53 protein-coding genes (2 of these 53 only partly in view) are annotated in these 56,889 nt (G+C 59.4%); 30 read left to right on the top strand and 23 right to left on the bottom strand.

The features are described from left to right. The 7 genes from AC3ITA_RS23250 to AC3ITA_RS23280 all read left to right on the top strand — a co-directional run. On the top strand, nt 1-1,669 hold the 3' portion of the coding sequence (locus AC3ITA_RS23250; protein WP_095943855.1) for a putative bifunctional diguanylate cyclase/phosphodiesterase. Its footprint begins 383 nt before the window's first position; the window shows 1,669 of its 2,052 coding nt (coding positions 384-2,052); its start codon lies beyond the left edge, outside the window; it ends in the stop codon at nt 1,667-1,669. A 223-nt stretch (nt 1,670-1,892) separates the two neighbouring features. Continuing rightward, the gene (locus AC3ITA_RS23255) at nt 1,893-3,242 is read left to right on the top strand and encodes an imelysin family protein (protein ID WP_095943854.1); all 1,350 of its coding nucleotides are present in this window, start codon (nt 1,893-1,895) and stop codon (nt 3,240-3,242) included. 281 nt (nt 3,243-3,523) lie between these two features. Next, on the top strand, nt 3,524-4,951 hold the full coding sequence (locus tag AC3ITA_RS23260; protein WP_095943853.1) for a di-heme oxidoreductase family protein: 1,428 nt from the start codon (nt 3,524-3,526) through the stop codon (nt 4,949-4,951). Nucleotides 4,952-4,978: 27 nt separating this feature from the next. Beyond that, nucleotides 4,979-6,043: an imelysin family protein gene (locus AC3ITA_RS23265; RefSeq protein WP_095943852.1), complete on the top strand. Its 1,065-nt coding sequence runs from the start codon at nt 4,979-4,981 to the stop codon at nt 6,041-6,043. Nucleotides 6,044-6,057: 14 nt separating this feature from the next. After that, on the top strand, nt 6,058-7,158 hold the full coding sequence (locus tag AC3ITA_RS23270) for a DUF1513 domain-containing protein (RefSeq protein ID WP_095943851.1): 1,101 nt from the start codon (nt 6,058-6,060) through the stop codon (nt 7,156-7,158). 199 nt (nt 7,159-7,357) lie between these two features. Next, on the top strand, nt 7,358-8,506 hold the full coding sequence (locus tag AC3ITA_RS23275; RefSeq protein WP_095943850.1) for an efflux RND transporter periplasmic adaptor subunit: 1,149 nt from the start codon (nt 7,358-7,360) through the stop codon (nt 8,504-8,506). A gap of 13 nt (nt 8,507-8,519) precedes the next feature. Next, nucleotides 8,520-11,546 carry a multidrug efflux RND transporter permease subunit gene (locus AC3ITA_RS23280; protein ID WP_095943849.1) on the top strand — a complete coding sequence of 1,009 codons (3,027 nt, stop codon included), beginning with the start codon at nt 8,520-8,522 and terminating at the stop codon, nt 11,544-11,546. 200 nt (nt 11,547-11,746) lie between these two features. Here the strand turns inward: AC3ITA_RS23280 and AC3ITA_RS23285 are convergent, their stop codons facing one another. From AC3ITA_RS23285 to colR, 5 genes are all read right to left on the bottom strand, one after another. Further along, the gene (locus tag AC3ITA_RS23285) at nt 11,747-11,974 is read right to left on the bottom strand and encodes a hypothetical protein (protein WP_080925402.1); all 228 of its coding nucleotides are present in this window, start codon (nt 11,972-11,974) and stop codon (nt 11,747-11,749) included. A gap of 2 nt (nt 11,975-11,976) precedes the next feature. Beyond that, complete coding sequence (locus AC3ITA_RS23290; RefSeq protein WP_095943848.1) at nt 11,977-12,690, bottom strand: lipopolysaccharide kinase InaA family protein; 714 nt, start codon at nt 12,688-12,690, stop codon at nt 11,977-11,979. Between the two features lie 4 nt (nt 12,691-12,694). Next, nucleotides 12,695-13,363, bottom strand: a complete 669-nt coding sequence (locus tag AC3ITA_RS23295; RefSeq protein WP_489280823.1) for a class I SAM-dependent methyltransferase — start codon at nt 13,361-13,363, stop codon at nt 12,695-12,697. Between the two features lie 153 nt (nt 13,364-13,516). Next, the gene (locus AC3ITA_RS23300) at nt 13,517-14,791 is read right to left on the bottom strand and encodes a sensor histidine kinase (protein ID WP_095943847.1); all 1,275 of its coding nucleotides are present in this window, start codon (nt 14,789-14,791) and stop codon (nt 13,517-13,519) included. Next, nucleotides 14,781-15,464 carry a two-component system response regulator ColR gene (gene colR / locus AC3ITA_RS23305; RefSeq protein ID WP_007985839.1) on the bottom strand — a complete coding sequence of 228 codons (684 nt, stop codon included), beginning with the start codon at nt 15,462-15,464 and terminating at the stop codon, nt 14,781-14,783. The genes AC3ITA_RS23300 and colR overlap by 11 nt, the downstream gene beginning before the upstream one ends. A gap of 218 nt (nt 15,465-15,682) precedes the next feature. Here colR and AC3ITA_RS23310 point away from each other — a divergent pair, with 218 nt between their 5' ends. Beyond that, on the top strand, nt 15,683-16,426 hold the full coding sequence (locus tag AC3ITA_RS23310; protein WP_095943846.1) for a phosphatase PAP2 family protein: 744 nt from the start codon (nt 15,683-15,685) through the stop codon (nt 16,424-16,426). Between the two features lie 192 nt (nt 16,427-16,618). Here AC3ITA_RS23310 and groL read toward each other — a convergent pair whose 3' ends face one another. The 4 genes from groL to AC3ITA_RS23330 form a co-directional block, all read right to left on the bottom strand. Further along, nucleotides 16,619-18,265, bottom strand: a complete 1,647-nt coding sequence (gene groL / locus AC3ITA_RS23315; protein WP_095943845.1) for a chaperonin GroEL — start codon at nt 18,263-18,265, stop codon at nt 16,619-16,621. A gap of 49 nt (nt 18,266-18,314) precedes the next feature. After that, entirely contained in the window at nt 18,315-18,608 is a 294-nt protein-coding gene (locus AC3ITA_RS23320; protein ID WP_095057064.1) for a co-chaperone GroES, read from the bottom strand. A 247-nt stretch (nt 18,609-18,855) separates the two neighbouring features. Continuing rightward, the gene (locus AC3ITA_RS23325; protein ID WP_414929413.1) at nt 18,856-19,332 is read right to left on the bottom strand and encodes an FxsA family protein; all 477 of its coding nucleotides are present in this window, start codon (nt 19,330-19,332) and stop codon (nt 18,856-18,858) included. A 66-nt stretch (nt 19,333-19,398) separates the two neighbouring features. Further along, nucleotides 19,399-20,130 (bottom strand): HugZ family pyridoxamine 5'-phosphate oxidase, encoded by a 732-nt coding sequence (locus AC3ITA_RS23330; RefSeq protein WP_489278444.1) that lies wholly within the window; start codon nt 20,128-20,130, stop codon nt 19,399-19,401. Between the two features lie 163 nt (nt 20,131-20,293). Between AC3ITA_RS23330 and AC3ITA_RS23335 the strand changes: the two genes are divergently transcribed. Continuing rightward, nucleotides 20,294-21,052 (top strand): SDR family oxidoreductase, encoded by a 759-nt coding sequence (locus tag AC3ITA_RS23335; RefSeq protein WP_095943842.1) that lies wholly within the window; start codon nt 20,294-20,296, stop codon nt 21,050-21,052. A 121-nt stretch (nt 21,053-21,173) separates the two neighbouring features. Here the strand turns inward: AC3ITA_RS23335 and apbC are convergent, their stop codons facing one another. Next, on the bottom strand, nt 21,174-22,268 hold the full coding sequence (gene apbC / locus AC3ITA_RS23340; RefSeq protein WP_095943841.1) for an iron-sulfur cluster carrier protein ApbC: 1,095 nt from the start codon (nt 22,266-22,268) through the stop codon (nt 21,174-21,176). Between the two features lie 186 nt (nt 22,269-22,454). On the opposite strand from apbC, the gene metG reads away from it, so the two are divergent. The 8 genes from metG (at nt 22,455) to AC3ITA_RS23380 (ending at nt 29,415) form a co-directional block, all read left to right on the top strand. Beyond that, complete coding sequence (gene metG, locus AC3ITA_RS23345) at nt 22,455-24,506, top strand: methionine--tRNA ligase (RefSeq protein WP_095943840.1); 2,052 nt, start codon at nt 22,455-22,457, stop codon at nt 24,504-24,506. Nucleotides 24,507-24,727: 221 nt separating this feature from the next. Next, nucleotides 24,728-25,297 (top strand): electron transport complex protein RnfA, encoded by a 570-nt coding sequence (locus tag AC3ITA_RS23350; protein ID WP_095943839.1) that lies wholly within the window; start codon nt 24,728-24,730, stop codon nt 25,295-25,297. Then, nucleotides 25,294-26,307 carry an electron transport complex subunit RsxB gene (gene rsxB / locus AC3ITA_RS23355; protein WP_150672381.1) on the top strand — a complete coding sequence of 338 codons (1,014 nt, stop codon included), beginning with the start codon at nt 25,294-25,296 and terminating at the stop codon, nt 26,305-26,307. The genes AC3ITA_RS23350 and rsxB overlap by 4 nt, the downstream gene beginning before the upstream one ends. Then, entirely contained in the window at nt 26,294-27,280 is a 987-nt protein-coding gene (locus AC3ITA_RS23360; protein ID WP_489278448.1) for an RnfABCDGE type electron transport complex subunit D, read from the top strand. Before rsxB ends, AC3ITA_RS23360 begins: the two co-directional genes overlap by 14 nt. Further along, nucleotides 27,277-27,888 (top strand): RnfABCDGE type electron transport complex subunit G, encoded by a 612-nt coding sequence (locus tag AC3ITA_RS23365; protein WP_489278450.1) that lies wholly within the window; start codon nt 27,277-27,279, stop codon nt 27,886-27,888. The genes AC3ITA_RS23360 and AC3ITA_RS23365 overlap by 4 nt, the downstream gene beginning before the upstream one ends. Continuing rightward, nucleotides 27,881-28,465 (top strand): Rnf-Nqr domain containing protein, encoded by a 585-nt coding sequence (locus AC3ITA_RS23370; protein WP_489278451.1) that lies wholly within the window; start codon nt 27,881-27,883, stop codon nt 28,463-28,465. Before AC3ITA_RS23365 ends, AC3ITA_RS23370 begins: the two co-directional genes overlap by 8 nt. Before the next feature lie 25 nt (nt 28,466-28,490). Further along, on the top strand, nt 28,491-29,129 hold the full coding sequence (gene nth, locus AC3ITA_RS23375) for an endonuclease III (protein WP_489278453.1): 639 nt from the start codon (nt 28,491-28,493) through the stop codon (nt 29,127-29,129). Between the two features lie 106 nt (nt 29,130-29,235). Next, entirely contained in the window at nt 29,236-29,415 is a 180-nt protein-coding gene (locus AC3ITA_RS23380; protein ID WP_007972325.1) for a PA3496 family putative envelope integrity protein, read from the top strand. Nucleotides 29,416-29,495: 80 nt separating this feature from the next. Here the strand turns inward: AC3ITA_RS23380 and AC3ITA_RS23385 are convergent, their stop codons facing one another. Next, nucleotides 29,496-30,122, bottom strand: a complete 627-nt coding sequence (locus tag AC3ITA_RS23385; RefSeq protein ID WP_008053528.1) for a response regulator transcription factor — start codon at nt 30,120-30,122, stop codon at nt 29,496-29,498. A gap of 543 nt (nt 30,123-30,665) precedes the next feature. On the opposite strand from AC3ITA_RS23385, the gene AC3ITA_RS23390 reads away from it, so the two are divergent. Continuing rightward, on the top strand, nt 30,666-31,364 hold the full coding sequence (locus tag AC3ITA_RS23390; RefSeq protein ID WP_095943833.1) for a hypothetical protein: 699 nt from the start codon (nt 30,666-30,668) through the stop codon (nt 31,362-31,364). A gap of 144 nt (nt 31,365-31,508) precedes the next feature. Here the strand turns inward: AC3ITA_RS23390 and AC3ITA_RS23395 are convergent, their stop codons facing one another. Both AC3ITA_RS23395 and AC3ITA_RS23400 read right to left on the bottom strand, forming a co-directional pair. Further along, nucleotides 31,509-32,726, bottom strand: coding sequence for an argininosuccinate synthase (locus tag AC3ITA_RS23395; protein WP_007985864.1), 1,218 nt, complete (start codon nt 32,724-32,726; stop codon nt 31,509-31,511). A 129-nt stretch (nt 32,727-32,855) separates the two neighbouring features. Next, nucleotides 32,856-33,761, bottom strand: coding sequence for a flagellar protein MotY (locus AC3ITA_RS23400; protein WP_095943832.1), 906 nt, complete (start codon nt 33,759-33,761; stop codon nt 32,856-32,858). Between the two features lie 159 nt (nt 33,762-33,920). On the opposite strand from AC3ITA_RS23400, the gene pyrC reads away from it, so the two are divergent. Both pyrC and rnt read left to right on the top strand, forming a co-directional pair. Continuing rightward, nucleotides 33,921-34,967 (top strand): dihydroorotase, encoded by a 1,047-nt coding sequence (pyrC, locus tag AC3ITA_RS23405; protein ID WP_008053524.1) that lies wholly within the window; start codon nt 33,921-33,923, stop codon nt 34,965-34,967. Further along, on the top strand, nt 34,964-35,641 hold the full coding sequence (gene rnt / locus AC3ITA_RS23410) for a ribonuclease T (protein ID WP_007997489.1): 678 nt from the start codon (nt 34,964-34,966) through the stop codon (nt 35,639-35,641). The genes pyrC and rnt overlap by 4 nt, the downstream gene beginning before the upstream one ends. A gap of 195 nt (nt 35,642-35,836) precedes the next feature. Here the strand turns inward: rnt and AC3ITA_RS23415 are convergent, their stop codons facing one another. Continuing rightward, nucleotides 35,837-36,439, bottom strand: a complete 603-nt coding sequence (locus tag AC3ITA_RS23415) for a peroxiredoxin (RefSeq protein WP_095943831.1) — start codon at nt 36,437-36,439, stop codon at nt 35,837-35,839. A 312-nt stretch (nt 36,440-36,751) separates the two neighbouring features. On the opposite strand from AC3ITA_RS23415, the gene AC3ITA_RS23420 reads away from it, so the two are divergent. Both AC3ITA_RS23420 and bfr read left to right on the top strand, forming a co-directional pair. Beyond that, the gene (locus tag AC3ITA_RS23420) at nt 36,752-36,970 is read left to right on the top strand and encodes a bacterioferritin-associated ferredoxin (protein ID WP_095943830.1); all 219 of its coding nucleotides are present in this window, start codon (nt 36,752-36,754) and stop codon (nt 36,968-36,970) included. Between the two features lie 198 nt (nt 36,971-37,168). After that, the gene (gene bfr / locus AC3ITA_RS23425; RefSeq protein ID WP_008053519.1) at nt 37,169-37,645 is read left to right on the top strand and encodes a bacterioferritin; all 477 of its coding nucleotides are present in this window, start codon (nt 37,169-37,171) and stop codon (nt 37,643-37,645) included. A gap of 197 nt (nt 37,646-37,842) precedes the next feature. Here the strand turns inward: bfr and grxD are convergent, their stop codons facing one another. Next, entirely contained in the window at nt 37,843-38,184 is a 342-nt protein-coding gene (grxD, locus tag AC3ITA_RS23430) for a Grx4 family monothiol glutaredoxin (RefSeq protein WP_064679482.1), read from the bottom strand. Between the two features lie 97 nt (nt 38,185-38,281). Beyond that, complete coding sequence (locus AC3ITA_RS23435) at nt 38,282-40,390, bottom strand: molybdopterin oxidoreductase family protein (RefSeq protein WP_489278459.1); 2,109 nt, start codon at nt 40,388-40,390, stop codon at nt 38,282-38,284. Between the two features lie 474 nt (nt 40,391-40,864). Between AC3ITA_RS23435 and argF the strand changes: the two genes are divergently transcribed. Beyond that, nucleotides 40,865-41,785, top strand: coding sequence for an ornithine carbamoyltransferase (gene argF, locus AC3ITA_RS23440; RefSeq protein ID WP_095943828.1), 921 nt, complete (start codon nt 40,865-40,867; stop codon nt 41,783-41,785). Continuing rightward, entirely contained in the window at nt 41,782-42,891 is a 1,110-nt protein-coding gene (locus AC3ITA_RS23445) for an ABC transporter ATP-binding protein (RefSeq protein ID WP_489278462.1), read from the top strand. The genes argF and AC3ITA_RS23445 overlap by 4 nt, the downstream gene beginning before the upstream one ends. A gap of 125 nt (nt 42,892-43,016) precedes the next feature. On the opposite strand, the gene AC3ITA_RS23450 is transcribed toward AC3ITA_RS23445, so the two are convergent. Both AC3ITA_RS23450 and ybaK read right to left on the bottom strand, forming a co-directional pair. Further along, the gene (locus AC3ITA_RS23450; RefSeq protein WP_489278464.1) at nt 43,017-43,799 is read right to left on the bottom strand and encodes a PhzF family phenazine biosynthesis protein; all 783 of its coding nucleotides are present in this window, start codon (nt 43,797-43,799) and stop codon (nt 43,017-43,019) included. Nucleotides 43,800-43,905: 106 nt separating this feature from the next. Then, nucleotides 43,906-44,376 (bottom strand): Cys-tRNA(Pro) deacylase, encoded by a 471-nt coding sequence (gene ybaK, locus AC3ITA_RS23455; RefSeq protein WP_007971306.1) that lies wholly within the window; start codon nt 44,374-44,376, stop codon nt 43,906-43,908. Between the two features lie 348 nt (nt 44,377-44,724). Here ybaK and AC3ITA_RS23460 point away from each other — a divergent pair, with 348 nt between their 5' ends. The 4 genes from AC3ITA_RS23460 (at nt 44,725) to glpD (ending at nt 49,845) form a co-directional block, all read left to right on the top strand. Continuing rightward, nucleotides 44,725-45,576, top strand: coding sequence for an MIP/aquaporin family protein (locus AC3ITA_RS23460; RefSeq protein WP_414929407.1), 852 nt, complete (start codon nt 44,725-44,727; stop codon nt 45,574-45,576). A gap of 74 nt (nt 45,577-45,650) precedes the next feature. Then, nucleotides 45,651-47,156 (top strand): glycerol kinase GlpK, encoded by a 1,506-nt coding sequence (gene glpK, locus AC3ITA_RS23465; protein ID WP_095943824.1) that lies wholly within the window; start codon nt 45,651-45,653, stop codon nt 47,154-47,156. Between the two features lie 95 nt (nt 47,157-47,251). Further along, on the top strand, nt 47,252-48,007 hold the full coding sequence (locus AC3ITA_RS23470; protein WP_489278466.1) for a DeoR/GlpR family transcriptional regulator: 756 nt from the start codon (nt 47,252-47,254) through the stop codon (nt 48,005-48,007). 299 nt (nt 48,008-48,306) lie between these two features. Then, the gene (glpD, locus tag AC3ITA_RS23475; RefSeq protein ID WP_095943866.1) at nt 48,307-49,845 is read left to right on the top strand and encodes a glycerol-3-phosphate dehydrogenase; all 1,539 of its coding nucleotides are present in this window, start codon (nt 48,307-48,309) and stop codon (nt 49,843-49,845) included. A gap of 67 nt (nt 49,846-49,912) precedes the next feature. Here the strand turns inward: glpD and AC3ITA_RS23480 are convergent, their stop codons facing one another. From AC3ITA_RS23480 to AC3ITA_RS23490, 3 genes are all read right to left on the bottom strand, one after another. After that, complete coding sequence (locus AC3ITA_RS23480) at nt 49,913-51,019, bottom strand: NADH:flavin oxidoreductase/NADH oxidase (protein ID WP_150672385.1); 1,107 nt, start codon at nt 51,017-51,019, stop codon at nt 49,913-49,915. Nucleotides 51,020-51,291: 272 nt separating this feature from the next. Next, entirely contained in the window at nt 51,292-53,001 is a 1,710-nt protein-coding gene (gene recJ / locus AC3ITA_RS23485; RefSeq protein ID WP_150672386.1) for a single-stranded-DNA-specific exonuclease RecJ, read from the bottom strand. Between the two features lie 66 nt (nt 53,002-53,067). Further along, complete coding sequence (locus AC3ITA_RS23490; protein WP_095943821.1) at nt 53,068-53,610, bottom strand: YaeQ family protein; 543 nt, start codon at nt 53,608-53,610, stop codon at nt 53,068-53,070. 146 nt (nt 53,611-53,756) lie between these two features. On the opposite strand from AC3ITA_RS23490, the gene AC3ITA_RS23495 reads away from it, so the two are divergent. Beyond that, nucleotides 53,757-54,956: a CaiB/BaiF CoA transferase family protein gene (locus AC3ITA_RS23495; protein WP_095943820.1), complete on the top strand. Its 1,200-nt coding sequence runs from the start codon at nt 53,757-53,759 to the stop codon at nt 54,954-54,956. Continuing rightward, the gene (locus AC3ITA_RS23500) at nt 54,910-55,878 is read left to right on the top strand and encodes a TIGR02285 family protein (protein WP_489278469.1); all 969 of its coding nucleotides are present in this window, start codon (nt 54,910-54,912) and stop codon (nt 55,876-55,878) included. The genes AC3ITA_RS23495 and AC3ITA_RS23500 overlap by 47 nt, the downstream gene beginning before the upstream one ends. A 169-nt stretch (nt 55,879-56,047) precedes the next feature. On the opposite strand, the gene AC3ITA_RS23505 is transcribed toward AC3ITA_RS23500, so the two are convergent. After that, nucleotides 56,048-56,335 carry a DUF3509 domain-containing protein gene (locus tag AC3ITA_RS23505; protein WP_095943818.1) on the bottom strand — a complete coding sequence of 96 codons (288 nt, stop codon included), beginning with the start codon at nt 56,333-56,335 and terminating at the stop codon, nt 56,048-56,050. Nucleotides 56,336-56,496: 161 nt separating this feature from the next. Beyond that, nucleotides 56,497-56,889 carry the end of a transporter substrate-binding domain-containing protein gene (locus AC3ITA_RS23510; protein ID WP_414929404.1) on the bottom strand. The gene runs 963 nt beyond the window's last position, so the window shows 393 of its 1,356 coding nt (coding positions 964-1,356); its start codon lies beyond the right edge, outside the window — the gene reads right to left on this strand; it ends in the stop codon at nt 56,497-56,499.

The raw sequence follows: 56,889 nt of genomic DNA on the forward strand, positions 1-56,889 counted from the left end.
CGGTCGCGGGCCTTATAGCGAGTATTACGGCGACCTGAGCATCACCCTCGATACCGCCACCTACGGCCAAGGATTCATTGTCAGTTCGGTGATCATCTTCATCTCGGGCGTCCTGCGCGCACTCGCCATGGGGCTGGTGTTGTACCTGGTCTACCACTGGCTGCTGACCAAGCCGCTGTCGCGGATCATCGAGCACCTCACGGAAATCAATCCGGATCGTCCCAGCGAACACAAGATTCCGCTGCTCAAGGGGCACGAGAAAAACGAACTGGGCATATGGATCAACACCGCCAACCAGTTGCTCGAATCCATCGAACGCAATACCCATCTGCGTCACGAAGCGGAAAACAGCCTGTTGCGCATGTCCCAGTACGACTTCCTGACGGGACTGCCGAACCGGCAGCAATTGCAGCAGCAACTGGACAGGATCCTCATCGACGCCGGCAAATTGCAGCGCCGGGTCGCGGTGCTGTGTGTCGGCCTCGATGACTTCAAGGGCATCAACGAGCAGTTCAGCTACCAGACCGGCGACCAGTTGTTGCTGGCCCTGGCCGATCGCCTGCGCGGTCACAGCGGTCGCCTGGGCGCCCTCGCCCGCCTCGGTGGCGACCAGTTCGCCCTGGTCCAGGCCGATATCGAGCAGCCCTACGAAGCCGCCGAGCTCGCGCAAAGCATTCTCGATGACCTGGAAGCGGCGTTTGCCCTCGACCATCAGGAGATCCGCCTGCGCGCCACTATCGGCATCACCCTGTTCCCCGAGGACGGCGACAGCACCGAGAAGTTGCTGCAAAAGGCCGAGCAGACCATGACGCTGGCCAAGACCCGCTCGCGCAACCGCTATCAGTTCTACATCGCCAGCGTCGACACCGAAATGCGCCGCCGCCGCGAACTGGAAAAAGACCTGCGCGATGCGTTGATACGCAATCAGTTCTACCTCGTCTACCAGCCGCAGATCAGCTACCGCGACAACCGCGTGGTGGGCGTCGAAGCCCTGATTCGCTGGCAACACCCCGAGCACGGCATGGTGCCGCCGGACCTGTTCATCCCGCTGGCCGAGCAGAACGGCACCATTATTGCCATCGGCGAATGGGTGCTGGACCAGGCCTGCAAACAACTCCGCGAGTGGCATGACCAGGGCTTCTCCGACCTGCGCATGGCGGTGAACCTGTCTACGGTTCAATTGCACCACGCCGAACTGCCACGGGTGGTCAACAACCTGCTGCAGATGTACCGCCTGCCACCGCGCAGCCTGGAACTGGAAGTCACCGAAACCGGCCTGATGGAAGACATCAGCACCGCGGCCCAGCACTTGCTCAGCCTGCGCCGCTCCGGCGCGCTGATCGCCATCGACGATTTCGGAACCGGCTATTCGTCCTTGAGCTATCTCAAGAGCCTGCCCCTGGACAAGATCAAGATCGACAAGAGCTTCGTCCAGGACCTGCTCGATGACGACGACGATGCGACCATCGTTCGCGCCATCATCCAGCTGGGCAAGAGCCTGGGCATGCAGGTGATTGCCGAAGGCGTGGAAACCGCCGAGCAAGAGGCCTACATCATCTCCGAAGGCTGCCACGAAGGTCAGGGCTATCACTACAGCAAGCCGTTGCCGGCACGGGAACTGGCCGTTTACCTCAAGCAGGCCCAACGCAGCAACGCCGCTATTTTGTAATCCCCTGTAGGAGCGAGCCTGCTCGCGATGAACCTGAGAGCAATACGCTCATTCAGAATGAACGCGTCATCGTTCACGTCCATCGCGAGCAGGCTCGCTCCCACAGTGAATAAGAAATATTTACAGGTACAACCCTTTACACATAATGCGAAAGATTTGCATTATGTCGCAGTTTTGCGTGTGCATAGCACGACTCCACCCCTATCGAAGCAGGATGTTCGCCATGATTCGTATGCCTCTGGCTACCGCCAGTCTGTTGGCCATCGCTATTTCCCTCGCCGGTTGCGGCGAAGGCAAAGACCAAGAAAAAGCTGCCGCGCCAGCTGCCAGCACTGCGGCTGCCCCGGCTGCTCCAGCCGCTGCGCCTGCTGCCGTCGGTAAAGTCGACGAAGCCGCCGCCAAAGCCGTTGTCGCCCATTACGCCGACATCGTGTTCGCCGTTTATAGCGATGCCGAATCCACCGCGAAGACCCTGCAAACCGCCGTAGACGCCTTCCTCGCCAAGCCGAACGCCGACACCCTGAAAGCCGCCAAGGCTGCCTGGGTTGCTGCTCGCGTACCTTACCTGCAGAGCGAAGTGTTCCGCTTCGGCAACACCATCGTTGACGACTGGGAAGGTCAGTTGAACTCCTGGCCGCTGGACGAAGGCCTGATCGACTACGTCGACAAGTCCTACGAACACGCCCTGGGCAACCCGGGTGCCACTGCCAACATCATCGCCAACACTCAAGTGCAGATCGGCGAAGACAAGGTCGATGTCAAAGACATCACCCCGGCAAAACTCGCCAGCCTGAACGAGCTGGGCGGTTCCGAGGCCAACGTCGCCACCGGCTACCACGCCATCGAATTCCTGCTCTGGGGCCAGGACCTGAACGGCACCGGCCCTGGCGCCGGCAACCGTCCGGCTTCGGACTACCTGGAAGGCAAAGGCGCTACCGGCGGTCACAACGATCGTCGTCGTGCCTACCTGAAGTCCGTGACTCAGCTGCTGGTCAGCGACCTGGAAGAAATGGTCGGTAACTGGAAGCCGAACGTGGCCGACAACTACCGCGCCACCCTGGAAGCAGAACCGGCCGAAACCGGCCTGCGCAAAATGCTGTTCGGCATGGGCAGCCTGTCCCTGGGTGAACTGGCGGGCGAGCGCATGAAGGTTTCCCTGGAAGCCAACTCCCCGGAAGACGAACAGGATTGCTTCAGCGACAACACCCACAACTCGCACTTCTACGATGCCAAAGGCATTCGTAACGTGTACCTGGGCGAATACACTCGCGTCGACGGCACCAAAATGACCGGCGCCAGCCTGTCGTCCCTGGTGGCCAAAGCCGATCCGGCTGCCGACACCGCGCTGAAAGACGACCTGGCCGCCACCGAAGCCAAGCTTCAGATCATGGTCGACCACGCCAACAAGGGTGAGCACTACGACCAGTTGATCGCAGCCGGCAACACCGCTGGCAACCAGATCGTCCGTGACGCCATCGCTTCCCTGGTCAAGCAGACCGGTTCGATCGAAGCCGCCGCTGGCAAACTGGGCATCAACGACCTGAACCCGGACAACGCTGATCACGAATTCTGATCAACGCTGGCTGAGTGAGTAATAAGGCGACCTTCGGGTCGCCTTTTTTGTCGGCCATAACACAAACAACTGTAGGAGCGAGCCTGCTCGCGATAGGGCCATGTCAGTCGACATCAGTTTTGGATGACACATTGCAATCGCGAGCAGGCTCGCTCCTACAGGGGGTTATGGGCAAGCCAAATTACCTGTCCCACATCAAGCAAACGATAATTCCTCTTATTCAAATTCCCATCCCCTGTTAGACTTTGCGCCCTTGTTTTGCTCGTCTTGCAGGATGTCTGATGCCCTCGCTGCCTCTTCGCTTGTCCGCACTGTTTCTGGCTCTGGGCCTGAGTGCCTGCGATGACGCCCCGAAATTCACCCGGGCCGAACCCGGTGAAGCCCGCTCCGGCGGCAGTGCGACGGTGCGCAAGACCGATCAGAACGCGTTTTCCATGCCCTCGGCGAACCTGCCGCCGTCACGGCGCGTGGATTTCAGCGTCGGCAACAGCTTCTTCCGCAGCCCCTGGGTGATCGCTCCATCGACGACGACCGCTCGCGATGGCCTCGGCCCACTGTTCAACACCAATGCCTGCCAGGGCTGCCACATCAAGGACGGCCGCGGCCATCCGCCGACTCCCGACGATGTGAACGCCGTGTCGATGCTGGTACGCCTGTCGATTCCCGACGCCCCGGCATATGCCAAGGTCATCGAACAGTTGGGAGTGGTGCCGGAGCCCGTCTACGGCGGCCAGTTCCAGGACATGGCTGTCCCCGGTGTGGCCCCCGAAGGCAAAGTACGGGTCGATTACACCGCCGTGCCGGTTCGCTTCAAGGACGGCACCGAAGTCGAGTTGCGCAAACCGAACCTGAACATCACCCAGTTGGGCTACGGCCCGATGCACCCCGACACCCGCTTCTCGGCCCGCGTGGCGCCGCCGATGATTGGCCTGGGCCTGCTCGAAGCGATCCCCGAGGAAGCAATCCTGGCCAACGCCGAGGCACAGGCCAAGGCGAACAAGGGCGTCAGCGGACAACCGAACCGGGTCTGGGATGACGCCCAGCAAAAGACCGTTCTGGGGCGATTTGGCTGGAAAGCCGGACAACCGAACCTCAACCAGCAGAATGTCCACGCGTTTTCGGGTGATATGGGGCTCACGACCAGCCTCAGACCCATTGATGACTGCACGGACGCGCAAACGGCCTGCAAACAGGCACCCAGTGGCAACGGCCCCAATGGCGAGCCGGAAGTCAGCGACAACATCCTGCGCCTGGTGCTGTTCTACAGCCGTAACCTCGCCGTGCCGGCCCGCCGTAATGTCAACGCGCCAGAAGTGCTGGCCGGCAAGACCCTGTTTTATCAGGCTGGTTGCCAAACCTGTCACACACCGAAATACACCACCGCCGCCAATGCCGCCGAACCTGAACTGGCCAATCAAGAGATTCGTCCGTACAGCGATCTGCTGCTGCATGACATGGGCGATGGCCTGGCCGACAACCGTAGCGAATTCCAGGCCAGCGGTCGCCAATGGCGTACCCCGCCGTTGTGGGGCATCGGCCTGACACAGGCGGTCAGCGGCCACACCCAGTTCCTGCACGACGGCCGTGCCCGCAACCTGCTCGAAGCCGTGCTCTGGCATGGTGGCGAGGCACAAGCGGCGCAGCAACAGGTTTTGTCTTTCAATGCCGAGCAACGCGCTGCGTTGCTGGCGTTCCTGAATTCCCTTTAACACGCATTCCACTCGCGGGAGCCCGACATGTTCCGTCCCAAACTGTTGTTCACCAGCCTTGCCGCCCTCGCTCTGGGCGCCTGCTCGCCCCAGGACCCGCAAGCGGTCACGTCGGCGGCCATCGCCAAGTCGGTGATCCTGCCGACCTACACCCGTTGGGTTGAAGCCGACCGTCAATTGGCGGTCAGCGCCCTCGCCTACTGCGAAGGCAAGGAAACCCTGGAAACCGCCCGTGCCGACTTCCTGCATGCGCAAAAAGCCTGGGCCGAATTGCAACCGCTGCTGATCGGGCCATTGGCCGAAGGCAACCGTTCGTGGCAAGTGCAGTTCTGGCCGGACAAGAAAAACCTGGTCGGCCGTCAGGTCGAGCAACTGGTCACCGCCCAGCCGCAAATCGATGCCGCCGCCCTGGCCAAGTCCAGCGTTGTGGTACAGGGGCTCTCGGCCTACGAATACATTCTGTTCGACAGCAAGCCTGACGTGGCCAACGCTGAGCAGAAGAGCAAATATTGCCCGCTGCTGATCGCCATCGGCGAACGCCAGAAGCAATTGGCTGAAGATATTCTGCAAACCTGGAACAACACCGACGGCATGCTCGCGCAAATGAGCAAATTCCCGAACCAGCGTTATGCGGACTCCCACGAAGCGATCGCCGATCTGCTGCGCGTACAAGTCACGGCCATCGACACCCTGAAGAAAAAACTCGGCACGCCGATGGGCCGCCAGAGCAAGGGCGTGCCGCAACCATTCCAGGCCGATGCATGGCGCAGCCAGGCATCCCTGACCAGCCTCGAAGCCAGCCTCGCGGCCGCCAAAACGGTCTGGGAAGGCGTGGACAACAAAGGCCTGCGCGGCCTGTTGCCGAGCGAGCAGAAGCCGTTGGCCGACAAGATCGATGCGGCCTATGCCGCCTCGTTGAAACTGTTTGCCGGCAACCAGCGTTCGCTGACCGACATGCTCAATGACGAAGCCGGCCGCCAGCAACTCAACGAGCTGTATGACAGCCTCAACGTTGTCCATCGCCTGCACGAGGCCGATCTGGCCAAGGCACTGGGCATCCAACTGGGCTTCAACGCCAACGACGGTGACTGATGAGGGCCGGTTCCATGCTGCGACGCCAGGTTCTGACATTAGGTAGTTTGCTGCTGGGTGCAGTGACGCTGGGCGGCTGGAAGCTGTTCAGGCAAAAAGACAAGAGTCCGTTGTTGCTTTCGGCACGGGACGACACCGACGGCCAGCATTACGCCGTCGGTTATCGTCTGGATGGTACCCAGGTGTTCGCCACCCGGGTCGGCCAGCGTTGTCACGACATCGTCAACCACCCGACACTGCCGATTGCGCTGTTCGTCGCTCGCCGTCCGGGCACCGAGAGCTACCTGATCGATCTGCGCGACGGCACGCTCCTGCAAACCGTGGCGTCGCAGCCGAACCGGCACTTCTACGGGCACGCGGTCATTCACCACAGCGGCGACTGGCTGTACGCCACCGAAAACGACACCACCGATCCGGGTCGCGGCCTGCTCGGCGTGTACAGATTCGAAGGCGAACGGCTGGTGCACAGCGGCGAGATTTCCACCCACGGCCTCGGTCCGCACCAGGTGTCGTGGATGCCCGATGGCGAAACCCTGGTGGTGGCCAACGGCGGAATTCGCACCGAGGCCGAAAGCCGGGTGGAGATGAACCTCAACGCCATGGAACCGAGCCTGGTCCTGATGCACCGCGACGGCACCCTGCTGAGCAAGGAAACCCTCGCCCAGCAGATGAACAGCGTGCGCCATCTGGCCATCGCCAGCGACGGTACCATCGTCGCCAGCCAGCAGTTCATGGGCGCGGCCCACGAGTCGTCGGAGCTGTTGGCGATCAAGCGGCCCGGCCAGCCCTTCGTCGCGTTCCCGGTACCCGAGCATCAGTTGCAGGCCATGGGACACTACACCGCCAGCGTCGCGGTACACAGCGACTTGCGCCTGGTGGCATTGACTGCGCCGCGGGGCAACCGCTTTTTCATCTGGGACCTGGACAGCGGCGAGGTACGCCTGGACGCGCCACTGCCCGATTGCGCCGGGGTCGGCGCCGTGGCCGATGGTTTTGTCGTGACCTCGGGCCAGGGGCGCTGCCGCTACTACGACTGCCGCCAGACAAACCTGGTCGCAAAACCACTGGAGCTACCCGCAGGGCTCTGGGACAACCATCTGCATCTGATGGCCTGAATCATTAAAAGATCGCCGCCCTCGGCCGCGCCAGTATCGGGATGACATACACCCCGCAGACGCGACCCGAGGCGGCGAATCTTTTCAGGCTTTCACCCCTCTAATACCTCACAACCTGTAAAAACGGCAGTTGGATTACCCTCTACACTCCCGGTAGTGTGCCCCACTGTCTCACCTGATTTTCTCCAAGGAACTGGATATGCTGCGTCGCCGCATGCTGATCATGTTGGGTGTTGTTCTACTGATTGTGCTGGTCCTGGCTGCGTACAAAGCCTTCTCGATCTACACGATGGTTCAAGGCTTCTCTGCGCCCAGGCCGGCCATCAGCGTTGCCGTGGCCACCGCCACCGAACGCCCATGGCAAGTCCGCCTGCCTACTGTTGGTACGCTCAAGGCATTGCAGGGCGTGGACCTGAGCCTGGAGACCGATGGCACCGTCATCGATGTCCAGTTCGAGTCAGGGCAGAAGGTCAAGGCCGGTCAGCCCATCGTCCGGCTCGACAGCGCCGTGGAAAGCGCCTTGCTCGAAACCGCCCTGGCCGACCTCGGGCTGGCCCAGCTGGACTACAACCGTGGCAGCCAGCTGGTGGGCAGCCAGGCGATTTCCAAAGGCGAATTCGACCGACTCTCGGCGGTCCTGAAAAAGAGCAGGGCCACGGTCAATCAGCTCAAGGCCGCGCTCGAGAAAAAACGCATCATCGCGCCGTTCAGCGGCACCATCGGCATTCGTCAGGTGGACGTCGGCGACTATGTGGCCAGCGGCACCATGATCGCCACCCTGCAAGACCTCAGTAGCCTGTATGTCGACTTTTTCGTGCCTGAGCAGTCGGTGCCGAAGATTGCGCTCGGCCAGCCAGTGCAGGTCATTGTCGCGGCGTATCCGACCCAGGAGTACCCCGGCACCATCAGTGCAATCAACCCCAAGGTCGAGAACAGCACCCGTAACGTGCAGGTCCGCGCCACCCTGGCCAACCCCGATGGCAAGTTGATGCCAGGCATGTTCGCCAGCCTCCAGGTGCTCCTGCCCGACCCGCAGCCGCGCATCGTGGTGCCGGAAAGCGCGATTACCTACACGCTCTACGGCAACTCGGTGTATGTGGCCGTACCCAGGAAGGCCGAGGATGGCAGCCTGGTAAAGGACGACAAGGGCCAACCGGTGCTGATCGCCGAACGGCGTTTTGTCGAGACCGGCGAACGCCGCGACGGGCAAGTGATGATCACCAAAGGCGTGCAGAGCGGCGAAAAAGTGGTGACCGCCGGCCAGCTCAAACTGGATAACGGCTCACGCGTTGCCATCAGCGACGACAAGACCCTGGCCGGGCAGAACAGCCCGCCACGCGCGAACTGATCAAGGAATCCCCATGGCTTTTACCGATCCGTTCATCCGTCGCCCGGTTCTTGCAACAGTGGTCAGCCTGCTGATTGTGCTGTTGGGTTTCCAGGCCTGGGGCAAGTTGCCGCTGCGCCAGTACCCGCAAATGGAAAACGCCCTGATCACGGTGACCACCGCCTACCCCGGGGCCAACGCCGAAACCATCCAGGGCTATATCACCCAACCGATGCAGCAAAGCCTGGCCAGCGCCGAGGGCATCGACTACATGACCTCGGTCAGTCGCCAGAACTTCTCGGTGATCTCGATCTACGCGCGCATCGGCGCCAACAGCGACCGTCTGTTTACCGAACTGCTGGCCAAGGCCAACGAGGTCAAGAGCCAGCTGCCCCAGGACGCTGAAGACCCGGTGCTGAGCAAAGAATCTGCCGATGCGTCAGTGCTGATGTACATGAGCTTCTTCAGCAAGGAATTGAGCAACCCGCAGATTACCGATTACCTGTCGCGAGTGATCCAGCCGAAACTGGCGACCTTGCCCGGCATGGCCGAAGCCGAGATCCTCGGCAACCAGGTCTTTGCCATGCGCCTGTGGCTGGACCCGATGAAGCTGGCGGGTTTCGGCCTCAGTGCCAGTGATGTGACCAACGCGGTGCGCCAGTACAACTTCCTCTCGGCTGCCGGCGAGGTGAAAGGCGAATACGTGGTCACCAGCATCAACGCCAATACCGAACTCAAGTCCGCCGAAGCCTTCGGGGCAATTCCGCTCAAGGTCGATGGCGACAGCCGGGTGCTGCTGCGGGATGTGGCGCGCGTGGAAATGGGTGCGGAAAACTACGACACCATCAGCTCGTTCGGTGGCACCCCTTCGGTGTACATCGGCATCAAGGGGACTCCCGGTGCCAACCCGCTGGAAGTGATCAAGGAAGTGCGCAAGATCATGCCGGACCTTGAGGCCCAGCTACCGCCGAACCTGAAAGGTGAAATCGCCTACGACGCCACCCTGTTCATCCAGGCCTCGATCGACGAAGTGGTGAAAACCCTGTTCGAAGCGGTGCTGATCGTGATCGTGGTGGTGTTCCTGTTCCTTGGTGCCCTGCGCTCGGTGGTGATCCCGGTGGTGACCATCCCGCTGTCGATGATCGGCGTGATGTTCTTCATGCAGATGATGGGGTACTCGATCAACCTGCTCACCCTGCTGGCGATGGTATTGGCCATTGGCCTGGTAGTGGACGACGCCATCGTGGTGGTGGAAAACATTCACCGTCACATCGAGGAAGGCAAGACACCGCTCGAAGCCGCCATTGAAGGCGCCCGGGAAATCGCCATGCCGGTGGTCTCGATGACCATCACCCTGGCGGCGGTGTACGCCCCGATCGGTTTCCTGACCGGCCTGACCGGGGCGTTGTTCAAGGAGTTCGCCCTGACCCTGGCCGGCGCGGTGGTGATTTCCGGTATCGTCGCCCTGACCCTGTCGCCGATGATGTGTGCGTTTCTGCTGCGTCACGACGAGAACCCCAGTGGCCTGGCCCATCGCCTGGACATGATTTTCGAACGCCTCAAGCGCCGCTACCAGAGCCTGCTTCACGGCACCCTCAACACCCGGCCGGTGGTGCTGGTGTTCGCCGTGATCGTGTTGTGCCTGATTCCGGTCCTTCTCAAATTCACCAAATCGGAACTGGCGCCGGATGAGGACCAGGGCATCATTTTCATGATTGCCAACGCCCCGCAACCGACCAACCTTGACTACCTGAACACCTACACCGACGAGTTCGTCTCGATCTTCAAGGCGTTTCCCGAGTACTACTCGTCGTTCCAGATCAACGGCTTCAACGGCGTGCAATCGGGCATCGGCGGTTTCCTGCTCAAACCATGGGACGATCGCAGTCGCACGCAAATGGCGATCCTGCCCGAGGTGCAGGCCAAACTGGAAAAGATCCCGGGGCTGCAGATTTTCGGCTTCAACCTGCCGTCACTGCCGGGCACCGGCGAAGGCGTGCCGTTCCAGTTCGTCATCAACTCCGCCAATGATTACGAATTGCTGCTGCAAGTGATCGACCGGGTAAAAAAACGTGCGAAGGAATCCGGCAAGTTTGCCTTTGTCCACGTTGACCTGGCCTTCGACAAGCCGGAGGTGGTGGTGGATATCGACCGCGCCAAGGCCGCGCAGATGGGGGTTTCCATGCAGGATCTGGGGGGAACCCTGGCGACCCTGCTGGGTGAAGGCGAGATCAACCGATTCACCATTGAAGGTCGCAGTTACAAGGTCATTGCCCAGGTCGAGCGGCCGTTCCGTGACAATCCGGACTGGCTGAACAATTACTACGTGAAAAACACCAAGGGCGAACTGTTGGCGTTGTCGACCCTGATCACCGTCACCGACCGCGCTCGACCGAGACAGCTGAACCAGTTCCAGCAACTCAATTCGGCCATCCTGTCCGGCGTGCCACTGGTGAGCATGGGGGAAGCCATCGACCTCGTGCGCCAGATCGCCCGGGAAGAGGCCCCCCCCGGCTTTGCCTTCGACTACGCCGGCGCATCGAGGCAGTACGTTCAGGAAGGCAGTGCCCTGTGGGTCACCTTTGCCCTGGCACTGGCGATCATTTTCCTCGTGCTGGCGGCCCAGTTCGAAAGCTTCCGCGACCCGCTGGTGATCCTGGTCACCGTGCCCCTGTCTATCTGCGGCGCATTGATTCCGCTGTTCCTGGGCTGGTCGAGCATGAACATCTATACCCAGGTCGGGCTGGTGACCTTGATCGGGCTGATCAGCAAGCACGGCATTCTGATCGTCGAGTTCGCCAACCAGCTACGCAAGGCCAAGGGCCTGACCGCACGGGAAGCGGTGGAAGAAGCGGCGGCGATCCGGCTGCGTCCGGTGTTGATGACCACCGCGGCGATGGTGTTCGGCATGGTGCCATTGATCATCGCCAGCGGTGCTGGTGCGGTCAGCCGGTTCGACATCGGAACGGTCATCGCGACGGGCATGTCGATCGGGACGTTGTTCACCCTGTTTGTGTTGCCTTGCGTCTACACCTTGCTGGCTAAACCCGATAAGCGCTGACGCAGAACAACCTGTAGGAGATGAATCTGTGGGAGCGAGCCTGCTCGCGAAGATGGCTTACCATTCAACAGGGATGTTGACTGATACATCGCTTTCGCGAGCAGGCTCGCTCCCACAAAGGCCCTATGCACTTCGGTAGATTTCCAAAGACAAAAAAAGGCCTCGCATCAACGAGGCCTTTCATTTTGGCTTCAATCGTTTCAACTCTGCGGCCTCAATCCCTGAGAAAGTCCGAACATGAACAGCAACAAGTCATGATCGGGTCGAGTGGCCACGGATGCCTTGGCAACCCGTGGCAACGGACAATGTTCTTCTGCGTTTATCGAGCTGAGAACCTGGGGGCGTGGTTGCTCCCAGGTTGCCATCGCGATCGATGCAACTGCCAAGGCTCCTACCAGAAACAAACCTCGTGCAATTTCGAGTTTCATCGCTATAAACCCTTGATAGCGCTGCCAAACGCCGTCTCATAAAAGTAGATGAGCTTTTTCCAGTCTGCGTCGTTGAACGACGAGTGGCGGCGCAACTGTTTCAAGTCATGGACAGCTGCGCGATAGGCCGTCAAACGCTTTCGGCACTTCTCCAGATCGATCAGGGCCACTTCGACCTTGGCCGTCTCGCCCTCACCGGTCACACGAACGAAAACATGCTTGTCGTAAAGGCAACCGTGCTGCCAGCGGCCCTTGTGCATGCGAGCCAGGTTTTCAGCCAGGTCATTGAGCACTCGGTCGTTTATGGCTGCACCATGACGCTCGCGACCGCCACCGTCGTACCAGCGATCGATTTCCTCGTAGCCGTCCAGCGACTTGGTGACCAACAAGGCACGCCACTTGTGAACAGGATCGGGCTGTGCGCCACAGAAAACGATTTCCGGAACCCGTACGCCAAGCGCGGTCACGCCTATGAGCGCAGCATGCTCACGCATTACCGTAGGCCGCCCGAAAGGGTGCTGCAAGCTACGATGGATATGCCCGGTCTGGCGCTTGACGTAGAGCAGTTGACCATCACTGCCCATCAGGCGTTGAACGCCGCTTTCCCCGCCGCGACGGACGTTGGGTTCTTCTACCCACTCACCACGCTGACTCCAGAAGTAATCGAAGCGGTCCTGGGGAACGACTTCCGTTTCTGCTGCACACTGCACTGCCATCCTGTTACCTCTTGCGTAATACGTAAACTCGCCACATGGCATAGAGCGGCAAAAAGTCCAGTTGTTCCTGGATGCGGAAACCCGCCTGCTCAAATTCCTTTTCTACGGTAGCGGCCGGTAACACAAACCTGTTTTGGTAACCTTCCTGCCCACGGGTTTTCTCCGAACGCTTGCGTTTCCACGCCTTGAAGTTGCCATCGACCCACAGCGAAAGGATCACGCTATCACGGGTAACCCGCTCGAACTCACGCAAAATAACCATGCGATGCTCGGCTTCACCGATGTGGTGGAGCAAGCGCATGCAAAAAATGCTGTCGACGGCGTTGTCCGGCAAGGCGATGTCGAATGCGGATGTGTGCAAGGGTTGTACCCGTTTCACCACATCGGCAGGTTGCGCCTGGGTTGCGATCTTCAGCATGGACTCCGAATTATCGGCACCGATGATCACGCGGTTGGATTTTTCCGCCAACACGGGCCAGAAACGCCCTGCACCACAAGGCAAATCGAGGACCAGACCAGGCTCGCCAACCAGAGCCAGCGCCTTACGCGCCAGTTGCTCGTCACGCCAATGGGACAATCGACGGCCGAGACCTTCCTGGTGTTTGCGCAAATAGCGTTTCGCGTGTTGATCGTCGTATTTTTCCGAAAAATCGAGCTTGATCGGGCCGTCCATCATCAGGTCTCCTGAACTTCTGATAGCAGCTACCTTAGATTTTGAAGTGTCGGCGACTGGTCATCCATTTGTGAAAATATCGTTAGGGGAACCCGGAAGTATTACAGGGTTTTTCAGAATTGACAGGGTTTGCTGGACACCTGACTCAATAGATCAAGTTCGGGACAGCTCCACCTGAAAACGGCAGCCACTGGGCTCCATCGTAGTCAGGCTGACGCTCCAGCCCTGGTTTTCACAGATCCGTTGCACCAGTGAAAGCCCCAGGCCCAGACCTTCCCCGCGTTTTTCAGTGCCCCGAACGAAGGGTTCGAACATCGCCTCGCGTTTTTCCTCGGGAATGCCCACACCGCTGTCTTCAACCAGAAATCCCGTGCCCGACAGGCTCAGGCGAATGAAGCCCCGTTCGGTGTAGTGCAAGGCGTTGCGCAGCAAGTTACCCATCACTGCGTGCAGGAGCGTCGCATTGTAGCTATTGGCCTCGGGGTTGCCCGGTTCGAAGATCAGCTTCAGCCCTTTGCTTTCAATGGGCTCGCGCCACAAACCGACCAGGCCCTCGGCTACCTGGCCCAGGGACTGCTGCGGCGACATGCTGGCGTCGTCGCGCTGGGTACGGGCCAGCATCAGGAAGGTTTGCACCAGTTCACGCATTTCTTCACAGGCCCTGGCGATGCGCTCGACCTGGGCGCGACCACGCTGATCCAGACCAGGGTTTTCCAGCAACAACTCGCAGGAACTGGCCAGGATCATCAGGGGCGTGCGCAATTCGTGGCTGACGTCGCTGGTGAACAATCGCTCACGGCTCAGGGCCTGACGCAAACGCCCGAGGGTGGCGTCGAAGGCCACGGCCAGTTCGCCCACTTCGTCGGCGGCATAATCCGGCGCCAAGGGGGGAGCCAAACCCAGCAGTTGATCACGATGGCGTACCTGACGGGCCAGCCGAACCACCGGCGCCATGACCCTGCGTGCCAGGACCCAGCCAAGAAACACCGCCAGTGCCAGGCTCAGTACGAAACCCACCAGCACCACGGCAAACAGCACCCGTTCACGCTCTTCGAAGTCGCTCTGGTCCTGCAACAGCACGTAACGTCGGCCGTCGACGATTTCGACCATGGCGTGGTACGACAGGTTTTCACGGAACACTTCGTGGAAACCCGGCTCCAGGTGCCGCAAGTCCTTGGGCAACCTGAAATCGCCTGGCCCATTGCTGAAGTAGAACAATTGATCCGGTTCGGGGCGGTGGCTCCAGTCCGTGACATTGTCCATCAGCAGCAGGCGCTGCAAATCGCCGCCCAGGCCGGCGGAAATCAGCTTTTCCTCCACCAGGTGCACGGTCGCCACGATGCCCATGGCAAAAGCGCCCGCCACCAGTGCGCTCATCAGCGCAAAGGCAATGATGATGCGTTGAGCAAGGCTCTGCTTAAACTCCATCACGGCCCTCGGCCAGGCGATACCCCACACCGTGCACGGTTTGCAGCAATGGCTTGGCGAACGGCTTGTCGATCACCTGGCGCAGTTGGTGGACATGACTGCGCAGGCTGTCGCTGTCCGGGCAGTCGTCGCCCCAGAGCGCTTCTTCAAGAATTTCACGGCGCAGCACATGAGGGCTTTTCTGCATCAACACCGCCAGCAACTTCAGGCCGACCGGGTTGAGTTTCAGCAAGCGGCCTTCGCGAGTGACTTCCAGGGTGTCGAGGTCGTAGCTCAGGTCGCCGACCTGCAAGGTCCGCCGCCCACCGCCTTGGGTACGGCGCATGACCGCTTCGATACGCGCTGCCAGTTCCGACAGGGCGAACGGTTTGATCAGGTAGTCATCGGCGCCGGACTTGAAGCCTTGCAGACGATCATCCAGCTGATCGCGGGCCGTGAGCATGATCACCGGCGTTTCGCGGCGAGCATCCTCGCGCAGGCGCTTGCACAGGGTGTAGCCATCGATGCCGGGCAACATGATATCGAGCACGATCAAATCGTAGTGCTCGGTGGCCGCCAGATGCAGGCCCGACAAACCATCCTGCGCGCAATCCACGGTATAGCCTTTGAGCCCCAGGTAATCGGCCAGGTTGGCCAGGATATCGCGGTTGTCTTCAACCAATAGAATTCGCATGGGTATCTCTCCGTCCACAGTAACGGCCGTCGTGGCCCGCGCAGCTTAAGGCGAAGTTCAGCGCACGGCTAGGGCTGAGTAAAGTGCAAAAGCGTGGAAATTGACCGATTGCAGCCTTAACAAGTTTTTCACCCGGGATTCACACACAAGCGACAGATTCGGGTCCAGACTCTGCGCGGCTGCGCATTTGAGAACATTTCACTGATCAAGGAACTAGCATGGTTTCGACCCTTGCCCGCCCTGCCCCTCGTCCGCTCAACTTCTGGGTGTGCCTTGGGGTTCCCGCCGTAGCTGCGATCATTCTGGTATTGCTCGAATTGACCAGTCTGGACATGGACCTGGCCAAGCTGTTTTACGACCCGGTCGCCGGGGAATTCATCGGTCGCCACAGTTACTTCCTCGAGGACATCCTGCACGATCGCGCCAAGCAAGTGGTGATCGCCTTCTCGGTGTTTGCCATCCTCGGCTTCATTGCTTCGTTCTTCTCGACCAGGCTCAAACCGCTCAAACGGGAATTGGGTTGCCTGGTGCTGTCCCTCGGGCTGGCAACTTCCTTTGTCACGCCCATGAAAGCGGTGACCGCGGTGCAATGCCCATGGAGCCTCGAGCAATTCGGCGGTCACGAGACCTACAGCGAACTGCTGAGCCCTCGCCCGCCCACCGAAAAACCGGGGCGTTGCTGGCCCGGCGGCCATGCGGCCACCGGTTTCACCCTGTTTGCGCTGTTTTTCGTACTGCGTGACCGTCGCCCGCGCATGGCTCGCGCAGCGTTTGTCTTCGCCTTTGCCCTCGGCTCGGTGTTCTCCATCGGCCGGATGATGCAGGGCGCGCATTTCTTCTCGCACAACGTGTGGACGGCGGTGTTCTGCTGGCTGATTTGTCTGGGGTCGTATTACTTCGTTCTGTATCGACCGGCCTTGAGGGCTGAACGCGGGGCCAGTGCAGTACCTGTAGCCGTCTGATATGCAGATCAAATGTGGGAGCGAGCCTGCTCGCGAAGCAGTTCAACATTCAATGATGATGTTGACTGATACATGGCTTTCGCGAGCAGGCTCGCTCCCACAATGAACTGATACAGGCTTCAAAGTCCGGGCAATAAAAAACCCCGCCTGCTTTCGCAGGCGGGGTTTTTTCGTACAGGGGGTAAGGCTGGCTTACATCATGCCGCCCATGCCGCCCATACCGCCCATGTCTGGCATACCGCCGCCAGATGCACCTTCTTTCTTCGGTGCGTCAGCAACAGCAGCTTCGGTGGTCAGGATCAGACCGCCGATCGACGATGCAGCTTGCAGCGCGGAACGGGTGACCTTGGTTGGGTCCAGGATACCCATTTCGATCATGTCGCCGTATTCGCCAGTCGCAGCGTTGTAACCGAAGTTGCCTTTGCCGTTCTTGACTTCGTTGACCACAACGCTTGGCTCGTCACCGCTGTTGGCAGCGATCTGACGCAGCGGTGCTTCAACGGCACGGCGCAGAACAGCGATACCCACGTCCTGATCAGCGTTGTCGCCTTTCAGATCGTTCAGGGTTTGCAGAGCGCGGATCAGCGCAACGCCACCGCCAGGTACCACGCCTTCTTCAACGGCTGCACGGGTTGCGTGCAGGGCGTCTTCAACGCGAGCTTTCTTCTCTTTCATTTCTACTTCGGAGCCAGCGCCAACCTTGATCACCGCAACGCCGCCGGACAGCTTGGCCAGACGCTCTTGCAGTTTTTCACGGTCGTAGTCCGAGGAAGTTTCGGCAACCTGAGCACGGATCTGAGCGATACGGGACTCGATGTCGCCTGCTACGCCAGCACCGTCAACGATGATGGTGTTTTCCTTGGAGATGGTCACGCGCTTGGCGCTGCCCAGGTTTTCCAGGGTGGCTGCTTCCAGGCTCAGGCCGATCTCTTCGGAGATAACGGTACCGCCGGTCAGAACGGCGATGTCCTGCAGCATGGCCTTGCGACGGTCGCCAAAGCCTGGAGCCTTGACGGCTGCGACTTTAACGATGCCACGCATGTTGTTCACAACCAGAGTCGCCAGGGCTTCGCCTTCAACGTCTTCGGAAACGATCAGCAGTGGACGGCCGGCTTTGGCAACGGCTTCCAGAACTGGCAGCATTTCGCGGATGTTCGAGATCTTTTTGTCGACCAGCAGAACCAGCGGGTTGTCCAGCTCGGCAACCATGGTTTCCGGCTTGTTGACGAAGTACGGGGACAGGTAGCCACGGTCGAACTGCATGCCTTCTACAACCGACAGTTCGTTTTCCAGGCCAGTGCCTTCTTCAACGGTGATCACGCCTTCTTTACCGACTTTTTCCATGGCTTCGGCAATGATGTCGCCGATGGAGTTGTCGGAGTTGGCCGAGATGGTACCAACCTGAGCGATTGCCTTGGTGTCAGCGCATGGCTTGGACAGGTTTTTCAGCTCTTTGACGATGGCGATGGTCGCCTTGTCGATGCCGCGCTTCAGATCCATCGGGTTCATGCCGGCAGCGACGGCTTTCAGGCCTTCGTTGACGATCGACTGAGCCAGAACGGTAGCGGTGGTCGTACCGTCACCAGCGTCATCGTTGGCACGGGAGGCAACGTCTTTGACCAGCTGCGCGCCCATGTTTTCGAAACGGTCTTCGAGTTCGATTTCTTTGGCGACGGAAACGCCGTCCTTGGTGATGGTCGGAGCGCCGAAGCTCTTCTCGATGATCACGTTACGGCCTTTCGGGCCCAGGGTCGCTTTTACCGCGTCAGCCAGGACGTTGACGCCTTTGAGCATTTTCTTGCGGGCGGAATCGCCAAACAGAACTTCTTTAGCAGCCATGATCGATATTCCTTAAATACTTTGTAGTAGCGGAAAATGAACGGGGGTATCAGCCTTCGATAACAGCGAGGATTTCGTTCTCGCTCATTACCAGCAGGTCTTCGCCGTCGACTTTCACAGTGTTGCTGCCGGAGTAAGGACCGAACACAACCTTGTCGCCCACTTTCACGGACAGTGCACGCACTTCACCGCTTTCCAGTGCTTTGCCTGGACCTACAGCGAGGATTTCGCCGCTGTTGGCTTTTTCAGCAGCCGAACCTGGCAGGACGATACCGCCAGCGGTTTTCTTTTCTTCTTCGCTGCGACGGATGACGACGCGGTCATGCAGAGGACGAAGCTTCATTGTCGATCTCTCCTAATTGTGGTTTTCATCGGCCGGTGTAGTCCCGGCGGGTTTAACAAAGTCCGGCGGTGCCGGGTGCGGTTCGTCAACGAACCGCGGAAGTCTGTCTGGCGTGTTCGCCAGAAACCTTGCGGTGACCGTTACATAAGGGCGCACAAGCTGATTACAAGGGCGGGCATCGAAAAATTTTCATGTCGATACCCCGCAAACGAACACGGCACCCGAAGGTGCCGTGTCGATGTGCGTATTACTTGGTATCGCGGTGTTCGAACTCGCCTTCGATCACGTTGGGCTCACGGCCAAGCGGCTCGCGAGGCGCCGGGCCACCACGGGCCTGGAGGTCGTCGGCGAACGCTCGCTGACGCATCGCTTGCTCTTCGGCGCGCTGGCGCATTTTATTGGCCAGCAGGCGACGACTGAACGGCAGCAGCAAGAACAGGCCGATCACATCGCTGATGAAACCGGGAAGAATCAGCAGGCCACCGGCCAATGCCAGCATCAGGCCTTCGAGCATGGTCTGGGCCGGCAGTTCGCCGCGGCTCAGGCTTTCACGGGCACGCAGGGCCGTCGCCAGGCCGGCGATGCGCAGCACAAACACGCCGAACATCGAGCCGAGAATGATCAGCAGCAGAGCCGGGAAAAACCCGATGGACCCTGCCACCTTGACGAATACGAACAGCTCCAACACCGGGAACAGCAGAAAGAGCAACAAAAAAGGGCGCATCAAATGGTTCCTCAACGCAAGAATGCCTTGCCAGTTCACCTTAGATGACGTCGCCGTTTCGTGAATTCAAGCGTCGGTCACTTCATTTTGAGGCCAATGATCGGCGTGGGCCAGAGAAACCAAGGCTTCGCGAACTTGTGTCGGCGTATTACAAGACCCTTGAAACGGCAACCAGTACAGACTTTGACCGATACGCAGGTGCATGCCTTCGGTATCGATACCGACCATTTGTGCCGGCACGTTTTTCGGCAGCCCGGCCAGGTCGACGTAATGGGCGATGGCCTTGGCGTGATCGGCGTTCATGTGCTCGACCATGCTCACTTCGGCCTTGCCCGCGAACGGATTGGCCAGGGTCAGGTCGTTGACCCAATGAATTGCGCCAAAACCGCCGATGTAACGGTGGCGTACAGGCTCAAGCACCCAGAAATCGAAATCGTGGGCCTTGTGATAACCCTGCGACTCCGGGAAATAGCGGTAGTAACGCTCGGAGGCGACTTCGATGGCAGATTCGTCTTCGAGCTGCCGGGCCTCGGCCAGGTAAGTCAGTCGACCAACGGCCTGGACATCTTCGGCGCCACGTTCGCCGACAAACAGCGAGCATTTCCGATCTTTTTGCAAGTTATGAGTGTGCTGGGCGATACGGCTGATCAGGATCAGCGGCCGGCCCTGCTCGTCCAGGCAGTACGGAACCACGGAGCCGAACGGAAAGCCGGGCATCGATTTGGAGTGCGTGGAGAGCACTCCGCGGTATTCCTTGAGAAGCAATTCTCGTGCATGCTTAGCCGCTTCTACGCTCAATTTATGACTCCTTATATAGAATCCGTCAGAAAAACGGACGGGCTGCTGGTGGAAAGTTCCAGCACGCCATCGGGGCAGTTCTCATGTGCAGCCAAGCCAGGTCAGGCGCAGATCGAGAGGCTCTCTAAAGGAAACCACTCAGACCTGCTACCGGGGCATGCGAATGCAACTCACTGACAAAGTAATCATTATCACTGGCGGTTGCCAGGGCTTAGGCCGTTCCATGGCCGAGTATTTCGCAGGCCTGGGCGCGAAGCTCGCGCTGGTGGACCTGAACCAGGAAAAACTCGACGACGCCGTCGCGGCCTGCAAGGCCCGGGGTGTCGAGGCCCGCGCCTACCTGTGCAACGTGGCCAACGAAGAGCAAGTGACCCACATGGTTGCCCAGGTCGCTGAAGACTTCGGCGCGATCCATGGCTTGATCAACAACGCCGGGATCCTGCGCGACGGCCTGTTGCTCAAGGTCAAGGATGGCGAAATGACCAAGATGAGCCTGGCCCAGTGGCAGGCCGTCATCGACGTCAACCTGACTGGTGTGTTCCTTTGCACTCGCGAAGTCGCAGCGAAAATGGTCGAGCTGAACAACAGCGGCGCGATCATCAATATCTCGTCGATTTCCCGCGCCGGCAACGTCGGTCAGACCAACTACTCCGCGGCCAAGGCCGGTGTTGCCGCGGCGACCGTGACCTGGGCCAAGGAACTGGCACGCTACGGCATTCGCGTGGCCGGCATTGCACCGGGTTTCATCGAAACCGAAATGACCCTGGGCATGAAGCCTGAAGCGCTGGAAAAGATGACCGCCGGGATTCCGCTCAAGCGCATGGGCAAGCCTGAGGAAATCGCCCATTCGGCGGCTTACATCTTCGAGAACGACTATTACACCGGTCGGATCCTGGAGATGGATGGCGGGTTGCGGATCTAAGACGCACAAAGAACAACTGTAGGAGCGAGCCTGCTCGCGAAGGTGTGTCAGGCACCGCGGTGTCGACTGATACACCATCGCGAGCAGGCTCGCTCCTACAGGGATTCGTATTTCAGTTTATTTAGTCGTCGCTGACGCTGATATTCGGCATCGCCGGCGTCAACGCTTCCTGCAACACGATCCGCGCGCCAACGTGACGAGCCAGTTCCTGGTAGACCATCGCAATCTGGCTGTCAGGCTCGGCGATCACCGTTGGCTTGCCGCCATCGGCCTGTTCGCGGATGACCATCGACAGCGGCAGCGAAGCCAGCAGTTCGACGCCATATTGGTTGGCCAGCTTCACGCCCCCGCCTTCACCGAACAGATGCTCGGCATGTCCGCAGTTGGAGCAGATGTGCACGGCCATGTTTTCCACCACGCCCAGCACCGGAATGTTGACCTTGCGGAACATTTCCACGCCCTTGCGTGCGTCCAGCAATGCCAGGTCCTGCGGGGTGGTCACGATGACCGCGCCGGCCACCGGGACTTTCTGCGCCAGGGTCAACTGGATGTCACCGGTGCCTGGCGGCATGTCGATGACCAGGTAATCCAGGTCACCCCATGCGGTTTGCGTCACCAGTTGCAGCAGGGCGCCGGAGACCATCGGCCCGCGCCAGACCATCGGCGTGTTGTCATCGGTGAGGAAGGCCATGGACATCACCTCGACGCCATGGGACTTGAGTGGAACGAACCACTTCTGGTCCTTGACCTCGGGGCGGGTGCGCTCGGGGATGCCGAACATGATGCCCTGGCTCGGGCCGTAGATGTCCGCATCGAGGATCCCGACCTTGGCGCCTTCGCGGGCCAGGGCCAGGGCCAGGTTGGCCGCCGTGGTGGATTTGCCCACGCCGCCCTTGCCGGAGGCCACGGCCACCACGTTTTTCACGTTCGCCAGGCCCGGAATCTGTGCCTGGGCCTTGTGTGCGGCGATCACACTGGTGATTTCGACCTTGGCACTCGCCACGCCATCCAGACCCTGAATGGCCATTTCCAGCATCTGCGCCCAGCCACTCTTGAACAGACCGGCGGCGTAACCCAGTTCAAGCTGAACGCTGACGCGCTCGCCCTGGATCTCGATGTTGCGCACGCACCCGGCGCTGACCGGGTCCTGGTTCAGGTAAGGGTCGGTGTATTGGCGAAGGACGGCTTCCACCGCTGCGCGATTGACGGCGCTCATGGGCAACTCCGAAAACAGGACTGGAAAAGATAGAGGGTATCGTACCTGTTCCAGACGTTTGGCGGGATGTTGAAAAGATCGCAGCCTTCACCTGTTACTCATCCAATGAAACAGGCTCACAGGGTGAAAAATATGCGCCGGCGCTTTATAGTGGCCGACCTCCGTTTCATCAAGTAGCCGAGCCCCATGTCCGAGCCACGCAAGATCCTCGTCACCAGCGCCCTGCCCTATGCCAATGGTTCGATCCACCTTGGCCATATGCTGGAGTACATCCAGACCGATATGTGGGTGCGCTTCCAGAAGCACCGCGGCAATCAATGCATTTATGTCTGCGCCGACGACGCCCACGGATCGGCGATCATGCTGCGCGCGGAAAAGGAAGGCATCACCCCGGAACAACTGATCGCCAACGTCCAGGCTGAACACAGCGCCGACTTTGCCGAGTTCCTGGTGGACTTCGATAACTTCCACTCCACTCACGCCGAAGAAAACCGTGAGCTGTCGAGCCAGATCTACCTGAAGCTGCGTGACGCCGGGCACATCGCCACGCGCTCGATCACCCAGTACTTCGACCCGGAAAAGAAAATGTTCCTGGCCGACCGCTTCATCAAGGGCACCTGCCCGAAATGCGGCACCGAAGACCAGTACGGCGACAACTGCGAAAAATGCGGCGCGACCTACGCACCGACCGACCTGAAGGATCCGAAGTCGGCAATCTCCGGCGCCACCCCGGTGCTCAAGGATTCCCAGCACTTCTTCTTCAAGCTGCCAGACTTCCAGCAAATGCTGCAAACCTGGACCCGCAGCGGCACCCTGCAAGACGCCGTGGCCAACAAGATCGCCGAATGGCTGGATGCCGGCCTGCAACAGTGGGACATCTCCCGCGATGCGCCGTACTTCGGTTTTGAAATCCCCGACGAGCCGGGCAAATACTTCTACGTGTGGCTGGATGCGCCGATCGGCTACATGGCCAGCTTCAAGAACCTGTGCAACCGCACGCCGGAGCTGGACTTCGACGCGTTCTGGGGCAAGGACTCCACCGCCGAGCTGTACCACTTCATCGGCAAGGACATCGTCAACTTCCACGCCCTGTTCTGGCCAGCCATGCTCGAAGGCGCAGGGTACCGCAAGCCGACCGGGATCAACGTGCACGGCTACCTGACCGTCAACGGCCAGAAGATGTCCAAGTCCCGCGGCACCTTCATCAAGGCCCGGACCTACCTGGACCACCTGTCGCCGGAATACCTGCGCTATTACTACGCGGCCAAGCTGGGCCGCGGCGTCGACGACCTCGACCTGAACCTCGAAGACTTCGTGCAGAAGGTCAACTCCGATCTGGTGGGCAAGGTCGTCAACATCGCCAGCCGTTGTGCCGGCTTCATCAACAAGGGCAATGCCGGCGTGATGGTCGACACCAACGCCGCGCCTGAGCTGACCGAAGCCTTCCTGGCCGCCGCGCCAAGCATCGCCGACGCCTATGAAGCTCGCGACTTCGCCCGCGCCATGCGCGAAATCATGGGCCTGGCCGATCGCGCCAACGCCTGGATCGCCGACAAGGCACCGTGGTCGCTGAACAAGCAGGAAGGCAAACAGGATGAAGTCCAGGCCATCTGCGCCACCGGCGTCAATCTGTTCCGCCAACTGGTGATCTTCCTCAAGCCAGTGCTGCCGCTGCTGGCCGCCGACGCCGAGGCGTTCCTGAACGTCGCGCCGCTGACCTGGAACGACCACGCGACCTTGCTCGGCAACCACCAGCTGAACGAGTTCAAGCCGTTGATGACCCGGATCGACCCGGTCAAGGTGCAAGCCATGACCGACGCCTCGAAAGAAGACCTGACCGCCAGCCAGACCGACACCGGCGCAGCCGCGCCTGCCGGCAATGGCGAACTGGCCAAGGATCCGTTGTCGCCGGAAATCGAGTTCGACACCTTTGCCGCCGTCGACCTGCGTGTCGCCCTGATCGTCAAGGCCGAACACGTGGAAGGCGCCGACAAGCTGCTGCGCCTGACCCTGGACATCGGTGACGAGCAGCGCAACGTGTTCTCCGGGATCAAGAGCGCTTACCCGGATCCGTCGAAGCTCGATGGTCGCCTGACCATGATGATCGCCAACCTCAAGCCACGGAAAATGAAGTTCGGCATCTCCGAAGGCATGGTGATGGCGGCCGGCCCTGGCGGTGAAGAGATCTACCTGCTCAGCCCTGACAGCGGCGCCAAACCGGGCCAGCGCATCAAGTAAGGTCTGCGGCAAATCGATCCCACAGTCGTGCCTGGCGCGGCTGTGGGATTTTCATGTCTGGCCCACCCTCCGTCCTTGCCGGATAATGCCTAAGCTCCTGTAGGAGCGAGCTTGCTCGCGATGGTCGTCAACGATAATGCGTGCCCACAGGTTGAACGCGGCGCTCCTGAGTCCATCGCGAGCTCGCTCCTACAAAAACTACCGTTCTTGCCGGCACGATCATGACCGAAGCACTTCTTACGCTTATCAGCGCCGCCCTGATCAACAACATCGTGTTGCATTGGCCGTTGGCCGTCGATCCGCTGTTGGCCGGTCAGCGCCGTCAGGTCCATGCCTTGGGCATTGCGACGACCTGCCTGATGCTGGTCGTGGGCATGCTCGGCTACGCGCTCTATCAATGGCTGCTGGTGCCACTGCAGTTGACGCCGCTGCGTCTGTTTGTATTTCTGCCTTTGAGCGTGTTGCTGATCAGCCCGCTGCTGAAGTTGCTGGCACGGGTGTTTTCGACACTGCCGTTCGAAGGCCTCTGGCCGTTGCTGCTGGGCAATGCCGGCGTGCTCGGCGTGGCCTTGCTCAATGCTCAGCAAGACAAGGGCTTCTTTCACGCCACAGCCCTGAGCCTCGGTGCAGGGTTGGGCTTCTGGCTGGTGTTGAGCCTGTTCACCGATTTGCGTGAACGCACGGTCGACAACGATGTTCCCCTGCCCTTTCGCGGCTTGCCGATCGACCTGATCGGCGCCGGCCTGATCGCAGTGGCCTTTCTCGGATTCAGCGGACTGATCAAAACATGAGTCTGATTCAAAGCATCGACGCACTCTTGCCGCAAACCCAATGCGGCAAGTGCGGCCACCCCGGGTGCAAGCCGTACGCCGAAGGCATCGCCAATGGCGAGCCGATCAACAAATGTCCGCCCGGCGGCAACGAAACCATTAATGCCCTGGCCGAACTGCTGAAGGTGCCGGTGCTGGAGCTGGATGTCAGCCGTGGCTCGGCCCCGGCGCAGATCGCCTACATCCGCGAGGCCGAGTGCATTGGTTGCACCAAGTGCATTCAGGCCTGCCCGGTCGATGCCATCGTCGGCGCGGCCAAACTGATGCACACGGTGATCATCGATGAGTGCACCGGTTGCGACCTCTGCGTGGCACCCTGTCCGGTGGACTGTATCGAAATGCGCCCGTTGCTGCCGAACACGGTACTGCCCGTTGTCGGGGGCCTGGCCCTCACACCGCAGGCGCGGCAGGCCCGTACCCTCAAGCGCGATCATGCACGGCGCCGCTTCGAACAACGCAATGCTCGCTTGCAGCGTGAGGAGCAACAGAAAATCGCCGAGCGCCAGGCAAGGCAACGAGCCGCGCAACCTGCGGCGGCGGCAGCCGACCCGGTGCAGGCGGCTCTCGAGCGCGTCCGCGCACAGAAAACCGCCAATGCCGATGCCGCGCTGAAAAAGGCCAAGATCGATGTAGCGATGAGTCGGGCGCAGTTGCACAAATCGCTGAAGGCCTTTGGGCATCCGCCGACCTTTGAACAGCAATCGCAGTTGATCGTCCTGCAACAGCAGTTCGAAGCCGCCGAACAAAACCTGGCGCAACTGGAAAGCGTCGCCCCAGCTGCCCCGGCGCCGACGGCCGCAGTTGTGTCGTCAAATGATGCCGATCTGAAACGGGCCAAGATCCAGTTGGCCATGCGCCGCGCCGAACTCAAGAAGGCTCGGGCCAACGAAGCACCGGCGCAGCAAATCGAAGCCCTGGAGCGCGCACTCGGTGAAGCCGAACGCCTGGTGGACGCCCATGCCAGCCCTTGATGCCGTGGATGATCGCCTGCAACAGGCGATGAAACTGGTGCTGTTGGCCACGCTGCCGGGAATTTTGGCGGCGTTCTGGCTGTATGGCTGGGGCGTGTTGATCAATCTGGTTCTGGCGGCCACTGCCGCGTTGGCCGTCGAGGCCGCCGTCGTGCATTTGCGCCAGCGACCGCCGGGGCCAACCTTGAGTGACGGTAGCGCGCTGGTCAGTGCCACATTGCTGGCTCTGGCGCTGCCGCCTTACTGCCCATGGTGGCTGACCCTCAGTGCTGCCACTTTTGCGATGGTGTTCGGCAAGCACTTGTATGGCGGCGTCGCTTCGAATCCCTTCAACCCGGCGATGCTCGGTTTTGCCTTGGTACTGGTGACCTTTCCCCAACCAATGACCCTTTGGCCATCGCCCCATGGCATGGATCTGCAGAGCGGTTTACAGCACGTGTTCGGCGTCGGCCACGCGCCGGATGCGTGGGTGCAGGCCACGGCACTGGACAGTCTGCGGATCAACAAAAGCCTGACCATGGATGAACTGTTTGCCGGCAACCCGGCATTCGGCCACTTAGGCGGTCGGGGAGTGGAATGGGTGAACCTGGCCTTTGTGGTGGGTGGAATGTTTCTGCTGCAGCGAAGGGTGATCAGTTGGCATGCACCGGTCGGCATGCTGGCCAGCCTGTTCATCATCAGCCTGCTGTGCTGGAACGGTTCGGGCTCCGACTCCCATGGCTCACCGTTGTTTCATTTGCTGACCGGCGCGACCATGCTGGGGGCGTTCTTCATCATTACCGAACCGGTGTCCGGCGCCAGAAGCCCTCTCGCGAAGTTACTGTTCGGCGTCGGCGTCGGGCTTCTGACTTATCTGATTCGTACCTGGGGTGGCTACCCGGACGGCATCGCCTTCGCCGTGCTGTTGATGAACCTGTGCGTGCCGGCGCTGGAGCGGTTCGTGGCGGCCAGGCAACAGCCGGAGGCGCCATGAGCCGGACATCAAGCTTCGCGCTTGTGGTGCTTTTGGCCGCACTGGGCCTTGGCATGACCTACTTCGTGCAACTCGGCAGCGCTCCACGCATTGCAGCCGAACAGCACCTGATCGACAGCCGTCATCTGCTGGACCTGATCGCGCCGGACAGCTACGACAATCAACCACTCGAACACCCGATAAAAATTGAAGCAGCCGCACTGACCAACAGCACCTTGCTGGGTGGTTATCTGGCGACCCGGGGCGATCAACCCGTCGTGGTGTTGCTGCGCAGTCAAACCCTTGGCTACGCCGGTGCCATCGACCTGTTGATCGCTGTCGACGCCAATGGCAGGTTGCTGGGCGTCAAAACCCTCAAACAGTCGGAAACACCAGGACTGGGCGCGCGGATCGCCGACTGGCCCAATGCCTGGCTCCAGGTTTTTTCCGGCAAGTCTCGAACAGAACCCGGTGACAGCGGCTGGGCGCTGAAAAAGGATCAGGGGCAATTCGATCAGATCGCAGGCGCAACCATCACCTCAAGAGCGGTGATCAATGCCGTCCACGACGCCTTGCGCTACTTCGATGAACACCGGCAACATCTGCTTGGAGTCCCTGCCCATGGATAACTCATCGACTCTGCGCAACGCCTTGATGCTGACACCACTGATCGGCGCCACTCACTCGCTGATGGCCGCGGTTGGTCTGTGCCTGATGTTCATGGTGGTGACTCAGCTGTTCAGTCTGGCCATGGGCGCCCTGCGATCCCGACTGGTCCCGGCGACCCGCTTGCTGGCCAGCATCCTGTTGGCGGCCACGCTCACCAGTTGCGCGGAACTCATGGCACAAGCCTGGTCGCTGCAATGGCAGCAGCATCTGGGGTTTTACAGCGCCTTCATCGCCTTGCAATGCGTCGTACTGGAACACACCGGGTTCTTTCAGAACGATTGGCGTCAACGTCTGCGACTCAACGGCCTGTTTGCCGCGCTAATGATCGCGCTGGGCCTGCTGCGCGAACTCATCGGCAACGGAACACTTGGAAACCATCTATCGTGGCTGATCGGCGCAACGCCAACTGACTGGCAAGGCTGGGTGCTGGCGGCTGATGGTGGCCTGCGCCTGGCCACATTGGTCCCCGGCGGGTTCATTCTGCTCGGACTGCTGATCGCCGCCTGGCAGGCCTCGCGCCCAACGCCCACACATTGATTGCCTTCGAGGAAACGTACTGCCCATGAATGCCGCAAAACGTCTGGAAATTTTCCGCAGACTGCACGAGGACAACCCGGAACCGAAGACCGAGCTGGCCTATTCCTCAGCGTTCGAATTGCTGATTGCCGTGATTCTCTCGGCGCAGTCGACCGATGTCGGCGTCAACAAAGCCACAGCCAGGCTGTTCCCGGTCGCCAATACCCCGGCAGCGATCCATGCCCTGGGTGTAGAGGGGTTGTCGGAGTACATCAAGACCATCGGCCTGTACAACAGCAAAGCGAAAAACGTGATCGAAACCTGCCGCTTGCTGATCGAGCGTCACGCCGGTGAAGTGCCACAAACCCGCGAAGAGCTGGAAGCACTGCCCGGCGTCGGCCGCAAGACCGCCAATGTGGTGCTCAATACGGCATTCCGTCAGCTGGCCATGGCCGTCGACACGCATATCTTCAGGGTCAGCAACCGGACGGGTATTGCTCCCGGCAAGAATGTGGTGGAAGTCGAGAAGAAACTGATGAAATTCGTGCCCAAGGAGTACCTGCTCGACTCCCATCACTGGCTGATCCTTCATGGCCGCTATGTTTGCCTGGCCCGCAAGCCCCGTTGCGGAAGCTGCCGGATCGAGGACTTGTGCGAATACAAGCACAAAACCTCCGACGATTGAGGCGCTATTAGGTTTATTGATTTGTCGATTGAAAAAATCTTTTTTACCCGCCGGGAGATTGTCGATATAAGGAGCGCCAAAGGCCTTCTTAGCCTGGAGCAACTAAATGAGTACTGGCAAAGAGCAATTGGACGTAGAAGACGATTTCACCACCGCCGAAACCGATGACGCTGAGCCGGTGGTTGAAGTTGCGAAAACTAATCTGAGCAAACGCCGCACCATCGACAACCTGCTGGAGGAGCGCCGACTGCAAAAGCAATTGGCCGATTACGATTTTGACTTATGACACCTGAAAGCCTCCCGAAACGGAGGCTTTTTTCTAAGTGCCATACCCCGCCAGGCGCTCCTTGTCGCGCCGTTACGCCATCACACCAGACCATTGCGCTGTGCCAGCTCGATCAGATCGACCAGAGACCGCGCATTCAGCTTGAGCAACAGGCGAGTCTTATAAGTACTGACTGTTTTATTACTGAGAAACATCCCATCGGCAATCTCTTTATTGGTCTTTCCTCGGGCCAACTGTTGCAGGACCATCATTTCCCGTCCCGACAAGCGATCAACCATATCGGCCTCACTGGCATTCCCCAAACTGCAACGCACGGTATGCAAGGCTTGATTAGGAAAGTAACTGTAACCTGACAACACGGCCTTTATTGCACTGAGCAACTCCGTGAGGTCTTGTTGTTTGCAGACATAACCGGCTGCACCGGATTGCATGCAACGCATCGAAAAATGTCCCGGCGCCTGGGAAGTCAAGATCAGCACTTTCATCGGCATTGAAGTCGAAGACAAACGCGCGATGACTTCCAACCCGTCCAGCTTCGGAATCCCGATATCCAGAATGACAATGTCCGGCATAAGTTCACGGGCTAGTTGCAGTGCATCCACACCATTATCGGTTTCTGCAATAACCTCGTAGCCATGACGCTCCATTAGCATACGTACCGCAAGACGAATGACGGGGTGATCATCCACGATCAGCACTTTATTCATGGGCAAGTCCAATTTTCGCTGTTCGAATTTTTAGAGCCCGCACAATAGCCTAGTCGTTTCACCCATGGCATGTCGCCCCTCCCGGCCACCCACACCAAGAGACATACCCTACAAACAACACGGATTTCTCCTACAAAAATCCCTCGAACAGAGTGAATTGAAAACTGTATCAGCGTCAGTGTGTCGCACTTTCCAGCAGCCATCCCTGTCGATTTACGACCAAAATTTTCCGAGTGCCAGTTTGATCGGTCGTGCCCCGACAAACACTAGCCGCTATCTCCCCGTTAAAACGTAACTGATATTTTCGTGTTCAACACTCACACCAGAAATATCACACACCCAGCATCCAATTACTCTTACAGAAAATAATATTTTTTGAGCAATCATTAAAACACCCCCCCATTCAAGAATTCGAAGAGCAATACAGAAAACAAATAAAACCAGTCAAAAACCAACAAGCAATAAAAATCACTACAATAACCACCACATCAGACCAACCCCATAAACCACTCGAGAACAGACAATCCGGCATGAGTACAGAACATGATAAAAAAACGAATCACCAACCCAATGACAATTATCGCGATATTCGCAGCGCTCTCTGAGACTTCGGCAGCCGTCTCTCTACCCTTCCTTGATCAGGAAGAAAGAGAACTCTACGTCTGGTTCCTGATCAGTTTTCCGTTCTATCTGCTTTTACTTTTTTTCGCGACACTCAACTTCAACTATAAATCACTTTATGCGCCCTCGGACTTTGAAAAGGGCAAGCACTTCATGAAGGTTATGGATGATGTTGGGCGCTCGGAAAAAAAAGCGTGCGCAAAGCCGTCTGAAAACCCCGGTCTGGAAACGTCGACGAATGACTGGCAGTCAGCTCGCATGCCCTGTGGCGCGCAGGACCCGCCAACCGGGATCGGTCTGCAAACCACTGTCTCCGTTCAGCATCACCTTCAGTTACCGGAACCGGTAAAAGACCTGTACATCGTTGATGTACGCTGGATGAGCGAAGAGGTCGAGTTTGGAGCGCTGCTGGAGAAAATCCAGAGGCCACGGGAAAAGACGGCGTACGTGATTCTGTTTGTCACTTGTGCCGTTTCGGAGAAATTACTGAAAGCCAGTGCGCTTGTACATTCAAAGCAGGCCAGCAAGCGCAGTGCCGACTTTCATGTGGCCTACAATCCGGACTCGCACAGGTTGTCGGTCATTGATCAGGCCGGGCAACCGGCAAACAACAACCCATAGAACAGGCTATTGGAAGGATAAAAACAGGAAATCATCAGCGCAAACGAAAACACCCGACCACGCAGTAACTGGTGTCATACCCCGTTTTCAGGTACCTGACCCCGTCGAGGACGAGGTCAGGTATCCATCACGATTTCAAAGGTCTCAGAACAGCTTCCGGCCTTTGTTCGCCGCAATGCGCATGCGCAGGGCATTGAGCTTGATGAAGCCCGCTGCATCCGCCTGGTTGTACGCGCCGCCATCTTCTTCGAAGGTAGCGATGTTGGCATCGAACAGCGAGTCGTCGGACTTGCGGCCAGTGACGATCACATTGCCCTTGTACAGCTTCAGGCGCACAACGCCGTTCACATTGACCTGGGACGCATCGATCATCTGTTGCAGCATCAGACGCTCAGGGCTCCACCAGTAGCCGGTGTAGATCAGGCTGGCGTACTTGGGCATCAACTCGTCTTTGAGGTGAGCCACTTCGCGGTCCAGGGTGATCGATTCGATCGCACGGTGGGCACGCAACATGATGGTGCCGCCAGGGGTTTCGTAGCAGCCACGGGACTTCATGCCCACGTAACGGTTTTCGACGATGTCGAGACGGCCGATACCGTGCTCACCACCGATACGGTTCAGGGTCGCCAGTACGGTGGCCGGAGTCATTTCGACGCCGTCCAGCGCGACGATGTCGCCGTTGCGGTAGGTCAGTTCCAGGTACTGCGGTTTGTCTGGAGCGTTTTCCGGGGAAACGGTCCAGCGCCACATGTCTTCTTCGTGCTCGGTCCAGGTGTCTTCCAGCACGCCGCCTTCATAGGAGATGTGCAGCAGGTTGGCATCCATGGAGTACGGGGACTTCTTCTTGCCGTGGCGCTCGATCGGGATCGCGTGCTTATCGGCGTAGTCCATCAGCTTTTCACGGGACAGCAGGTCCCATTCGCGCCAAGGGGCAATCACTTTCACACCAGGCTTCAAGGCGTATGCACCGAGCTCGAAACGAACCTGGTCGTTACCCTTGCCGGTGGCGCCATGGGAAATGGCGTCAGCGCCGGTTTCGTTGGCAATTTCGATCAGGCGCTTGGCGATCAGCGGACGAGCGATGGAAGTACCCAGCAGGTACTCGCCTTCGTAAACGGTGTTGGCGCGGAACATCGGGAAAACGAAATCGCGCACGAACTCTTCGCGCAAATCGTCGATGTAGATCTCTTTGACGCCCATGGCCTGAGCCTTGGCGCGTGCAGGTTCGACCTCTTCGCCCTGACCCAGGTCAGCGGTGAAGGTCACCACTTCACAGTTATAAGTATCCTGCAGCCACTTGAGGATCACCGAAGTGTCCAGGCCGCCGGAATACGCCAGAACGACCTTGTTTACGTCCGCCATGCCATCACTCCACGGGGTTCTACGGAAAGCCGTGAAGTCTACCGCTCATGCAGAATAATTTACAGTGGCGCGACAGCTTATGACGACGAAGCGACAGATTATGTCGAGGGCGCGACGATGACCAAATAGTCAGGAAGTTGCCGAAACGGCCGCTTTCGTCGCTTGCGGGGCGACTTGTTCCACTGGTGCTCCGCGCTCCAGGCGCACCGCCACTCGACGGTTCTTCGCGCGGTTGGTGTTGTTGGTGTTAGGCGCCACCGGATAACGCTCGCCATGGAAACGCATAGTGATTTGCGATTCCTGGATGCCGTTGGCCTTGAAGAATTCCATCACTGCCAGGGCTCGGCGCCGCGACAGGTCGCGGTTGGTCAGGCGGTTGCCGCTGTTGTCGGAGTGACCGTCGAGCTCGATATGATTGACCGTCGGATCGGCCTTCATGTACTCCAGCATCACCTGCAATTTGGCTTTTGCGGCGCTGTCGAGTTCGATTCCGCCGCCGGGGAAGCCTATTTCGGATTGTTTCACCTGTTCGAAATTCTGTGGCAACAGTTTCGCGACACACCCCTGATAGTCGGCAAACGCTTTCGTGAACCTGACCGGCAACAAGCGTACTTCCGACACCCGCCCATCCCCCGAGGAATGTCGAACCACCGGGCTGCGACCGTCCATCAGGCCACTGATCAGGCGCCCGGCCTGAACCTTAGAGCTGTTGAACAATACGTTGCCACTACCAATCCTTACGGTGCCCAGGTTGATGTCTTCACGCCCCGGTTGCCACGGCGCCGCAGCGGCCAGCAGCGTCGCCGAGCCACCGCCAATCATCGGGTTGTAGGCCTTCAGACGAAACGTCGCCTGCTCGCCGGCACGACGCACGAACTCGCCCGAACCGAAATCGGTGATCGGCTGAGTCAGGCGGCATTCGAACTTGTCACCTTCTACCGTCCACTCAATGTTCTCCAGACGGGTCTGGAAAGTGAGCGCCATCGCCGGAAGGCTGGCAAACACACTGAGCAAGGCTAAATAACGCTGGCGCACGGGAGGCTCCACTGGCTTCTACAACAAAAAGACTGACACACACATGTTTACGGCATACCTGTTGGATATCGGAAGCTTCCTGCAAAACTTGATAGCGAGTGCCTGCAAGAGTCTTTTCCGGTAGCATTCCCTTGAGTTTGACCCGCCTGGAATCCCCTCATGTCCGACCGCCTGACCCTGCTGCGTCCCGACGACTGGCATATTCATCTTCGCGATGGTGCCGTGTTGACCAATACCGTCGCGGATGTCGCGCGCACCTTTGGCCGCGCCATCATCATGCCCAACCTGGTTCCACCAGTGCGCAACGCGGCCGAAGCCGACGGCTATCGCCAGCGGATTCTCGCTGCCCGCCCGGCCGGCAGCCTGTTCGAGCCACTGATGGTCCTGTACCTGACCGACCGCACCCAGCCTGAAGAAATTCGCGAGGCCAAGGCCAGCGGATTCATTCACGCCGCCAAGCTGTACCCGGCCGGCGCGACCACCAACTCGGATTCTGGCGTCACCAGCATCGACAAGATCTTCCCTGCACTCGAGGCCATGGCCGAAGTCGGGATGCCATTGTTGGTCCACGGTGAAGTCACCCGGGGCGATGTCGACGTGTTCGACCGCGAAAAAATCTTCATCGACGAGCACATGCGTCGTGTGGTCGAGCGTTTCCCGACCCTCAAAGTGGTCTTCGAACACATCACCACCGCGGACGCCGTGCAGTTCGTCAACTCGGCCTCGGCCAACGTGGGCGCGACCATCACCGCGCATCACCTGCTGTACAACCGCAACCACATGCTGGTGGGCGGGATTCGGCCGCACTTCTATTGCCTGCCGATCCTCAAGCGCAATACCCACCAGGAAGCCCTGCTCGACGCCGCCACCAGCGGCAGCGAGAAGTTCTTCCTCGGCACCGACTCGGCCCCCCACGCCCAGCACGCCAAGGAAGCGGCCTGCGGTTGCGCCGGTTGCTACACCGCCTATGCGGCCATCGAGATGTATGCCGAGGCCTTCGAACAGCGCAATGCGCTGGACAAGCTCGAGGCCTTCGCCAGCCTCAACGGCCCGCGCTTCTATGGCCTGCCGGCCAACACCGATCGCATCACCCTGGTCCGCGAAGAGTGGACCGCCCCGACCAGCCTGCCATTTGGCGAGCTGACCGTTATCCCGCTGCGCGCCGGTGAAAAACTGCGCTGGCGCCTGCTGGAGGAACACGCGTGAGTGAAGACCATTTCGACGACGAACTGGAAGGCAATGGCGGCGGAGGCGGCCCTCGTCATCCAATGGCGGCAAGGTTCCGTGGTTACCTGCCGGTTGTCGTCGATGTAGAGACCGGTGGCTTCAATTCGGCCACCGACGCCCTGCTGGAGATCGCCGCGACCACCATCGCCATGGATGAAAAGGGTTTTGTTTACCCGGATCACACCTACTTCTTCCGTGTCGAGCCGTTCGAAGGCGCGAACATCGAAGCGGCGGCCCTGGAGTTTACCGGGATCAAGCTCGATCACCCGCTGCGCATGGCGGTGAGCGAAGAGTCAGCCCTGAACGATATCTTCCGTGGCGTGCGCAAGGCCCTCAAGGCCAATGGCTGCAAACGGGCGATTCTGGTCGGGCATAACAGCAGCTTCGACCTGGGCTTCCTCAATGCAGCGGTTGCGCGGCTGGACATGAAGCGCAACCCGTTCCATCCGTTCTCCAGTTTCGATACCGCAACGCTCGCCGGCCTCGCTTACGGCCAGACCGTACTGGCCAAGGCTTGCCAGGCAGCGGACATCGACTTCGACGGTCGCGAGGCTCACTCGGCTCGCTATGACACCGAGAAGACGGCAGAGCTGTTCTGCGGCATCGTCAATCGCTGGAAACAGATGGGTGGCTGGGAAGACTTCAACGATTGATGTTGCTGGCTCTTTGTAGGAGCGAGCCTGCTCGCGATGGTCTTCAACGATGACGCTGGGAGCCTGACACCCCGCGGTGTTCTCAAGTCCATCGCGAGCAAGCTCGCTCCTACAGAGAGCAAAAAACGCCCATAAAAAAACCGGCCTCGACGGCCGGTTTTTTTATACCTGCTTTTTACAGCGGGAGCGTGCGCCTTACAGAGCGGCAGCGTGCTCGGTCAGGTAAGCGGCAACGCCTTCTGGCGAAGCGTTCATGCCTTTGTCGCCTTTTTTCCAGTTGGCAGGGCAGACTTCGCCGTGCTCTTCGTGGAATTGCAGAGCGTCGACCAGACGGATCAGCTCTTCCATGTTACGACCCAGCGGCAGGTCGTTGATGATCTGCGAACGGACAACGCCTTTGTCGTCGATCAGGAACGCGCCACGGAATGCCACGCCGTCAGCGGACTGAACGTCGTAGGCCTTCATGATGTCCTGCTTGATGTCGGCAGCCATGGTGTAGCGAACCTGGCCGATACCGCCGCTGTTCACTGGAGTGTTGCGCCATGCGTTGTGGGTGAAGTGCGAGTCGATCGAAACAGCGATCACTTCAACGTTGCGTGCCTTGAACTCAGACATGCGGTTGTCCAGAGCGATCAGCTCGGACGGGCAAACGAAGGTGAAGTCCAGCGGGTAGAAGAACACCAGGCCGTATTTGCCTTTGATCGCCGAGGACAGGGTGAAGCTGTCAACGATCTCGCCATTGCCGAGTACGGCCGGTACGGTGAAGTCAGGGGCTTGTTTGCCTACGAGTACGCTCATTGGATATCTCCTGGTGTAATAGCGTGAGAAACAGGGTTCGCATCAGCCTGCCACCCTGAGGCGACAGCCCTGTGACACGATCCCCGGTCGCAAAAGACCGACCATCATACACCGCGTGTTTGAGCTGGCTTAGCTGTTTTTTTCCCCGTCCGATGAAATCCCCGACGGTTTTGGATCACCGATTTGCCAGGCCGACCGTTCGTCAGCCATACCCGCTTATGGCGAAAAGTGCTCTGAAACCACTTTGACAATCATTCTCGTTAACATTAAGATCCATCGCAATTGAGTCACAATCAGCGACGGACCTTCCTTATGTATGTTTGCCTCTGCACTGGCGTCACCGACGGTCAAATCCGCGATGCGATCTATGAAGGATGCTGCAGCTACAAGGAAGTCCGTGTGGCTACCGGCGTTGCCAGTCAGTGCGGCAAATGTGCCTGCCTCGCCAAGGAAGTGGTCCGCGAGACCTTGACCAAACTGCAATCGGCCCAGGCTGCAATTCCTTTTCCAGCAGAATTTACAGCCGCTTAAATATCGAATTTCAAAGAACCGGACATATGTCCGGTTTTTTTATGCCTCAAAATCAACTAGTTATGCTCCAGACGCGGAACACAAACATTCTTATTCCGATTAATTTTCATTTAAGTTTCAATAACTTAGGTTTGACACTATTAAATACCCGGCTCAAACTCTGCTCTATTGACAGCTAATACAGGGCAGGACCCCATCATGAAAGGCGACGTTACAGTCATCCAGCATCTCAACAAGATCCTTGCCAATGAGCTGGTCGCGATCAATCAATATTTCCTGCATGCGCGCATGTATGAAGATTGGGGCCTGAACAAGCTCGGCAAGCACGAATACCACGAATCCATCGACGAGATGAAGCACGCGGACAAGCTGATCAAGCGCATCCTGTTCCTTGAAGGCCTGCCGAACGTCCAGGACCTGGGCAAGCTGCACATCGGCGAGCACACCAAGGAAATGCTGGAGTGCGACCTGCGTATCGAAAAAACCGGCCATGCCGATCTGAAAGTAGCCATCGCGCATTGCGAAACAGTTGGCGATTTCGGTAGCCGTGAACTGCTTGAAGATATCCTCGAGTCCGAAGAAGAACATATCGACTGGCTGGAAACCCAGTTAGGGCTGATCGATAAAGTGGGTCTTGAAAACTACCTGCAATCGCAGATGGGCGAAGACGAGTAACTTCGTTCCGTTAATCTCGATGCTATAAAAAGCCCCGCTCTCTTTTAAGAGGCGGGGCTTTTTTGTGCCTGCTGCTTTTATTGTAGGAGCGAGCATGCTCGCGATGGACTAGAGAGCGCTGCGGGGAACCAGGCTCCCAGCGTTATCGTTAACGACCATCGCGAGCATGCTCGCTCCTACAGGAAGCAGGAAGCGAATCAGGCTTCGGACTTGTTGGCAGCAGCGGCTTCGACAGCAGCCTTGATGGTGGCTTGCAGCGAACCGTCAGCCGCCATTTCAGTCATGATGTCGCTGCCGCCGACCAGCTCACCACCGACCCACAGTTGCGGGAAGGTTGGCCAGTTGGCGTATTTTGGCAGGTTGGCGCGGATTTCCGGGTTCTGCAGGATGTCCACGTACGCAAACTTTTCGCCACACGCCATCACGGCCTGCGCGGCTTTCGCGGAGAAGCCGCACTGCGGGGCATTCGGCGAGCCTTTCATGTAAAGCAGAATGGTGTTGTTGGCAATCTGCTCTTTAATCGTTTCGATGATATCCATGGAGCACCTCGGCTGAACTTTCCGACTCATGGGTCGGCACGGTGGCGCATTGTAACGGAAAGCCGAGCGCCCTGCTCGGTCTCTCCGTCAGACTGACTCAAGCCGCCGCCACGGTCACCGGCACACCATTAAGTGCAGCATTTCCCGACAACTCGTCAAGTTGGCAGTCGTCGGTCAGGTCGTTGGCGCTGGAGCCTGGCTGGCTGCTGGCAATCGTCATTTGCACGCCCGGCCGCGCGTGACCCCAGCCGTGAGGCAGGCTGACCACACCTTTCATCATGTCCAGACTGCCAAGCACTTCGACTTCGATCACACCCACCCGCGAGCTGACCCGAACGCGCTGCCCGTCACTGAGCCCGCGACTGGCCAGGTCGTCCGGATGCATCAGCAACTGGTGGCGTGGCTTGCCTTTCACCAGCCGATGATAGTTATGCATCCATGAGTTGTTGCTGCGTACATGCCGGCGGCCAATCATCAACAACTCGTCGGCGGCCGGTGCCTGCAAGGCTGCGAAGCGCACCAGATCAGCGAGAATCGCGGCCGGTGCGGCCTGGATGCGTTGACTGGCAGTCTTCAGGCGGGGCGTCAGGTTAGGCTTGAGCGCGCCCAGATCGACGCCATGGGGATAATCGAACAAAGTCGCCAGCGACAGTTTGTGCTCTGAATTGTCGCCGTACATCCCCATGCGCAGGCCGCGATCGATCATTTGCGCTGGGGCGATGGTGGACTTCAACTCTTTGCCGGTTCTGGCGGCAAACGCCTTGGCCAGCCCGACGAAAATTTCCCAGTCGTGCAATGCACCTTGGGGTTTGGCGAGGATCGCGCGGTTGAAACGGCTGACATTGCGCACCGCGAACAGGTTGAACGTGGTGTCGTAATGGTCGTTTTCCAGCGCCGATGTGGATGGCAGGATCAAGTCGGCGTAACGCGTGGTTTCATTGATGTACAGGTCGATACTGACCATGAACTCCAGCCCGTCCAGCGCCTGCTCGAGCTTTCGGCCATTGGGTGTGGACAGCACCGGATTGCCCGCCACCGTGATCAGCGCGCGGACTTGCCCTTCCCCTTCGGTGAGCATCTCCTCCGCCAGCGCCGACACTGGCAACTCTCCGGCGTACTCCGGGCGCCCGGAAACCCGGCTCTGCCACAGATTGAAATGCCCGCCCGAAGTCGTCGCCACCAGGTCCACCGCAGGCTCGGTGCACAAGGCGCCACCCACACGATCGAGATTGCCGGTGACCAGGTTGATCAACTGCACCACCCAGTGGCACAGCGTACCGAAGGCCTGGGTCGAAACGCCCATGCGGCCATAGCAGACTGCACTCGGTGCCGCGGCGAAGTCTCGCGCCAATTGGCGGATCTGTTCGGCCGGTACGGCGCACAACGGACTCATGGCCTCGGCGGTGAACGGCGCGACGGCCTCCCGTACGTCCTCCAGGCCATCCACCGGCAGATGGCTGTCGCGGGTCAGACCTTCAGCGAACAAGGTATTGAGCAGGCCGAACAACAGCGCGGCATCACCGCCCGGGCGCACGAACAGATGCTGGTCGGCAATCGCCGCCGTCTCACTACGGCGCGGATCGACCACCACCACCTTGCCGCCCCGGGCCTGTATCGCCTTCAAGCGTTTTTCCACATCGGGCACGGTCATGATGCTGCCGTTCGAAGCCAGCGGGTTGCCGCCCAGGATCAGCATGAAATCGGTGTGATCGATGTCCGGGATCGGCAGCAACAAACCGTGGCCGTACATCAAATGACTGGTCAGGTGATGGGGCAATTGATCGACCGACGTCGCGGAAAACCGGTTGCGGGTTTTCAACAGGCCGAGAAAGTAATTGCTGTGGGTCATCAGCCCGTAATTGTGCACGCTCGGGTTGCCCTGATAGACCGCCACGGCGTTTTGCCCGTGATGCTCCTGAATGGCGGCGAGGCGTTCGGCGACCAGATTGAATGCCGCTTCCCACTCGATGGGCTGCCACTCATTGCCCACCCGCTGCATCGGCTGATGCAGGCGATCCGGATCGTTCTGGATGTCTTGCAGGGCTACGGCCTTGGGGCAGATGTGCCCACGGCTGAACGTGTCCTGGGAGTCGCCCTTGATCGAAGTGATCTGGACGTTACCGCCTTCGACCTCGGTGGTTTCGATGGTCAGGCCACAGATGGCTTCGCACAAATGGCACGCACGGTGATGGAGAGTCTTGGTCATGGCCAGTCTCTGTCTTGTTTTGGGCGGGCGACGTCGGCCGCGGAAACAAAACTATGGCGCCGGAGCCGCCGCCACGCCAGCGACGTTCGTCTTGTGAATCGAGGGTTATCAGGCCAGCCGATGGCCACCCGAGTTCAGTTCGACCGTCGAGCCCGGCACTGATGAATGACAGGTCGCAAACCGACTGTCAGCGCACCATTGCCGCCCCTCCTGATTGCCAAGCCCCGAGGGGCCGGTGTACAAATGAACCGCTGCTATCAGGAAACAGGCTTCAAAAGCGCTACCTCGGTGAACCCGTAGCACCTCTGAAACTCCCTAAAAACTGTAGCCCTATTGGTAAGACGCGACATTTAATTATAAGATCGCGCCTTCCCCTATTTCGTCGCCCCGTGCGGCTTACGCCGCAGGTCTCGCCCGTTGTTCCGTTAAACAAGGCTTTGAGCATCTGCGGTTTGTAGCAAAAGGTAGTCAATGATGAGCGCAAGGCACTTTCTCTCCCTGATGGATTGCACGCCCGAAGAGCTGGTCAGCGTGATCCGTCGAGGCGTTGAGCTCAAGGACCTGCGTAACCGCGGCGTACTGTTCGAGCCGCTGAAAAACCGCGTCCTGGGGATGATTTTCGAGAAATCCTCGACCCGTACCCGGATCTCCTTCGAGGCCGGCATGATCCAGCTCGGTGGCCAGGCGATCTTCCTGTCGCCCCGTGACACCCAACTGGGCCGTGGCGAGCCGATCGGCGACGCCGCGATTGTCATGTCGAGCATGCTCGATGCGGTAATGATCCGTACGTTTTCCCACAGCACTCTGACCGAGTTCGCCGCCAATTCGCGCGTTCCTCTGATCAATGGCCTGTCCGATGACCTGCACCCGTGCCAGCTGCTGGCCGACATGCAGACCTTCCTCGAACACCGCGGCTCCATCCAGGGCAAGACCGTGGCCTGGATCGGCGACGGCAACAACATGTGCAACAGCTATATAGAAGCGGCGATCCAGTTCGACTTCCAGTTGCGCGTTGCCTGCCCGCAAGGCTACGAGCCCAACCCGGTGTTCCTGGCCAAGGCTGGCGACCGGGTCACCATCGTTCGCGATCCGAAGGAAGCCGTGCGGGGTGCACACCTGGTGAGCACCGACGTCTGGACCTCCATGGGCCAGGAAGAGGAAACCGCCAAGCGTCTGCAATTGTTCGCACCGTACCAGGTCAACCGCGCCCTGCTCGACCTGGCCGCTGACGACGTGCTGTTCATGCACTGCCTGCCGGCGCACCGTGGCGAGGAGATCAGCGTCGACCTGCTCGATGACAAACGCTCGGTGGCCTGGGATCAAGCCGAAAACCGTCTGCACGCGCAAAAAGCCCTGCTCGAGTTCCTCGTCCCACCTTCGTATCACCACGCATGAGCCAGCCATTACTGCTTAACCTGCGCAACCTCGCCTGCGGCTATCAAGACCAGCGCGTGGTGCAGAACCTCAACCTGCACCTGAACGCAGGCGACATTGGTTGCCTGCTGGGCTCGTCGGGCTGCGGCAAGACCACCACCCTGCGGGCGATTGCCGGTTTCGAACCGGTTCACGAAGGTGAAATCCAGCTGGCTGGCGAGATCATCTCCAGCGCCGGCTTCACCCTTGCGCCGGAGAAACGTCGCATCGGCATGGTGTTCCAGGACTACGCGCTGTTTCCGCATTTGAGCGTGGCCGACAACATCGCCTTCGGCATTCGCAAGCATCCACAAAAGGATCGCGTGACCGAAGAGCTGCTGGAACTGGTAAACCTGAAGAACCTCGGCAAGCGCTTCCCCCACGAGCTTTCCGGTGGTCAGCAGCAACGTGTCGCCCTGGTCCGCGCCCTGGCGCCGGAACCGCAACTGCTGCTGCTCGACGAACCGTTCTCCAACCTTGATGGCGAATTGCGCCGCAAGCTCAGCCATGAAGTACGCGACATCCTCAAGGCCCGAGGCACCAGTGCAATTCTGGTGACTCACGACCAGGAAGAAGCCTTCGCGGTCAGCGACCACGTTGGCGTGTTCAAGGAAGGTCGCCTGGAACAGTGGGATACGCCCTACAACCTGTACCACGAACCGCTGACACCCTTTGTCGCGAGCTTCATCGGCCAGGGCTATTTCATTCGCGGTCAGTTGAGCAGCCCGGAATCAGTGCAAACCGAGTTGGGTGAATTGCGCGGCAATCGGGCCTACACCTGGCCGGTAGGCGGCGCAGTGGACGTACTGCTGCGCCCGGACGATATCGTCTATGCGCCGGACAGCGCACTGAAGGCGCGAATCGCCGGCAAGACGTTCCTGGGTGCATCGACCCTGTATCGCTTGCAACTGCCGACAGGCGCACAGCTGGAATCGATCTTCCCGAGCCATGTCGACCGTCAGGTTGGGGCGGATGTGGGGATTCGTGTCGCGGCTGAACACCTGGTGCTGTTCCAGGCGTCCGGCAGCACGGCAGCGCAGATTCCGGTGGCTGAATCCGGTGTCCGCCGCTACAGCACGGCCAACTGATACACAAAAAAACCTGTAGGAGCGAGCTTGCTCGCGAAAAACGTCTGGATAACGCGTTCATTCCGGTTGCACGCGTTATCGTTGACGTCCATCGCGAGCAAGCTCGCTCCTACAGTGGGTTTGCGTTAGCCCAGCATCAGCGTTCCGCTTGCTACGAGCATCGCATTGCCGCCGATTTTCACCCGCTCCCCTTCCAGCCGACAGAACAATTCCCCACCCCGCGCCGAACGCTGGAAAGCCGTCAGGCTCGACTTGCCCAATTGCTTTGACCAGTACGGAATCAGAAGGCAATGGGTCGATCCGGTGACCGGATCTTCGTTGATGCCGATTGCCGGGGCGAAGTAGCGGGAAACGAAATCGTGTTGTTCGCCCCGCGCCGTCACGATCGCGCCCAGCCATGGCAGTTTCGCCAGGGCCACCATGTCCGGTTGGCAGTCGAGCACGGCTTGCTCCGACTCCAGCACCACGAACAGCTCATTTGAACCCAGTACCTCGACAACCTTCACACCCAGTGCACGCTCGATGTCCGGGATCAGGTTCACCGGCGACGCAGTGATCGACGGGAAATCCAGCCACAGGCGGCCACCTTCACGGGTTACGCTCAACGGGCCGGACTTGCAGGTGAAGTCCAGTCGTTCGACAGGCTCCTTATAGATCTCAAACAGTACATAGGCGCTGGCCAGCGTCGCGTGACCGCACAATGGCACCTCGGTGGTCGGCGTAAACCAGCGGATGTGCCAGCCCTGCCCTTCACGCACGACAAATGCCGTTTCGGCGAGGTTGTGCTCGGCGGCAATCTTTTGCATCAACTCATCGGCGAGCCATGTATCGAGCCGATAGACCATCGCCGGATTGCCGCTGAATGGCTGATTGCTGAACGCGTCGACCTGATGAAACTCAAGCTGCATAACCTTCTCCCTTTGTCAGACCACCGAGCATGCCGCGCTGGCTCAGCCGGCACCAGTGACAGAGCCGACTGATTTTCACCATACAGCGCTGCACCTGCTTCGAAGCTCACGCACGGCCGATATCGGCAAACTTCGCCTGGGTGTGTTCGGCCAGCACCGCCGGTGCCAGTTCGACTTCCAGCCCACGTCGGCCCGCACTGACAAAAATGCTGGCGAAGGGCTGAGCCGAATTATCAATGAAGGTACGCAAACGCTTTTTCTGCCCCAGCGGACTGATCCCACCCAACAGATAGCCAGTAGAGCGCTGCGCTGCAGCCGGGTCGGCCATTTCGACCTTTTTCACGCCCGCGGCGTGGGCCAGCCCTTTCAAGTCCAGGCTGCCGACAACCGGCACCACGGCCACCAGCAACTCGCCCTTCTCGCTGGCCGCCAGCAAGGTCTTGAACACCTGCGCCGGATCGAGCCCGAGTTTTTCCGCCGCTTCCAACCCATAGGAAGCGGCCTTGGGGTCATGTTCGTAACTGTGTACGCGATGTTCGGCCCGAACCTTTTTCAACAAATCCAATGCGGGGGTCATGACAGCTCCAGACTGGGCGGCAGAAGAAAAATACTGCGCCCGATTCTAGGACATTGACCGTTAAAAGGCTCTACGGCGGCGCATCCATAACGCCAATGCCTGGCCATCCAATTGCGCAGCAACTAATTCATTCATGCAACGAATAGTTTTTTTGTGACCGACGGTTCACTTTCGACCTTTGACAGCAGCGTTTCTTGTCTATATTTTTTCGTTTCTGAAACTGCACGAAACGTCCTACCGCTGCACCCAGCAGTAAACCGCGATCAGGATGGGGATCCTGCCTCGGCGAAAAACGCGCTCCGACCATGATGGAAAAAAGCGCCAGACAACAAAAAAAATGAGGTTTCAATGACAACTGCTTTACAACAACCGTCGCTCTCGAGCCAATGCATGGCCGAGTTTCTGGGTACGGCGCTGCTGATCTTTTTCGGTACAGGTTGCGTTGCCGCGCTCAAGGTCGCGGGTGCCAGTTTTGGCTTGTGGGAAATCAGCATTATCTGGGGCGTCGGCGTCAGCATGGCGATCTACCTTACCGCCGGGGTTTCCGGGGCTCATCTGAACCCTGCCGTCAGCATTGCCCTGAGCATTTTCGCGGACTTCGAAAAACGTAAATTGCCTTTCTACGTATTCGCCCAAGTGGCGGGTGCCTTCTGTGGAGCGCTGTTGGTTTACACGCTCTACAGCAATCTATTCTTCGAATTCGAACAAACGCACCACATGGTTCGCGGCACTCAAGCCAGCCTTGAGTTGGCCTCCGTGTTCTCCACCTTCCCGAATCCTGTGCTGACCACCGCCCAGGCATTTCTGGTCGAGGTGATCATCACGGCCATCCTGATGGGCGTGATCATGTCCCTGACCGATGACAACAATGGTCTGCCAAAAGGCCCGCTGGCACCGCTGCTGATCGGCCTGCTGATTGCGGTGATCGGCAGTTCGATGGGACCACTGACCGGTTTTGCCATGAACCCTGCGCGAGACTTCGGCCCTAAACTGATGACTTTCTTCGCTGGCTGGGGTGAAATTTCCTTCACCGGCGGACGCGATATTCCGTATTTCCTGATTCCTGTTTTTGCACCGATTGTCGGTGCCTGCCTCGGTGCTGCAGCCTATCGTGGGTTGATTGCCCGCCATCTGCCCAGCGCCGTACCTGCTACAAAGGATGCAACAGCTGCCATTGACGGCAAACCCAGAACTTCTTGATACCGTTGGCGCGTGCCCCTGCCCTTTGATCGCGCGCCAGACCTCACTCCCTTATTTCGTCCAAGGCAATCGACATGACCGACACACAGAATAAGAACTACATCATTGCCCTCGATCAGGGTACGACCAGCTCCCGCGCGATCATTTTCGACCGCGACGCGAACGTGGTCTGCACCGCCCAACGGGAGTTCGCGCAGCATTACCCGCAAGCCGGCTGGGTCGAACACGACCCGATGGAAATCTTCGCTACCCAAAGCGCCGTGATGGTCGAGGCCCTGGCGCAAGCCGGCCTGCACCACGACCAGGTGGCGGCCATCGGCATCACCAACCAGCGCGAAACCACCGTGGTCTGGGACAAGAACACCGGCCGCCCGATCTACAACGCCATCGTCTGGCAGTGCCGACGCAGCACCGAGATCTGCCAGCAGCTCAAGCGCGATGGCCACGAGCAATACATCAGCGACACCACCGGCCTGGTCACCGACCCGTATTTCTCCGGCACCAAGCTCAAGTGGATCCTCGACAACGTCGAAGGCAGCCGCGAGCGCGCGCGCAACGGTGAACTGTTGTTCGGCACCGTCGACAGCTGGCTGATCTGGAAATTTACCGGCGGCAAGGTGCATGTCACCGACTACACCAACGCTTCGCGCACCATGCTCTTCAACATCCACACCCTGGAGTGGGACGCGAAGATGCTGGAGGTGCTGGATATTCCGCGCGAAATGCTGCCGGAAGTTAAATCGTCCTCGGAAATTTATGGCCGTACCAAAAGCGGCATCGCCATCGGCGGCATCGCTGGCGACCAGCAAGCCGCCCTGTTCGGCCAGATGTGCGTCGAACCAGGCCAGGCGAAAAACACTTACGGCACTGGCTGCTTCCTGTTGATGAACACCGGCGACAAAGCCGTGAAATCCCAACACGGCATGCTCACCACCATCGCTTGCGGCCCACGTGGCGAAGTGGCCTACGCACTGGAAGGCGCTGTGTTCAACGGCGGTTCTACCGTGCAGTGGCTGCGTGACGAGCTGAAAATCATCAACGACGCCCACGACACCGAATACTTCGCCAACAAGGTCAAGGACAGCAACGGTGTGTACCTGGTGCCGGCCTTTACCGGTCTTGGCGCTCCCTACTGGGACCCGTACGCCCGTGGCGCACTGTTTGGCCTGACCCGCGGCGTACGCGTGGATCACATCATTCGTGCCGCGCTGGAGTCGATTGCCTACCAGACCCGCGACGTACTCGACGCCATGCAGCAGGACTCCGGCGAACGCCTCAAGGCCCTGCGCGTGGATGGCGGCGCGGTGGCCAACAACTTCCTCATGCAGTTCCAGGCCGACATCCTCGGCACACAGGTCGAGCGTCCGCAAATGCGCGAAACCACGGCACTGGGCGCAGCTTACCTGGCAGGCCTGGCCTGTGGCTTCTGGGGCAGCCTGGAAGAGTTGCGCGGCAAGGCCGTGATCGAGCGCCAGTTCGAACCGACGCTCGATGAAACGGCGAAGGAAAAACTCTACGCAGGGTGGAAAAAAGCGGTCAGTCGTACCCGCGATTGGGCGGCTGAAGACGAGGCTGAATAAGCCCGGACGCAAGCTCGTATCTGTATGTAACTGGTCGGGAGCGGATTCCTGCGGCATCATGGGCAAATTTTGCACGGCAGCCCAAAGGACGCCCCATGAATCTGCCTCCCCGTCAGCAGCAAATCCTCGAACTGGTCCGCGAGCGCGGCTATGTCAGCATCGAGGAAATGGCCACTCTGTTCGTAGTAACCCCGCAGACCATTCGCCGCGACATCAATCAGCTCGCGGAAGCCAATTTGTTGCGTCGCTACCATGGCGGCGCGGCTTACGACTCCAGCGTTGAAAACACCGCCTACGCCATGCGCGCCGATCAGATGCGCGATGAGAAACAGCGTATCGGCGAAGCCATTGCCGCGCAGATTCCCGACCATGCCTCGTTGTTCATCAACATCGGCACGACCACCGAATCCATTGCCCGGGCACTGCTCAACCACAGTCACCTGAAAATCATCACCAACAACCTGCACGTCGCCTCCATACTCAGCGCCAAGGACGATTTCGATGTCCTGCTGACCGGCGGCAACGTGCGGCGCGATGGTGGCGTGGTGGGTCAGGCCAGTGTCGATTTCATCAATCAGTTCAAGGTCGACTTCGCCCTGGTCGGCATCAGCGGCATCGATGAGGACGGCAGCCTGCTGGACTTCGATTATCAGGAAGTGAGGGTATCCCAGGCGATCATCGCCAATGCCCGGCAAGTGATCCTCGCGGCCGACTCCAGCAAGTTCGGGCGCAACGCCATGATTCGCCTGGGGCCGATAAGCCTGGTCGATTGCCTGGTCACCGATCAGCAGCCTTCCCCGGCGCTGGCTCAGTTGTTGAACCAGCACAAGGTTCGGCTGGAAGTCGTTTAAGCCCCCCACTTCTTCGGCGTCTGTATTGGCGCCATCGCGAGCAAGCTCGCTCCCACAGTGATTGATGGCGTGCACAAGATTTGTGACCGACTCCACCCCTTGTGGGAGCGAGCTTGCTTGCGATGGCGGTCATCAATGCACAACAAAATGTTCGTAAATTTTCCTTTAACGGCCCTTCGATGAGTATTTTCAATCGAAGCTGACTGGCTGTGCGTGTCTTTATGGGCTAGTATTTTCGCAAATGAACATTAATGTTCGAATTCAAATACAGAACATCAAAAAATTCCGAGGCCGTGCCGATGCCCACTTCCACCTTGCCTACGCCCCCTCTCGCCGAGGTCTACGATATCGCCGTCATCGGTGGCGGGATCAATGGCGTGGGGATCGCAGCGGATGCCGCCGGCCGCGGCCTGTCGGTGTTCCTTTGCGAAAAGGACGACCTGGCCAGCCATACCTCATCGGCCAGTAGCAAGCTGATCCACGGCGGCCTGCGCTACCTCGAACATTACGAATTCCGCCTGGTGCGTGAAGCCCTGGCCGAACGTGAAGTGCTGTTGGCCAAGGCTCCGCACATCGTCAAGCAAATGCGTTTCGTGTTGCCGCACCGCCCGCACCTGCGCCCGGCATGGATGATCCGCGCCGGTCTGTTCCTCTATGACAACCTGGGCAAGCGCGAGCAACTGCAAGGCTCGAAAAGCCTGAAGTTCGGCCCCGACAGCGCGCTCAAAAGCGAGATCACCAAGGGTTTCGAATACTCCGATTGCTGGGTCGACGACGCACGCCTGGTGGTATTGAACGCCATGACCGCCCGGGAAAAAGGCGCCCACGTTCACACCCAGACCCGCTGCGTCAGCGCGCGCCGCGCCAAGGGTTTGTGGCACCTGCACCTGGAACGCGCCGATGGCAGCCTGTTTTCGATCCGCGCCAAGGCATTGGTCAATGCGGCCGGGCCATGGGTCGCCAGGTTCATTCGCGATGACTTGAAGATGGAATCGCCATACGGCATCCGCCTGATCCAGGGCAGCCACCTGATCGTGCCAAAACTGTACGAAGGCGAACACGCGCACATCCTGCAAAACGAAGATCAGCGCATCGTGTTCACCATTCCGTATCTGAATCACTTCACCCTGATCGGCACCACCGACCGCGAGTACACCGGCGATCCGGCGAAAGTGGCAATTACCGATGGCGAAACCGATTACCTGTTGAACGTGGTCAACGCCCATTTCAAAAAGCAAATCGGCCGCGACGACATCCTGCACAGCTATTCCGGTGTGCGCCCGCTGTGCAACGACGAATCCGACAACCCGTCGGCCGTGACCCGCGACTACACCCTGGCGCTGTCCGGCACCGGCGAAGAAGCTCCGTTGCTGTCGGTATTCGGCGGCAAGCTCACCACCTATCGCAAACTGGCCGAGTCGGCGCTGGCGCAACTGGCACCCTACTTCAAGCACATCCAGCCAAGCTGGACCGCCAGCGCCACGCTACCGGGCGGTGAAGACATGACCACCCCGCAAGCCTTGAGCTCGCGTATCCGCGACAAATTCGACTGGGTGCCGAGCGAGATCGCGCGCCGCTGGGCCACCACCTACGGTAGCCGTACCTGGCGCATGCTCGAAGGCGTACAGAACCTCAGCGATATGGGCGAGCACATCGGCGGCGGTCTCTACACCCGAGAAGTCGATTATCTGTGCAGCGAAGAATGGGCCACCAGCGCCCACGACATCCTCTGGCGTCGCAGCAAGCTCGGTTTGTTCACGACGGTGGCGGAACAGGAAAAGCTCAAGGATTACCTGAACAAGGTCGAACAGAACCGCAGCAAGATCGAAGCCGCCTGATCGATCACCGGCATATACAAAAGCCCCTGAATCTCACGATTCAGGGGCTTTTTCGTATCGAAGGATTTCAGTCGCGCAAATCCGATTCATGAATGGGCTGCTCACGGTGAGTCGCCCGCTGATACTGCGCCGGCCACACGGCCTTGTGCCCGCCCAAGTCGTCATCCGCGTGCAGCGCCCAATACGGGTCGCGCAACAATTCACGAGCGAGGAAAATGATGTCCGCCTGACAGGTGCGCAGGATGTGCTCGGCCTGGGCCGGCTCGGTGATCATGCCGACCGTGCCGGTGGCCATGCCCGACTCCTTGCGCACACGCTCGGCGAAGCGGGTCTGGTAACCCGGCCCTGTGGGAATCTCGGCATTCACCGCCGTCCCGCCCGACGAGACGTCGATCAGGTCGACCCCCAGGGCTTTGAGACGGCGTGCCAGTTCCACCGTTTCATCGGGGTTCCAGCCGTCCTCCACCCAGTCGGTGGCCGAGACCCGGACAAACACCGGCAACTCTTCAGGCCACACCGCACGCACCGCTTCGGTGACCTGCAGCACCAGCCGAATGCGATTTTCAAACGAACCGCCATATTGATCGCGACGCTGATTGCTCAACGGCGACAGAAACTGATGCAGCAGGTAACCATGGGCCGCGTGCACTTCGACCACTTTGAAACCGGCCGTCAGTGAGCGCTTTGCCGCATCGACAAAGGCCTGGATGACCTTGGCGATCTCGCCATCATCGAGTTGCCTGGGCTGGGTGTGCTGTGGATCGAATGCAATCGGTGAAGGGCCGACCGGCACCCAGCCGCCCTCCTCGGGCTTGACGCTGCCATGTTTTCCGAGCCACGGCCGGTAGGTGCTCGCCTTGCGCCCGGCATGGGCCAGCTGGATGCCGGCAACGGCGCCCTGAGCGGTGATGAAGCGGGTGATGCGTTGCAGGGGTTCGATCTGTTGGTCATTCCACAGACCGAGGTCCTCGGCCGTGATACGCCCGTCGGCGGTGACCGCCGTGGCTTCGGTAAACACCAGCCCGGCCCCGCCGACAGCGCGGCTGCCGAGGTGGACCAGATGCCAGTCATTGGCCAGGCCATCGGCGCTGGAGTATTGGCACATCGGCGATACCGCGATGCGGTTGGGCAGGGTCAATTGGCGAAGGGTAAAGGGTTCAAGCAGCAGACTCATGGGGCACCTCTCGAATCAGTGGGCAGGCTCCAGGTTCTGTTTGAATAGTCGACGAGTGACAGGAAAAAGGTACAACACCCGCCCCCGCGGGCAAAAAATTCGACAAAACGTCACAAGGCCAAAATCAAGCAGTGTTTAGAGCCTAGTCGACATCGGGGGATGTCGCCCCCTTGTAGGAGCGAGCTCGCGATGGACGACAGGACACCGCGGGGTGTCAGGTCCCCAGCGCCATCGTTCACGCCCATCGCGAGCGAGCTCGCTCCTACAGGGGGTCAACGCGGTTCGATGTGGGCAATCATCAGCTGGACCGTCTCGTTGCCGCGAAACTCGTTGAGGTCGAGCTTGTAGGCCAGTTCCACCCACTTGATGGTCGGATTCGGCCAGATGTCCCGGTCGATCCCGAAGGCAATGCCGTCGAGCTTTACCGAGCCACATTCACTTTTGAGCACGACTTTAAGGTGTCGCTCGCCAACGACACGCTGCTCGACCAACTGGAATACCCCATGAAACAAGGGTTCCGGGAAGTGTTGCCCCCAAGGGCCGGCATGCCGCAGGGCACGGGCCAGCTCCAGGTGGAACTCCTCCACCGCCAGGGTGCCGTCCGACAACAGGCGGCCAGTCAGGTCTTCTTCGCGCATCTGCCGGCGCACTTCAGCGTCAAAGGCTTCGGCGAACAAGGGGAAATTCGCTTCCGGCAGCGTCAGGCCGGCCGCCATCGCGTGGCCACCGTATTTGGTGATCAGATTCGGGTGCTGCGCCGCCACCACACTCAAGGCATCGCGAATGTGAAAGCCCTGGACCGAACGCCCCGAGCCCTTGAGCAGGCCATCCCCGGCATCGGCAAAGGCGATGGTCGGGCGGAAGTAGCGCTCTTTCATCCGTGACGCGAGGATACCGATGACGCCCTGATGCCACTCGGGATCGAACAGGCACAAGCCGAACGGCATCGACTCCACCGGCAAATCCTTGAGCTGCGCCAGCGCTTCGCGCTGCATGCCTTGCTCGATGGATTTGCGATCCTGGTTCATGCCGTCCAGTTGCGCCGCCATCTCACGGGCCAGACCTGCGTCTTCGGTCAGCAGGCATTCGATGCCCAGGCTCATGTCATCCAGACGCCCCGCCGCGTTCAGGCGCGGGCCGACAATGAAACCCAGATCGGTGGAGGTGATGCGCGCATGGTCACGCTTGGCCACTTCGAGAATCGCCTTGATCCCCGGCCGGGCACGTCCGGCACGAATCCGTTCCAGGCCCTGATGCACCAGAATCCGGTTGTTGGCATCCAGCGGTACCACGTCGGCCACACTGCCCAGAGCCACCAGATCGAGCAGTTCGCCGATATTCGGCTGCGGCTTGCTTGTGTACCAACCCAGCTCGCGCAACCGCGCACGCAGGGCCATCAGCACATAGAAAATTACCCCGACACCGGCCAGTGCCTTGCTCGGAAATTCGCAACCGGGCTGGTTCGGATTGACGATGGCATCGGCCAGCGGCAGCTCGTCGCCGGGCAAGTGGTGGTCGGTGACGAGCACCTTGAGTCCAGCCTTTTTCGCCGCTGCCACGCCTTCGACGCTGGAGATGCCGTTGTCGACGGTGATCAGCAAATGCGGCTGACGCTCAAGCGCCACTGCGACGATTTCCGGTGTCAGGCCATAGCCGTAGTCGAATCGGTTGGGCACCAGGTAATCGACATGTGCCGCACCCAGCAAACGCAGACCCAGCGTGCCCACGGTACTGGCCGTCGCGCCGTCGGCATCGAAGTCGCCAACGATCAGAATGCGCTGACGCTGTTCGAGCGCAGTCACCAGCAGATCCACGGCGGCATCGATGCCCTTGAGTTGCTGGAACGGAATCAACCGCGCCAGGCTCTTGTCCAGTTCCGCCTCGGACTGCACGCCCCGAGCCGCGTAAAGGCGGGTCAACAGCGGCGGAATATCACCGAGGAATGGCAGGGTGTCGGGCAGCAGGCGAGGTTCGATGCGCATGGGGTGAAAGATGCTTCTCTTCAATACGTAGGATAAAACCGGGTGACGCGGGGCAGCGGCGAAAAATCAGCCGCGTTCACCGCTCAGCCATTGCAACTGGACTTCGTGCTGACCACGGTCGTCGGTGACGAAAATCGTGCCTTCGCTGATCATCACGTCCCACTTGATAACGCGGGGCATGTCCTTGGCCAGGGTTTCCAGCACTTCTTGGGGCACGGCGGCGATGTGAACGTTTTTCAGGTTCTTGATCGCCGGAATCACTTTGGTTTCCCAGACTCGCAGGCTGCCGTAAGCCAGCAGGCTGGTGCGCTCGGTGCGGCGCGAGCACCAGGTCAGGCGCTCGGCATCCGGCTGGCCGACTTCGATCCAGTGCAGCACGCGGTCATCCAGGCTTTTTTCCCACAAGGCCGGCTCATCCACTTCCGACAGACCACGGCCAAAAGACAACTGCTCGTTGTACCAGAGGGCATAGGCCAGCAGGCGCACGGTCATGCGCTCTTCGGTTTCCGAAGGGTGACGGGCGATGGTCTGCTTCACGCTCTCATAGACGCTGCGGTCAAGGTCGGTGAGGTTCAGTTCAAACTTGTAGGTCGTGGACGGCTGGGCCATGAACGGGCTTCTTGATACGAGGAAAGGCGGCAAGTCTAACCGATGCGACGGGCAATCCACGAATTGAACACAATCAAGCGGGAGCGTCTGACAGTCGGCTATGTTAAAACGCTCTATCCGCTCACCTTTGCCCCACAGGATCCAGCATGCCGCTCACCGCCAAACCGCTTTCCGGTCTGAAAGTCATCGAATTGGGCACCTTGATTGCCGGCCCGTTTGCCTCGCGCATTTGCGCGGAATTCGGTGCCGATGTGATCAAGATCGAATCCCCGGACGGCGGTGATCCGTTGCGAAAATGGCGCAAGCTGTATGAAGGCACTTCATTGTGGTGGTTCGTCCAGGCCCGCAATAAAAAGTCCCTGACCCTCAACCTCAAGCATCCCGACGGCCAGGCGATCCTGAAACAGCTGCTGGCTGAAGCCGACATTCTGATCGAGAACTTTCGTCCCGGCGTCCTGGAAAAACTCGGCCTGGGCTGGGACGTCCTGCACGCCCTGAACCCGAAACTGGTCATGGTGCGGCTTTCGGGATTCGGCCAGACCGGCCCGATGAAAGATCAGCCCGGCTTTGGCGCGGTCGGTGAGTCCATGGGGGGCCTGCGCTACATCACCGGTTTCGAAGACCGGCCTCCGGTGCGCACCGGCATTTCCATCGGCGACTCGATTGCCGCGCTCTGGGGCGTGATTGGCGCGTTGATGGCCCTGCGTCATCGCGAAGTCAACGGCGGCCAGGGGCAAGTGGTGGACGTAGCGCTGTACGAAGCCATCTTCGCGATGATGGAAAGCATGGTCCCGGAGTTCGACGTGTTCGGCTTCATCCGCGAACGCACGGGCAATATCATGCCCGGCATCACCCCGTCCTCGATCCACACCAGCGCCGATGGCAAGCACGTGCAGATCGGCGCCAATGGCGACGCGATCTTCAAACGCTTCATGCTGATCATTGGCCGGGAAGACCTGGCCAACGACCTCCAGCTTGCCAGCAACGATGGCCGCGATGCCCGACGCGACGAGATTTATGGCGTCATCGATCGCTGGGTCAATTCGTTGCCGCTGGACAGGGTGCTGGCGCAGCTCAATCAGGCCGAAGTGCCGGCCAGCCGGATCTTCAGCGCCGAAGACATGTTCAATGACCCTCAATACCTGGCACGGGAAATGTTCCTTCAAGCCAAGCTGCCGGACGGCAAAGACTTCAAGATGCCGGGCATTGTGCCGAAACTCTCAGAGACACCCGGGGAATGTGAATGGGTCGGGCCACAACTGGGTGAGCACAACACACAGGTACTCCAGGAACTTGGCTATGACGCGACGCAGATCGCACAGTTGCGCAAAGACGGAGCCATCTGAACTGAGGCGCCTGCCTGCATGGGTCGTTGGGCACTGCCCGTCACGGGGCGGGTGGTGGCTGTGTGTACTGGCGATTTCGCTCCTGCTCCTTGAACCGGTCCCCTCAGCTCTGGCGCAAACCAGGGAAACCCTGATCTGGCTCAAGCGCGACCTGCCGCCGCTGACAATCTTCGACGGGCCGAAAAAGGGCCAGGGCGTTATCGATCAACTGCTTCCACTGTTGATTGCCGGCATGCCGCAATACCAACACAACGTGATGAGGGTCAATCGCGCACGTGGACTGCAAATGCTCCACGAGCCGTCCCTCGTCTGCGACGCAGCGCTGAACTGGAGCAAGGAACGGGAACAGTGGATCGCCTTTTCCATCCCGGTCTTCCGCGCCATGAGCAATGGCCTGGCCGTGCGGCGCGTCGACCAGAAAGTACTGGCGCCCTTTATCAAGGACGGCGAAGTGGACCTCGCAGCGCTGCTCGCCAGCGGCAATGAAAAACTGGGGGTCATTGCCGAGCGCAATTATGGCGAATACCTCGACGCACTGCTCAAGCAAGCGCCAGCCGACGCGCTGACCGCTCATTACGGTAATGATGCCTTGGGCAGCCTGCTGCAGATGCAGCGCCTGGGTCGCTTGCGCCTGCTGTTGGGCTATCGCCCGGAAATTCGCTACCAGGCCTCGCTGCAAGGCATTGCCGAGGATGAATTGCAGTTCTATCCGATCCGTGGCACAGGCAAATACCTGTCCGGTTACATCGGTTGCACTGACACACCAAAGGGCCGGCAGGCCATTGTCGAGATCAACCAGGTGCTGCGCACCCTTCCCCGTGAACGTCTTGACGAGGCCTACGCCGCCTGGCTGGATCCGAAGAGTCGCAGCGATTACCTGAAAGACACCAAGGCGTTTTTCGACAACCTGGCGCAACCCTGACAAATCCCGGGCAAAAGAAACCCCGAGAAGTGGGGAGACGACTCGGGGTTAAACGTGGTCTGTTTGCAGACCAGTAGCAGCAAGCTACAAGCACCGGAGCACAATGCTTGATCCTGCTGTTACAAAGTCTGACTGACCTGGGCGCGGGAAGGTTCCCACAAAAATCCGTTCAATTGCGGCTGGCCAACAACTTGTCCTGCGCCGCATTACGCAATGCCGCGATGACACAAGGCTCAAGGCGTCCTTCAGCGATCAGCACGTCGCGATGCAAACCGTCGACCACATCCGTCAGCAGGCGTTTGTCGTTCAACTGGGTCTGATTGAACTCGCGCTCGACCACGGTCGCGCCGATAGCATTCTTCAGGGTCACCCGGCATTCGCCACGAATGCCCGACGGGGTCAACGTAACCTGATACGGGCTCAGCGCCTCACCGAGCAACAGACTGATACTTTCCATCCCGATCACCACTCAATAGTCCAAAAACAACGTGCCTGGGGCAGGCCTGCAACAAATGACCGCTGGCCCGAGAAGAAAGTTCTGGATACTGACCGCAGGCGAACCTGCAACCCAGTCAAGTGAGCATGCACGGCGAACATGACAGAGAAAAAACGCCACCATCACGTCTGTCGGGTGCGCCGGGCGATATCGGCCCAGCCCCCCAACAATCCTCGTAGCTGGCCATCGGCCGTATAAAACGGCACTGTCCACTGGTAGATATCCCTGGCACCGTCCTTGAACATCAATTGACGCTCGAAAAAGCGCGTCCTGCGTGTACTCAATTGCGCCATGTACTCGGCATGCAGCAGTTCCGCGGTTTGTCTGGGCATGGCGTCGACCTCGATCAACTGCCGCCCCTGCATCTGGTCAAAGCGCATCGACAAGGCGTCCTCATAACTTTTGTTGCACATGATCAAGCGCCCTTGCAGATCACGGACAAACATCGGGTCAGGCATGGCATCCATCAGGGCGTGCTGGAAGGCGAGCTGATCGCGCAGGCTGCTTTGGGCCTC

It is taken from the genome of Pseudomonas sp. GL_090 (assembly GCF_057837765.1).

Bases quoted from the DNA above. Each gene is read 5' to 3' on its own strand.
- AC3ITA_RS23270 (WP_095943851.1), top strand. From the start codon at position 6,058: ATGCTGCGACGCCAGGTTCTGACATTAGGTAGTTTGCTGCTGGGTGCA.
- AC3ITA_RS23380 (WP_007972325.1), top strand. From the start codon at position 29,236: ATGAGTACTGGCAAAGAGCAATTGGACGTAGAAGACGATTTCACCACC.
- AC3ITA_RS23335 (WP_095943842.1), top strand. From the start codon at position 20,294: ATGCAACTCACTGACAAAGTAATCATTATCACTGGCGGTTGCCAGGGC.
- recJ (WP_150672386.1), bottom strand. From the start codon at position 53,001: ATGCGCATCGAACCTCGCCTGCTGCCCGACACCCTGCCATTCCTCGGT.
- bfr (WP_008053519.1), top strand. From the start codon at position 37,169: ATGAAAGGCGACGTTACAGTCATCCAGCATCTCAACAAGATCCTTGCC.
- AC3ITA_RS23285 (WP_080925402.1), bottom strand. From the start codon at position 11,974: ATGAAACTCGAAATTGCACGAGGTTTGTTTCTGGTAGGAGCCTTGGCA.
- AC3ITA_RS23415 (WP_095943831.1), bottom strand. From the start codon at position 36,439: ATGAGCGTACTCGTAGGCAAACAAGCCCCTGACTTCACCGTACCGGCC.
- AC3ITA_RS23290 (WP_095943848.1), bottom strand. From the start codon at position 12,690: ATGGCAGTGCAGTGTGCAGCAGAAACGGAAGTCGTTCCCCAGGACCGC.
- AC3ITA_RS23260 (WP_095943853.1), top strand. From the start codon at position 3,524: ATGCCCTCGCTGCCTCTTCGCTTGTCCGCACTGTTTCTGGCTCTGGGC.
- argF (WP_095943828.1), top strand. From the start codon at position 40,865: ATGAGCGCAAGGCACTTTCTCTCCCTGATGGATTGCACGCCCGAAGAG.
- AC3ITA_RS23280 (WP_095943849.1), top strand. From the start codon at position 8,520: ATGGCTTTTACCGATCCGTTCATCCGTCGCCCGGTTCTTGCAACAGTG.
- AC3ITA_RS23265 (WP_095943852.1), top strand. From the start codon at position 4,979: ATGTTCCGTCCCAAACTGTTGTTCACCAGCCTTGCCGCCCTCGCTCTG.
- AC3ITA_RS23325 (WP_414929413.1), bottom strand. From the start codon at position 19,332: ATGCGCCCTTTTTTGTTGCTCTTTCTGCTGTTCCCGGTGTTGGAGCTG.
- AC3ITA_RS23395 (WP_007985864.1), bottom strand. From the start codon at position 32,726: ATGGCGGACGTAAACAAGGTCGTTCTGGCGTATTCCGGCGGCCTGGAC.
- AC3ITA_RS23365 (WP_489278450.1), top strand. From the start codon at position 27,277: ATGAGCCGGACATCAAGCTTCGCGCTTGTGGTGCTTTTGGCCGCACTG.
- AC3ITA_RS23480 (WP_150672385.1), bottom strand. From the start codon at position 51,019: ATGAGTCTGCTGCTTGAACCCTTTACCCTTCGCCAATTGACCCTGCCC.
- AC3ITA_RS23450 (WP_489278464.1), bottom strand. From the start codon at position 43,799: ATGCAGCTTGAGTTTCATCAGGTCGACGCGTTCAGCAATCAGCCATTC.
- AC3ITA_RS23385 (WP_008053528.1), bottom strand. From the start codon at position 30,122: ATGAATAAAGTGCTGATCGTGGATGATCACCCCGTCATTCGTCTTGCG.
- glpK (WP_095943824.1), top strand. From the start codon at position 45,651: ATGACCGACACACAGAATAAGAACTACATCATTGCCCTCGATCAGGGT.
- apbC (WP_095943841.1), bottom strand. From the start codon at position 22,268: ATGAGCGCCGTCAATCGCGCAGCGGTGGAAGCCGTCCTTCGCCAATAC.
- AC3ITA_RS23255 (WP_095943854.1), top strand. From the start codon at position 1,893: ATGATTCGTATGCCTCTGGCTACCGCCAGTCTGTTGGCCATCGCTATT.
- AC3ITA_RS23390 (WP_095943833.1), top strand. From the start codon at position 30,666: ATGATAAAAAAACGAATCACCAACCCAATGACAATTATCGCGATATTC.
- grxD (WP_064679482.1), bottom strand. From the start codon at position 38,184: ATGGATATCATCGAAACGATTAAAGAGCAGATTGCCAACAACACCATT.
- AC3ITA_RS23320 (WP_095057064.1), bottom strand. From the start codon at position 18,608: ATGAAGCTTCGTCCTCTGCATGACCGCGTCGTCATCCGTCGCAGCGAA.
- AC3ITA_RS23300 (WP_095943847.1), bottom strand. From the start codon at position 14,791: ATGGAGTTTAAGCAGAGCCTTGCTCAACGCATCATCATTGCCTTTGCG.
- AC3ITA_RS23350 (WP_095943839.1), top strand. From the start codon at position 24,728: ATGACCGAAGCACTTCTTACGCTTATCAGCGCCGCCCTGATCAACAAC.
- rsxB (WP_150672381.1), top strand. From the start codon at position 25,294: ATGAGTCTGATTCAAAGCATCGACGCACTCTTGCCGCAAACCCAATGC.
- AC3ITA_RS23310 (WP_095943846.1), top strand. From the start codon at position 15,683: ATGGTTTCGACCCTTGCCCGCCCTGCCCCTCGTCCGCTCAACTTCTGG.
- nth (WP_489278453.1), top strand. From the start codon at position 28,491: ATGAATGCCGCAAAACGTCTGGAAATTTTCCGCAGACTGCACGAGGAC.
- AC3ITA_RS23505 (WP_095943818.1), bottom strand. From the start codon at position 56,335: ATGGAAAGTATCAGTCTGTTGCTCGGTGAGGCGCTGAGCCCGTATCAG.
- AC3ITA_RS23435 (WP_489278459.1), bottom strand. From the start codon at position 40,390: ATGACCAAGACTCTCCATCACCGTGCGTGCCATTTGTGCGAAGCCATC.
- ybaK (WP_007971306.1), bottom strand. From the start codon at position 44,376: ATGACCCCCGCATTGGATTTGTTGAAAAAGGTTCGGGCCGAACATCGC.
- AC3ITA_RS23295 (WP_489280823.1), bottom strand. From the start codon at position 13,363: ATGGACGGCCCGATCAAGCTCGATTTTTCGGAAAAATACGACGATCAA.
- AC3ITA_RS23420 (WP_095943830.1), top strand. From the start codon at position 36,752: ATGTATGTTTGCCTCTGCACTGGCGTCACCGACGGTCAAATCCGCGAT.
- AC3ITA_RS23495 (WP_095943820.1), top strand. From the start codon at position 53,757: ATGCCGCTCACCGCCAAACCGCTTTCCGGTCTGAAAGTCATCGAATTG.
- AC3ITA_RS23470 (WP_489278466.1), top strand. From the start codon at position 47,252: ATGAATCTGCCTCCCCGTCAGCAGCAAATCCTCGAACTGGTCCGCGAG.
- AC3ITA_RS23500 (WP_489278469.1), top strand. From the start codon at position 54,910: ATGACGCGACGCAGATCGCACAGTTGCGCAAAGACGGAGCCATCTGAA.
- AC3ITA_RS23490 (WP_095943821.1), bottom strand. From the start codon at position 53,610: ATGGCCCAGCCGTCCACGACCTACAAGTTTGAACTGAACCTCACCGAC.
- AC3ITA_RS23445 (WP_489278462.1), top strand. From the start codon at position 41,782: ATGAGCCAGCCATTACTGCTTAACCTGCGCAACCTCGCCTGCGGCTAT.
- pyrC (WP_008053524.1), top strand. From the start codon at position 33,921: ATGTCCGACCGCCTGACCCTGCTGCGTCCCGACGACTGGCATATTCAT.
- glpD (WP_095943866.1), top strand. From the start codon at position 48,307: ATGCCCACTTCCACCTTGCCTACGCCCCCTCTCGCCGAGGTCTACGAT.
- colR (WP_007985839.1), bottom strand. From the start codon at position 15,464: ATGCGAATTCTATTGGTTGAAGACAACCGCGATATCCTGGCCAACCTG.
- metG (WP_095943840.1), top strand. From the start codon at position 22,455: ATGTCCGAGCCACGCAAGATCCTCGTCACCAGCGCCCTGCCCTATGCC.
- AC3ITA_RS23360 (WP_489278448.1), top strand. From the start codon at position 26,294: ATGCCAGCCCTTGATGCCGTGGATGATCGCCTGCAACAGGCGATGAAA.
- AC3ITA_RS23460 (WP_414929407.1), top strand. From the start codon at position 44,725: ATGACAACTGCTTTACAACAACCGTCGCTCTCGAGCCAATGCATGGCC.
- AC3ITA_RS23275 (WP_095943850.1), top strand. From the start codon at position 7,358: ATGCTGCGTCGCCGCATGCTGATCATGTTGGGTGTTGTTCTACTGATT.
- groL (WP_095943845.1), bottom strand. From the start codon at position 18,265: ATGGCTGCTAAAGAAGTTCTGTTTGGCGATTCCGCCCGCAAGAAAATG.
- AC3ITA_RS23370 (WP_489278451.1), top strand. From the start codon at position 27,881: ATGGATAACTCATCGACTCTGCGCAACGCCTTGATGCTGACACCACTG.